General features: G+C 68.2%; 46 protein-coding genes and 2 tRNA genes (1 of these 48 cut by a window edge). 30 read left to right on the top strand and 18 right to left on the bottom strand.

Going from position 1 to position 57,377, the window contains the following annotated elements; all coding sequences use genetic code 11:
* A protein-coding gene (gene hrpB / locus A6A40_RS00750; protein ID WP_063633692.1) for an ATP-dependent helicase HrpB crosses the window boundary here: on the top strand, positions 1-1,467 show its 3' portion. It extends 1,107 nt beyond the left edge of the window; the window shows 1,467 of its 2,574 coding nt (coding positions 1,108-2,574); its start codon lies off the left edge, out of view; the stop codon is at positions 1,465-1,467.
* A gap of 21 nt (positions 1,468-1,488) precedes the next feature.
* Here the strand turns inward: hrpB and A6A40_RS00745 are convergent, their stop codons facing one another.
* Entirely contained in the window at positions 1,489-2,388 is a 900-nt protein-coding gene (locus tag A6A40_RS00745; protein WP_063633690.1) for a LysR family transcriptional regulator, read from the bottom strand.
* An 88-nt stretch (positions 2,389-2,476) separates the two neighbouring features.
* Here A6A40_RS00745 and A6A40_RS00740 point away from each other — a divergent pair, with 88 nt between their 5' ends.
* Positions 2,477-3,724 (top strand): MFS transporter, encoded by a 1,248-nt coding sequence (locus A6A40_RS00740; RefSeq protein WP_063633688.1) that lies wholly within the window; start codon positions 2,477-2,479, stop codon positions 3,722-3,724.
* The gene (locus A6A40_RS00735; RefSeq protein WP_063633685.1) at positions 3,725-4,306 is read left to right on the top strand and encodes a TauD/TfdA family dioxygenase; all 582 of its coding nucleotides are present in this window, start codon (positions 3,725-3,727) and stop codon (positions 4,304-4,306) included.
* Here the strand turns inward: A6A40_RS00735 and A6A40_RS00730 are convergent.
* Both A6A40_RS00730 and A6A40_RS00725 read right to left on the bottom strand, forming a co-directional pair.
* On the bottom strand, positions 4,299-5,600 hold the full coding sequence (locus A6A40_RS00730; protein ID WP_063633684.1) for an NAD(P)/FAD-dependent oxidoreductase: 1,302 nt from the start codon (positions 5,598-5,600) through the stop codon (positions 4,299-4,301). The genes A6A40_RS00735 and A6A40_RS00730 overlap by 8 nt on opposite strands.
* Complete coding sequence (locus A6A40_RS00725) at positions 5,597-6,175, bottom strand: TetR/AcrR family transcriptional regulator (RefSeq protein WP_158279266.1); 579 nt, start codon at positions 6,173-6,175, stop codon at positions 5,597-5,599. The genes A6A40_RS00730 and A6A40_RS00725 overlap by 4 nt, the downstream gene beginning before the upstream one ends.
* Positions 6,176-6,971: 796 nt before the next feature.
* Here A6A40_RS00725 and A6A40_RS00720 point away from each other — a divergent pair.
* Positions 6,972-7,451 (top strand): hypothetical protein, encoded by a 480-nt coding sequence (locus A6A40_RS00720; RefSeq protein WP_063633679.1) that lies wholly within the window; start codon positions 6,972-6,974, stop codon positions 7,449-7,451.
* Positions 7,452-7,522: 71 nt separating this feature from the next.
* Here the strand turns inward: A6A40_RS00720 and ppdK are convergent, their stop codons facing one another.
* The 3 genes from ppdK to A6A40_RS00705 form a co-directional block, all read right to left on the bottom strand.
* Entirely contained in the window at positions 7,523-10,216 is a 2,694-nt protein-coding gene (gene ppdK, locus A6A40_RS00715; RefSeq protein WP_063633676.1) for a pyruvate, phosphate dikinase, read from the bottom strand.
* 356 nt (positions 10,217-10,572) lie between these two features.
* A complete protein-coding gene (locus A6A40_RS00710; protein ID WP_063633674.1) occupies positions 10,573-12,834 on the bottom strand; it encodes a putative bifunctional diguanylate cyclase/phosphodiesterase in 2,262 nt (753 codons plus the stop codon).
* Positions 12,835-13,097: 263 nt separating this feature from the next.
* Positions 13,098-16,850: a vitamin B12-dependent ribonucleotide reductase gene (locus A6A40_RS00705; RefSeq protein ID WP_063633672.1), complete on the bottom strand. Its 3,753-nt coding sequence runs from the start codon at positions 16,848-16,850 to the stop codon at positions 13,098-13,100.
* Between the two features lie 754 nt (positions 16,851-17,604).
* Here A6A40_RS00705 and A6A40_RS00700 point away from each other — a divergent pair.
* Positions 17,605-18,072 carry a PRC-barrel domain-containing protein gene (locus A6A40_RS00700; protein WP_063633669.1) on the top strand — a complete coding sequence of 156 codons (468 nt, stop codon included), beginning with the start codon at positions 17,605-17,607 and terminating at the stop codon, positions 18,070-18,072.
* A gap of 389 nt (positions 18,073-18,461) precedes the next feature.
* On the opposite strand, the gene rpsA is transcribed toward A6A40_RS00700, so the two are convergent.
* The 3 genes from rpsA to aroA all read right to left on the bottom strand — a co-directional run bounded on the left by rpsA (position 18,462) and on the right by aroA (position 22,438).
* Positions 18,462-20,168 carry a 30S ribosomal protein S1 gene (gene rpsA, locus A6A40_RS00695; protein ID WP_014246655.1) on the bottom strand — a complete coding sequence of 569 codons (1,707 nt, stop codon included), beginning with the start codon at positions 20,166-20,168 and terminating at the stop codon, positions 18,462-18,464.
* A 190-nt stretch (positions 20,169-20,358) separates the two neighbouring features.
* Entirely contained in the window at positions 20,359-21,057 is a 699-nt protein-coding gene (gene cmk / locus A6A40_RS00690; RefSeq protein ID WP_063633666.1) for a (d)CMP kinase, read from the bottom strand.
* A gap of 4 nt (positions 21,058-21,061) precedes the next feature.
* Complete coding sequence (gene aroA / locus A6A40_RS00685) at positions 21,062-22,438, bottom strand: 3-phosphoshikimate 1-carboxyvinyltransferase (protein ID WP_063633664.1); 1,377 nt, start codon at positions 22,436-22,438, stop codon at positions 21,062-21,064.
* Between the two features lie 410 nt (positions 22,439-22,848).
* On the opposite strand from aroA, the gene A6A40_RS00680 reads away from it, so the two are divergent.
* Positions 22,849-23,241 carry a TIGR02300 family protein gene (locus tag A6A40_RS00680; RefSeq protein ID WP_063633662.1) on the top strand — a complete coding sequence of 131 codons (393 nt, stop codon included), beginning with the start codon at positions 22,849-22,851 and terminating at the stop codon, positions 23,239-23,241.
* 160 nt (positions 23,242-23,401) lie between these two features.
* Positions 23,402-23,477: transfer RNA gene (locus tag A6A40_RS00675), tRNA-Ala, on the top strand.
* 280 nt (positions 23,478-23,757) lie between these two features.
* Here the strand turns inward: A6A40_RS00675 and A6A40_RS00670 are convergent.
* Positions 23,758-23,832 (bottom strand) — tRNA-Val (locus tag A6A40_RS00670).
* Between the two features lie 181 nt (positions 23,833-24,013).
* Between A6A40_RS00670 and A6A40_RS00665 the strand changes: the two genes are divergently transcribed.
* The 7 genes from A6A40_RS00665 to A6A40_RS00635 all read left to right on the top strand — a co-directional run bounded on the left by A6A40_RS00665 (position 24,014) and on the right by A6A40_RS00635 (position 31,047).
* Positions 24,014-24,973 carry an N-formylglutamate amidohydrolase gene (locus A6A40_RS00665; protein ID WP_063633659.1) on the top strand — a complete coding sequence of 320 codons (960 nt, stop codon included), beginning with the start codon at positions 24,014-24,016 and terminating at the stop codon, positions 24,971-24,973.
* Positions 24,974-25,526: 553 nt separating this feature from the next.
* Positions 25,527-26,936, top strand: a complete 1,410-nt coding sequence (gene otsA / locus A6A40_RS00660; protein WP_063636053.1) for an alpha,alpha-trehalose-phosphate synthase (UDP-forming) — start codon at positions 25,527-25,529, stop codon at positions 26,934-26,936.
* A 30-nt stretch (positions 26,937-26,966) separates the two neighbouring features.
* A complete protein-coding gene (locus A6A40_RS00655; protein ID WP_063633657.1) occupies positions 26,967-27,971 on the top strand; it encodes a glucokinase in 1,005 nt (334 codons plus the stop codon).
* Between the two features lie 169 nt (positions 27,972-28,140).
* Positions 28,141-28,533 (top strand): winged helix-turn-helix domain-containing protein, encoded by a 393-nt coding sequence (locus A6A40_RS00650; RefSeq protein WP_063636052.1) that lies wholly within the window; start codon positions 28,141-28,143, stop codon positions 28,531-28,533.
* A 310-nt stretch (positions 28,534-28,843) separates the two neighbouring features.
* Positions 28,844-29,419: a YgjV family protein gene (locus A6A40_RS00645; protein ID WP_063633655.1), complete on the top strand. Its 576-nt coding sequence runs from the start codon at positions 28,844-28,846 to the stop codon at positions 29,417-29,419.
* Positions 29,420-29,589: 170 nt separating this feature from the next.
* Positions 29,590-30,168: a YqaA family protein gene (locus A6A40_RS00640; RefSeq protein WP_063633653.1), complete on the top strand. Its 579-nt coding sequence runs from the start codon at positions 29,590-29,592 to the stop codon at positions 30,166-30,168.
* 33 nt (positions 30,169-30,201) lie between these two features.
* Complete coding sequence (locus A6A40_RS00635; RefSeq protein WP_063633651.1) at positions 30,202-31,047, top strand: TrmH family RNA methyltransferase; 846 nt, start codon at positions 30,202-30,204, stop codon at positions 31,045-31,047.
* A 34-nt stretch (positions 31,048-31,081) separates the two neighbouring features.
* Here A6A40_RS00635 and A6A40_RS00630 read toward each other — a convergent pair whose 3' ends face one another.
* Positions 31,082-31,540, bottom strand: a complete 459-nt coding sequence (locus tag A6A40_RS00630) for a hypothetical protein (protein WP_063633649.1) — start codon at positions 31,538-31,540, stop codon at positions 31,082-31,084.
* Between the two features lie 182 nt (positions 31,541-31,722).
* Between A6A40_RS00630 and msrA the strand changes: the two genes are divergently transcribed.
* From msrA to A6A40_RS00605, 5 genes are all read left to right on the top strand, one after another.
* Positions 31,723-32,364, top strand: coding sequence for a peptide-methionine (S)-S-oxide reductase MsrA (gene msrA / locus A6A40_RS00625; protein ID WP_063636051.1), 642 nt, complete (start codon positions 31,723-31,725; stop codon positions 32,362-32,364).
* Between the two features lie 183 nt (positions 32,365-32,547).
* Positions 32,548-33,105: a PAS domain-containing protein gene (locus A6A40_RS00620; RefSeq protein ID WP_063633647.1), complete on the top strand. Its 558-nt coding sequence runs from the start codon at positions 32,548-32,550 to the stop codon at positions 33,103-33,105.
* Positions 33,102-35,033, top strand: coding sequence for a DNA translocase FtsK (locus A6A40_RS00615; RefSeq protein ID WP_063633645.1), 1,932 nt, complete (start codon positions 33,102-33,104; stop codon positions 35,031-35,033). The genes A6A40_RS00620 and A6A40_RS00615 overlap by 4 nt, the downstream gene beginning before the upstream one ends.
* An 8-nt stretch (positions 35,034-35,041) precedes the next feature.
* Positions 35,042-35,542: a DinB family protein gene (locus tag A6A40_RS00610; RefSeq protein WP_063633643.1), complete on the top strand. Its 501-nt coding sequence runs from the start codon at positions 35,042-35,044 to the stop codon at positions 35,540-35,542.
* Positions 35,539-36,153 carry a pyridoxamine 5'-phosphate oxidase family protein gene (locus A6A40_RS00605; RefSeq protein WP_063633640.1) on the top strand — a complete coding sequence of 205 codons (615 nt, stop codon included), beginning with the start codon at positions 35,539-35,541 and terminating at the stop codon, positions 36,151-36,153. The genes A6A40_RS00610 and A6A40_RS00605 overlap by 4 nt, the downstream gene beginning before the upstream one ends.
* Here A6A40_RS00605 and A6A40_RS00600 read toward each other — a convergent pair.
* From A6A40_RS00600 to A6A40_RS00590, 3 genes are all read right to left on the bottom strand, one after another.
* On the bottom strand, positions 36,147-38,222 hold the full coding sequence (locus A6A40_RS00600; protein WP_236783697.1) for a sensor histidine kinase: 2,076 nt from the start codon (positions 38,220-38,222) through the stop codon (positions 36,147-36,149). The two genes, A6A40_RS00605 and A6A40_RS00600, sit on opposite strands and share 7 nt — an antisense overlap.
* A 182-nt stretch (positions 38,223-38,404) precedes the next feature.
* Positions 38,405-40,420 carry a sensor histidine kinase gene (locus A6A40_RS00595; protein ID WP_236783798.1) on the bottom strand — a complete coding sequence of 672 codons (2,016 nt, stop codon included), beginning with the start codon at positions 40,418-40,420 and terminating at the stop codon, positions 38,405-38,407.
* A 207-nt stretch (positions 40,421-40,627) separates the two neighbouring features.
* Positions 40,628-41,359 carry an MgtC/SapB family protein gene (locus A6A40_RS00590; RefSeq protein ID WP_063633636.1) on the bottom strand — a complete coding sequence of 244 codons (732 nt, stop codon included), beginning with the start codon at positions 41,357-41,359 and terminating at the stop codon, positions 40,628-40,630.
* Between the two features lie 269 nt (positions 41,360-41,628).
* Between A6A40_RS00590 and A6A40_RS00585 the strand changes: the two genes are divergently transcribed.
* The 5 genes from A6A40_RS00585 (at position 41,629) to A6A40_RS00565 (ending at position 45,842) form a co-directional block, all read left to right on the top strand.
* Positions 41,629-41,823: a periplasmic nitrate reductase, NapE protein gene (locus tag A6A40_RS00585; protein ID WP_082860676.1), complete on the top strand. Its 195-nt coding sequence runs from the start codon at positions 41,629-41,631 to the stop codon at positions 41,821-41,823.
* A gap of 23 nt (positions 41,824-41,846) precedes the next feature.
* Positions 41,847-42,113, top strand: coding sequence for a chaperone NapD (locus tag A6A40_RS00580; protein WP_063633634.1), 267 nt, complete (start codon positions 41,847-41,849; stop codon positions 42,111-42,113).
* A gap of 74 nt (positions 42,114-42,187) precedes the next feature.
* Positions 42,188-44,689 (top strand): nitrate reductase catalytic subunit NapA, encoded by a 2,502-nt coding sequence (gene napA / locus A6A40_RS00575; protein ID WP_063633632.1) that lies wholly within the window; start codon positions 42,188-42,190, stop codon positions 44,687-44,689.
* A 14-nt stretch (positions 44,690-44,703) separates the two neighbouring features.
* Entirely contained in the window at positions 44,704-45,228 is a 525-nt protein-coding gene (locus A6A40_RS00570) for a nitrate reductase cytochrome c-type subunit (RefSeq protein ID WP_199275880.1), read from the top strand.
* Positions 45,225-45,842, top strand: a complete 618-nt coding sequence (locus A6A40_RS00565) for a cytochrome c3 family protein (protein WP_063633627.1) — start codon at positions 45,225-45,227, stop codon at positions 45,840-45,842. The genes A6A40_RS00570 and A6A40_RS00565 overlap by 4 nt, the downstream gene beginning before the upstream one ends.
* Positions 45,843-46,063: 221 nt before the next feature.
* On the opposite strand, the gene A6A40_RS00560 is transcribed toward A6A40_RS00565, so the two are convergent.
* Positions 46,064-46,447 (bottom strand): hypothetical protein, encoded by a 384-nt coding sequence (locus tag A6A40_RS00560; protein WP_063633625.1) that lies wholly within the window; start codon positions 46,445-46,447, stop codon positions 46,064-46,066.
* Between the two features lie 11 nt (positions 46,448-46,458).
* The gene (locus tag A6A40_RS00555; RefSeq protein ID WP_063633622.1) at positions 46,459-47,286 is read right to left on the bottom strand and encodes a PAS domain-containing protein; all 828 of its coding nucleotides are present in this window, start codon (positions 47,284-47,286) and stop codon (positions 46,459-46,461) included.
* A gap of 262 nt (positions 47,287-47,548) precedes the next feature.
* Between A6A40_RS00555 and carB the strand changes: the two genes are divergently transcribed.
* Entirely contained in the window at positions 47,549-50,797 is a 3,249-nt protein-coding gene (gene carB / locus A6A40_RS00550; protein ID WP_063633620.1) for a carbamoyl-phosphate synthase large subunit, read from the top strand.
* A gap of 96 nt (positions 50,798-50,893) precedes the next feature.
* On the top strand, positions 50,894-51,367 hold the full coding sequence (greA, locus tag A6A40_RS00545) for a transcription elongation factor GreA (RefSeq protein WP_063633617.1): 474 nt from the start codon (positions 50,894-50,896) through the stop codon (positions 51,365-51,367).
* Positions 51,368-51,547: 180 nt separating this feature from the next.
* On the opposite strand, the gene A6A40_RS00535 is transcribed toward greA, so the two are convergent.
* Positions 51,548-52,483 (bottom strand): dienelactone hydrolase family protein, encoded by a 936-nt coding sequence (locus A6A40_RS00535; protein WP_063633615.1) that lies wholly within the window; start codon positions 52,481-52,483, stop codon positions 51,548-51,550.
* Positions 52,484-52,668: 185 nt separating this feature from the next.
* On the opposite strand from A6A40_RS00535, the gene chrA reads away from it, so the two are divergent.
* Positions 52,669-54,012, top strand: a complete 1,344-nt coding sequence (chrA, locus tag A6A40_RS00530; RefSeq protein WP_063633612.1) for a chromate efflux transporter — start codon at positions 52,669-52,671, stop codon at positions 54,010-54,012.
* Positions 54,013-54,036: 24 nt separating this feature from the next.
* Here chrA and A6A40_RS00525 read toward each other — a convergent pair whose 3' ends face one another.
* Positions 54,037-54,603: an Lrp/AsnC family transcriptional regulator gene (locus A6A40_RS00525; protein ID WP_063633609.1), complete on the bottom strand. Its 567-nt coding sequence runs from the start codon at positions 54,601-54,603 to the stop codon at positions 54,037-54,039.
* Positions 54,604-54,756: 153 nt separating this feature from the next.
* Between A6A40_RS00525 and A6A40_RS00520 the strand changes: the two genes are divergently transcribed.
* From A6A40_RS00520 to A6A40_RS00510, 3 genes are all read left to right on the top strand, one after another.
* Positions 54,757-55,734 (top strand): mitochondrial fission ELM1 family protein, encoded by a 978-nt coding sequence (locus A6A40_RS00520; RefSeq protein WP_063633606.1) that lies wholly within the window; start codon positions 54,757-54,759, stop codon positions 55,732-55,734.
* 151 nt (positions 55,735-55,885) lie between these two features.
* Positions 55,886-56,542: a 2OG-Fe(II) oxygenase gene (locus A6A40_RS00515; protein WP_063633604.1), complete on the top strand. Its 657-nt coding sequence runs from the start codon at positions 55,886-55,888 to the stop codon at positions 56,540-56,542.
* 78 nt (positions 56,543-56,620) lie between these two features.
* Entirely contained in the window at positions 56,621-57,253 is a 633-nt protein-coding gene (locus tag A6A40_RS00510) for a 2OG-Fe(II) oxygenase (RefSeq protein WP_063633601.1), read from the top strand.
* Positions 57,254-57,377: the final 124 nt, after the last annotated feature.

Genomic DNA, 57,377 nt, shown 5'->3' with positions numbered 1-57,377 from the left:
GCCGACCTCGCCCCGCTGGCGCTGGAGCTTGCGGTGTGGGGAGTGTCCGACCCCGCCAGCCTGTCCTGGCTCGACCAGCCGCCGGCGGCGGCGATGGCCCAGGCGCGCGAGCTGCTGACCGGCCTCGGCGCCCTCGACCGGTCGGGTGCGATCACCCCGCATGGCCGCCGCATGGCCGGCTTCGGCGTGCATCCGCGTCTGGCCCACATGATGCTGGCCGGCAAGGCGATGGGCCAGGGCGCGCTCGCCTGTCTGGTCGCGGCGCTGCTGGGCGAGCGCGACATCGTCCGCAGCCAGCCCGGCTTCCGCGACGCCGACCTGCGCCTGCGCGTCGATCTGCTGCGCGGCGAGGAGCGCGGCGGCCAGGGTGCGGCGCGCGGCCTCAGCGTCGACCGCGGCGGGGCGCAGCAGGCGGTGAAGCAGGCCCGGCAGTGGCGCCGCCAGCTCGGCGTGCGCGACGACGACGCGATGGACTCCAACGCCGTCGGCATTCTGCTGGCGCTCGCCTATCCCGACCGCATCGGCCAGCGCCGCCCCGGCGGCCAACCCGGCGGGGTGGCGGCGCAGTATCGCCTGTCGGGCGGGCGCGGCGCCTATTTCCAGGAGACCGAGCCGCTGTCGGCCGAGGAGTGGCTCGCCATCGCCGACCTCGACGGCGCCGCCCGCGAGTCGCGCATCTTCCTGGCCGCTCCGGTCACGCTGGCCGATCTGGAGGAGAGCTTCGCCGACGACATCCGCACGGAGACCATCGTCGCCTGGGACGCGCGCGAGCAGACGGTGCTGGCGCGGCGGCGGCGCATGCTGTTCGCCCTGATCCTGAAGGACGAGAAGCTGGCCAAGCCGCCGGCCGACGCGATGACCGCCGCGATGATCGAGGGCATCCGCGCGCTGGGCCCCGCCTGCCTGCCCTGGACCGACGAGCTGCGCAAATGGCGCACCCGCGTGATGTTCCTGCGTGCCCGCGAGGGCGATGCTTACGACTGGCCCGACTTGTCCGACGCCGCCCTGATGGACGGTCTGGAGGAGTGGCTGGCCCCCTTCCTCGACGGCGTGTCGCGCCGCGCCCATCTGGAGCGCATCGACCTGTCGAGCGCCCTGCGCGCCCTGCTGCCCTGGGAGTTGCGGACCCGCCTGGACGCCGAGGCCCCGACCCATGTCGAGGTGCCGAGCGGCTCCCGCATCCCCATCGACTATGACGGCGAGGAGCCGGTGCTGGCGGTTCGCCTGCAGGAGATGTTCGGCCTTGCCGAGACCCCGCGCATCGCCGGCGGCCGGGTTCCGCTTCTGCTGCACCTGCTGTCCCCCGCCCGCCGCCCGGTCCAGGTCACCCGCGACCTCGCGAGCTTCTGGGCGAATGCCTACAAGGCGGTGAAGGCGGATTTGAAGGGCCAGTACCCGAAACATTACTGGCCCGACAACCCGCTGGAGGCCGAGCCGACCGCCAGGGCGAAGCCGAGGGGGCGGTGAGGGGGGCGATGACGCGCCCCTTCAGCCGGCCCCATCCGCCATCATCTCGGCGCGCAGCCTGACGGCGGTCGGCGAGGGCAACGGCGGCAACAGCAGGAACAGCTCCACCTCGGCATTCCGGTCGGTCAGCGGACGGAAGGCGACGTGGCCGGAACGGTGGCCTGTAACCGCCTCCGGCACGATGGCGATGCCGGCGCCGGCCCCGACCAGCCCCAGAAGCGACGCCATTTCCGCCGTCTCCAGCGCGATCCGCGGCCGCAGCCCTGCCGCGGCGAACAGCCGGTCGAGCAGATCGTTGAGCGCGGTGCCGAGCTGGCGCGCCATGATGACGAAACGCTCGTCGCCCAGTTCGGCCAGCGCCAGCCGGTCGCGGCCGGCCAGCGCATGGTCCGCCGGCAGAGCCACCAGCAGCCTCTCGCAGGACACCACGATCCGCCGGTCGGCCGGCCAGCCCTCCGCAGTCTCCGGCAGGGGGCCGCGCACGATGGCCAGATCGACCCGTCCGGCCTCGACCTCGCGGGTGCAGGTGCGGGTGGTGTTCTCGACCAGCCGGATCTCCACCGCCGGATAGCGGCGGCGATAGCGGGCGATGGTCGCCAGCACCTCGTCGGAATAGAGCGCCGAGGCGGAATAGCCGATGCGCAACTCGCCGATCTCGCCGCCGGCCACCCGGCGCGCGGCGTCCGCGCCGGCCGCCGCGGCGTTCAGCACCTGATGGGCATAGGGCAGGAAGGCCTCCCCCGCCGGGGTCAGCCGCACGCTGCGCCGGTTGCGCTCGAACAGCCGGACGCGCAGCCGGTCCTCCAGCCCCTTGATCTGCTGGCTCAGCGGCGGCTGCGACAGGTTCAGCCGGGCGGCGGCACGGCCGAAATGCAGCTCCTCGGCGACGGCGACGAAGCAGGAAATCTGACGGAAATCCATCGCAACCGCCCCACTGATCCAAGTCTCGTATCACAGCGATCGAAGGCAGTATTTCACACGGCCGCCGCCGCGTGTCTAGCTTGCCGGCATGACCGCCATTTCCGACGAGACAGACCGCCCCGGCGCCACCGCCGCGACGGCGGCAGCGCCCTGGCGCGACCATTGCGCGATGCTGGTCTGCGCCATGACCGGCTTCAGCAGCCTCTATCTCACCCAGTCGCTGGGCGGGGAGTTGCAGAGGCTGCACGGGCTGTCGGTGCAGCAATGCGCCGCGCTGCTGACGGCGACGACGCTGGGGCTTGCCCTGGCCTCGCCGCTGGCCGGGCTGCTGGTGCAGCAGTTGGGCCTGCGCCGCGCCCTGGTCGTCGGGCTGACGCTGCTCGGACTGCTGGACGCCGGGCTGGCGGTGGCCGGCGGTTTCGCGGAGCTGCTCGTCCTGCGCGCGATGCAGGGCGCCGCCATGCCGATGGTGCTGTCCGCCCTTCTCGCCGGCATCGAGCGGCAGCCGTCCACCCGCACGGCGCTCGGCATGTCGGCGACCTATGTGATGGGCACGGTGTGCGGCGGCATTGTCGGGCGCCTGCTGCCGGCGTCGCTGATCCCGTCCTTCGGCTGGTCGGCGGCCTTTCTGGCGATGGCGCTGCTGCATGGAATCGCCCTGCTGCTGGCGCTGGCCCTGGCCTTCAAGGGGAGCGGACCGGCCCGGCAGCCCGCCGGCGATGAGCGGAGCCGCCGCCGCGGCTATGGCGCCTGGAGCCTGCCGGCGGTCTATGCCGGCGGCTTCGCCCTGCTCTTCTCGCAGATCGCGGTCTTCACCTTCATCGCCTTCCGGCTGGCGGAGCCGCCCTTCGGCTGGAGCACCGCCATGCTCGGCAGCCTGTATCTGGTCTTTCTGCCCTCGCTGGTCTTCCTGCACGGAACGCGGCGGGTCGTCTCCCGGATCGGCCATGGCCGGACCGTCGCGGCGGCGGCCCTGCTGTCCTGGATCGGCCTGCTGATGACGCTGGCCGGGTCGGCGCTGCCGGTCGTCGCCGGCCTTGTCGTCTTCAGCACCGCGGTCTTCTTCGTCCAGGCGGTGCTGGCCCATGCGCTGAGCCTGTGCGGCGGCGCCTCCGGCGCGCGGGCCAGCGGCGGCTACCTGTTCTTCTACTATCTGGGCGGGAGCCTCGGGTCGCTGGTCCCGGCTCTCCTCTGGCAGCGCTTCGGCTGGGCCGGCTGCCTCGCCCTGATCGCCCTGTTGCAGCTGGCCGCCGCCGGTCTGATCCGCCTTGCAAATGCGCGCGCCCGGCCGGCACCAGCATCATCGGCCACTCACAACACCCTGGGAGAGAATTGAATGCGAGAACTCGCAAACGCGGGCGTCGTCGTCGTGCCATCCCATCTCACGCCGCGATGGGATGCCGAAGCGGCCGTTATCCTGGAAACGCTCGACTCCTACCACCGCCATGCCGCCGCCTATCAGCAGATCACCGGCTTCGACGACGAGCACATCGCCGCCACCCTGCGGGACGATCTGCGCAGCAACGCCCCCAGCTTGGCCGACTTCGCGGATCATCTGCTCGCCAGCCTGAACACCGGCGGTTGCGCTGCCTATGTGCCGGAACTCGGACTCGGCGGCTTCGACCCCGACCGGCGGGCCCTGCTGCTCTATGCACTGTCGGTCGTCATCGGCAAGCCTTCGCCAACCGACGCCCACCCACCGGACAGCCTGCTGGTCGCCGACAACCACCGGGCCCTGCATGCCCGCACCGGCTTCGCCGACCGGCGGCGCCATTTGCTGCGCGTCCGCATGCGGGGCGACGAGCCGCGCAATGCCGCGGCCTTTCCCATGCTGACGCGGCTGCAGGCCACGGTGCCGGCTGGATCGTTTCACCCCCGGCGCGAGGACGCGCACATTCTGCCGAATTCGGCTAGGTGATGCGGATGGATGGCTGTGTCAGGGCATTGAGGCGCTCGGCCATCCACAGCAGCGCCGCCTGCGACGGACCATGCAAAGCCAGCTGATGGCGCCGGTACAAGGCGGCGTGACTCAATTGGGCGAAGCGTCCCTCGACGAAGCCGCCGGGGAAGAAGCCGAAGCGTCCCAACGTGCCGAAGGCGTTGTATTCGCCGAGGGACACCAGGGCGCCCAAATCCCGGAAGACGAAAGGAGGAACCGGTCGGCCCTCGCGCACCCATGACGGCAGATGCTTGGCGAGATGCAGGGCCTGTTGATTGGCGACCTGCGCCGTCGATGGCAAGGGACGCTCGGCACCGTCGGGAATGAGGCTGCTGCAGTCTCCCACGGCGAAAATGGCGGCGTCCCCCTTGGCCTGGAGGTTGGGCGCCACCACGATCTGACGCGCACGGTTGCGCTCCAGGCCGCTGTCTCCGACCGCCTCGGACGCACGGATGCCGGCGGCCCAGACCTTTAGTTCCGCTTCGATCCGTTCACCGCTTTCCAGCCGATAGCCATTGGCATCGGCACCGACGATCTTGACGCCGAGACGCACATCCACGCCAAGTCCGCGCAGCTGCTCGGTGGCCGAAGCGGCGACCCGCTCGGGAAAAGCGGCGAGGATGCGCGGCCCGCTTTCCAGCAGCGTGATGCGCAGACGGCTGCGGATGTCCGCCTCGCCATATCCGCCGGCAAGCTCGACCATCCTGGTCAGCTCCGCCGCGAGTTCGACCCCGGTTGCCCCGCCGCCGCCGATCGCGATGCGGATTTCATCGCCATGCAGGAAACTGCGGCCGACATGGGCGCGCAGCCTGTCATTGAAGGCGTCGGCCTCCCTCTGGCTATCGATGAAATGGCAATGCTCGGCAACTCCGGGAATCGCGAAATCATTGGCGCGGCTGCCAGTCGCAAGGATCAGGACATCGTAATCCAGCTCGCGCGCCTCTGCGATCGTCTTGCCATTCGCCTGCAGCGGCGCCAGACGGATTCGGCGCCCATCGCGATCGAGCCCTTCCATTTCTCCGGGAATATACTTGAAGTGATGCGATCCGGCATGGACGAGAAACTGGACCTGCTGCTGATAGATATTCCAGGTGCCGGCCGCGAAGGTGTGCAGCATCGGCTTCCAGACATGGGTCGGGCTGCGGTCGATCAGGCTGATCCGCGCGCTTCCCGGACCGCCCATCAGATGACCGAGGCGCGTCGCCAGGATCAGTCCGGCGACACCGCCCCCGACGATGCGGATGTGAGGAATGGCAGAAGACGACGGCTTCATACGGTGGGTCTCCACACTATGGCAAGGATCGCCTTGATGGATCGCACGATCCGTTGCCGATCAATCTCTGGGACATGGACCGAACGCAGGGTCAGACCCGACAGCAGGAGAGCGAGGATTTCGAGACGCGCGCGGCTGTCCGGGTCGTCGACGGCGGCGATTGCCGTTTCCCCCCGCGCCCCGGCCAGGGCGGCGAACCGTTGGCTCAGCCTGCGGTCGCTCTCCTGCAATATCGAGGCGATCCGCGGATTTCTTGCGGCCTCCGCCGCGATTTCAAGCATCAGCGCAACGCGCTGGGGTTTCAGGATGCGATCGAGCAGTTCATCCATCTGCCGGAACATCGCATCCAGGAAGTCAACCTCCGTATCCTCCGCAAGCAGCTGCAGAAGTTCGGCGAAGTCCCCCTCCTCCTGCTTCACCAACGCTTCGACGATCGTCTCTTTGCTGTCGAAGTAGTGATAGATGTGGCCAGGACTCATGCCCGCGATCTGGGAGATGCGGGCGATGCTGGTGCCATGGAACCCTTCCCGACGAAAGCACTCGGCCGCAGCATCGACAACCTGACGGCGCCGCATATCGGCTTTCGGTTCCGTTCTCCGCTCCCGCATCGCACCAGCACCCCAATGTCCTACCGAACAGATTGGAATTAGAGTGGGCATTCTAGAATGAACATTCAATCTTGTTTCATGCGGGAAAATGGGGTACGAGCCCAGGCGTCTCCGGCGCATGCGGGATAACCCGTCCGGGCAAGCTGCGATCCCGATCTTGTCAGGAACGCCCGTTTGGTGGGTGACCAACCGACCCGGACAGAGTCCAGCGTCGCGTGCAGACGACAAGCCACCATGTTTTCCCACGCACCCCTTACCACCGGTCGCCATTCATGATAGGACTATATACCTCAATTGCCCGAGGAGCGTCCTGCATGCATCGCCCTTGGCGCCACGCCCCCTTGCGCCCCATCCCCGCCCGCCCCCGCCCCGCCGGATGGAACAGTGGACAGCCCCCGGAAAACCGTTCCAACCTGTTCCAAGCGTTCCATCCGACCGCCGCCGGCCGGGTCGGGCGCCCCGGATGGAACAGTGAACACTCCGCCGAAATCCGTTCCACGCTGTTCCACCCGCCCACCTCCGCCCCCGAAACGAACCATCCCCCTTCCCTCACGGGAAACATCGACCACCGGTGTGCCGCGGCAAGTCTTGCCCCTTGACCGTTTTCCAGGGGAAGGGACTGTCCGTTCTCGGGCGGCAGAATCTGCCCGTGCTCTCGTCGCGCTCAGGATCGTCGCCAGGAATACGGGCTCACGTCGCACTCCCGGCTCGGCACGGCAGTTGCAAAACCCCCACTCGTGGAAATCCGCAGGTGGAGGGGAAGATGGCTGGCATCGGACAGATTGGCGGGATGCTTCCCTTGTTGTCGAACATGATTCCGGTCAGCCCTGCCCGCGCCGCTCCCGATCCCGATGTGATCAGGAAAGCCCGCGCGGCGATGGAGCGGATGAAGGCGGAGCCCGACGCCGCGCAGACGGCGCGGTTCTTTGCGACCAAGGCGCACAGCGTGTTGCGCAGGAATGGTGAGATCGCCGCCATCCAGTGGTGCGATGGCACCACGGAGGTCAGGAAACCCACAGGCCAGGCCTGGGATAAGGAGAGGCTCATTCAGCAGGGCATGTCCGCCGGGTTGTCGCAAGGACAGATGAACGACCTCTATGTCCGTGACTTGGCCAAGACCCTGGGGGCCGGCGTCTCGATCGATCGTTACGACGGGCGCGCAGATGCGCCGAACCGGCGTGACCTGATGGATTCGCCTGTGTCGGGACCGGCGCGGGGACGCCGCCTCTCCCTGGTGGCGTAATCCCCCGAAACGAAACGGCCCCCTTCCCTTGCGGGAAGAGGGCCGTCGTCGTTTCAGCTATCCGAACCGGCTCAGTCGCGCTTGACCGTGTCGCTGTTCAGCGCGGCCTGGGCGGCGGCGAGGCGGGCGATCGGCACGCGGTAGGGCGAGCAGGAGACATAGGTCAGCCCAACCTTCTCGCAGAAGGAGATCGAGGCCGGGTCGCCGCCATGCTCGCCGCAGATGCCCAGCTTGATGTCCGGACGGACCTTGCGGCCGCGCTCGGTGGCGATCTCCACCAGTTCGCCGACGCCGGTGACGTCCAGCGACTGGAACGGGTCCTGCTCCAGGATGCCCTGGCGCTGGTACTCCGGCAGGAAGCTGCCGGCGTCGTCGCGCGACAGGCCCAGGGTGGTCTGGGTCAGGTCGTTGGTGCCGTAGCTGAAGAACTCGGCCGACTCGGCGATCTCGCCGGCCTTCAGGGCCGCGCGCGGGATCTCGATCATCGTGCCGGTCAGATACTCCACCGTCACGCCGGTCTCGGCCTTCACCTGCTCGGCGGCGCGGTCGATCACCGCCTTGAGGATGTCGAACTCCTTCTTGGTGATGATCAGCGGGATCATCACTTCGGGAATGACGGCCTCGCCGGTGGTCTTGGCGACCTCGGCGGCGGCGGCGAAGATGGCGCGGGCCTGCATCTCGTAGATCTCGGGGTACGAGATGCCCAGACGGCAGCCGCGATGGCCCAGCATCGGGTTCGCTTCATGCAACTGGATGGTGCGGTGGCGAACCCGCAGCGGATCGGTGCCGGTGGCCGCCGCGACCTCCGCCATGTCCTCTTCGGTGTTGGGCAGGAACTCGTGCAGCGGCGGGTCGAGCAGGCGGATCGTCACCGGCAGGCCGGCCATGATCGTGAACAGCTCGACGAAGTCCTTCTTCTGGAAGGGCTCCAGCTTGGCGAGCGCCTTGCGGCGGCCGGCCTCGTCCTCCGCCAGGATCATCTCGCGGACGGCCAGGATGCGTTCCGGGTCGAAGAACATGTGCTCGGTGCGCGACAGGCCGATGCCCTCGGCGCCGAACTTCCGCGCGGTGCGGGCGTCCAGCGGGGTCTCGGCATTGGCGCGGACCTTCATCCGGCGGATGCCGTCGGCCCAGCCCATCAGGGTGGCGAAGTCGCCCGACAGCTCCGGCTGGATCGTCGGCACCTCGCCCAGCATCACCTCGCCGGTGGAGCCGTCGATGGTCAGGATGTCGCCTTCCTTCACGGCGACGCCGCGCACCGACATCTGCTTGGTCTTGTAGTCGATGCGCAGGTCGCCGGCGCCCGACACGCAGGCGCGGCCCATGCCGCGGGCAACCACCGCCGCGTGGCTGGTCATGCCGCCGCGGCTGGTCAGGATGCCGCGGGCGGCGTGCATGCCGTGGATGTCCTCCGGCGAGGTCTCGATGCGGCAGAGGATCACCGACTCGCCCTTGCCGGCCATCTGCTCGGCCTCGTCGGCGGTGAAGACCACCTTGCCCGACGCCGCACCGGGGGAGGCCGGCAGGCCCTTGGCGATGATCTTGCGGTCGGCCTTGGGGTCAAGCGTCGGGTGCAGCAGCTGGTCGAGCGAGGCCGGATCGATGCGGCGGACCGCCTCGTTGCGGTCGATGACGCCTTCGTTCGCCAGATCCACCGCGATCTTCAGCGCCGCCGGGGCGGTGCGCTTGCCGTTGCGGGTCTGCAGCATGAACAGCTTGTTCTGCTGGACCGTGAACTCGATGTCCTGCATGTCGCGGTAATGCTTCTCCAGCTTGAGGCGGACCTCGTTCAGCTGGTTGAACACCTCCGGCATCACCTCCTCCATGGCGGGGAGGTCGGACTTGTTGGCGATCTTGCCGGCGACGGTCAGGTGCTGCGGCGTGCGGATGCCGGCGACGACGTCCTCACCCTGGGCGTTGACCAGATACTCGCCGTAGAAGGCATTCTCGCCGGTCGACGGGTTGCGGGTGAAGGCCACGCCGGTGGCGCAGTCGTTGCCCATGTTGCCGAAGACCATGCACTGCACGTTGACCGCGGTGCCCCAGTCGGCCGGGATATCATGCAGCTTGCGGTAGGTGATGGCGCGGGCGTTCATCCACGAGCCGAAGACGGCGCCGATGGCGCCCCACAGCTGCTCCTGCACATCCTGCGGGAAGGGCTTGCCCAGCTCGCGCTCGACCGCCTTCTTGTAGTCCTCGATCACCGCCTGCCAATCCTCGGCCGACAGGTCGGTGTCGAGGGTGTAGGACTTGTCGCGCTTGTGGTTGTCGAGGATGTCCTCGAAATGGTGATGCTCAACGTCGAGCACGACGTTGGAATACATCTGGATGAAGCGGCGATAGCTGTCATAGGCGAATCGGCCGTCGCCCGACCGCTTGGCGAGACCGGCCGCGGTCGCGTCGTTCAGGCCCAGGTTCAGGACGGTGTCCATCATGCCCGGCATCGAGGCGCGGGCGCCGGAGCGGACCGACACCAGCAGCGGGTTGACCGGGTCGCCGAACTTGGCGTCCATCGCCTGTTCCAGCCGCGCGATGGCGGCGTTCACCTGCGCCGTCAGCTCCGGCGGATAGGAACGGCCGTTGGCGTAGAAATAGGTGCACAGCTCGGTGGTGATCGTGAAGCCCGGCGGAACGGGCAGGCCAAGATTGGCCATCTCGGCCAGATTGGCGCCCTTGCCGCCCAGCAGGTTCTTCATATCGGCCCGTCCTTCGGTGGCACCGGCCCCGAAGCTGTAGACCCACTTGGATTCACCCTGGCTCGCCATCGCGGAATTCCTCTCGCCCCATGGTCGTCCGGCATGCGGGTGCTCCCCTTGTGCTCCACGGGGCGATCCGCCGGGCGGGTCTGATCCGCTCAGCGGGACACCGTGGTCAGTTTGCTTGACCGCACATGCCGCTGAGTGGACCTTCTATCGCCCCGAACGTTGGGACACAAGACAGTCGCGTGGTCTAGAACGGGATGACCTGCGCTTCGCCGGCAAAGGAGCGTTGCGACTATATCGTATTGGCCGGATCCCCATTACTCCGGCGGATCCGCCTAACACCGATTCGAATTCGTGAATTACGCCCGAAGTACCCCGTAAATCCAAAGAAAAACGGGACCATTTCCCCTGCAAATGTTTCAGATGCTGATGCAATCCTCATCCGGACACTCGGTCCAGTGCTTGCCCTCCCCCGCCAGCCAGTCCGCCAGCGCCGCCGCCGGCATCGGCCGGGCGAAGCGGTATCCCTGGCCGATGGCGCAGCCTTCCGCCTCCAGCATGAGATGCTGGGCCTCGCGCTCCACCCCTTCCGCGACGACGGTCAGGCCCAGGGCTTCGCCGATCTGGATGATGGCCCGCACCAGCGGACGGTTGGCCGCGTCGATGTCCAGTTCCTTGACGAAGCTGCGGTCGATCTTCAGTTCGCCGACGGGAAAGCGCTTCAGATAGCTCAAGGAGGAATAGCCGGTGCCGAAATCGTCGATGGACAGGGTGACGCCCAGCGCGTGCAGGGCATCCAGCGCGTCATGGGCGCCGGCCTCCTCCGACATCATCAGCCGTTCGGTGATCTCCAGCGTCAGGTCGTTGGCCGGGATGCCGTTGGCGGCGAGCACCGAGCGGACCTGGTCGGGCAGGTCGCCGCGGGCGAAGCGGACGGCCGAGACGTTGACCGCCAGCCCCGGCACCGGCACCCCGGCAGCGCGCCAGCGGCCCAACTGCGCGACCGCGGTCTCCAGAACCCAGCTGTCCAGCCGGTCGATCAGCCCGCATTCCTCGGCCAGCGGCACGAATTCCGCCGGCGACACCGCCCCCCAGCGCGGGTGGGTCCAGCGGATCAGCGCCTCCACCCGGTAGAGGCAGTTCGGCTTCAGACGGACCTGCGGCTGGTAATGCAGCTCGAACGGCGCTTCGCCCGCTCCATCGTCGCCGGCACCGCTCTCCTGACGGTCCAGCGCCTCGCGCAGCGCCGCCTCCATCTCCAGGCGGCGCACGGCCTGCTCGTTCATGTCGCGGCGGAAGAAATGGCAGCGGTTGCGGCCGGCCTGCTTGGCCCGGTACATCGCCGCATCGGCCTGACGGAGCAGCGTGTCGAAATCCATGCCGTCGTCGGGATGCACGGCGATGCCGATGCTGGCGGTCGGGGTCAGCGTCAGGTCGGCCACCGTCAGCGGAACCGACAGGCTGGCGAGCACCCGCTCGGCCAGCAGCGAGGCATGCGCCGCGTCGCAGCCCGGCAGCAATGTCACGAACTCGTCCCCGCCCAGCCGGGCCAGCGTGTCGCCTTCGATGAACAGGCGGCGCAGCCGGTTCGCCACCTCCACCAGCAGCTGGTCGCCGACCGCATGGCCGAGAGAATCGTTGATGGTCTTGAAGCGGTCGACGTCCAGGAACATCAACGTCACGGGTTGGCGCGTGCGTCCGGCCAGCGCCAGCGCCGCGGTGGCGCGGTCGGCCAGAAGCTGGCGGTTGGGCAGCCCGGTCAGCGTGTCGAAATAGGCGAGCCGGTTGATCTCCGCCCGCGCCCGGTCATGCTCGATGGCCAGCGCGCACAGATGCACGCAGGCGTCCACCAGCCGCCGGTGGAAGGGCGCGGCGGGGCCCGGCTTGCGGTAATAGAGCGCGAAGCTGCCCAGCATCCGGGCACCCCGCCCCTTGATCGGATTGGACCAGCAGGCGGCCAGCCCGTGGGCCAGCGGCACCTCGCGGTAGGGCGCCCAGCGCGGATCTTCGGCGATGTCGGCGGACATCACCGCTTCGCCCAGGCTCATCGCGCTGCCGCAGCAGCCGACGTCCGGCCCGATGGGCAACCCGTCGATGGCGGCGGCATAGGCGCCGGGCAGAGACGGGGCGGCGGCGACCCGCATGCGGTTCTCGTCGTCGCGCAGCATCACCGAACAGGTGACCTCCGGCGCGCAAGCCTCCACCTGCCGACACAGAAAGTCCAGAACCTGCTTCAGTGACCGGCCCGCGGCCACCAGTTCCAGCACGTCCTGCTGCAGGCGGGCCACCGCCTCCGCCCGCTCGCGCTCGTCGAAACCGCGCATCTCGCACAGAAGCAGGGTGTCCGTGCCATCGACCAGATGCTGCCAGTGCAGATCGACCGGAACCGGGTCACGGCGCGGAACGCAGAGCGCGCCGCTGCCTGGCGGGGAATGGTCGCCCAGCGCCTCGTCCCACACCGTCCGCCAGTCGCGTCCGCCGATATCGAGCAGGGCGGGCAGCCGCCAGCCGATCATGCTGTCGAGCGGACAGCCGGCAAGGCGGGCGAATGCCGGATTGGCGCCGACGATGGTTCCGTCGGCCGTGGTCCAGACCAGTGCCGCGCTCCATTGCGCAGCGGTCACCCGCAAAAGGCGATCGGACGGCAGACGGTCGTCCAGCGCGGCCCCGGCCGAATCCATGCCCCCTGATCCCCCCGGACATCCATCGGGGAACGCCGCCCCGACGTTCCCCAGGAGTGTCAGCTAACATGAACACACGCGGCGCGGTCAAGCGCTCGTCGCTTTCGGACCCTGCTGGTACAAACACACGAGAATGGTTCCAAACAGTGAACCGCGAATTCGTTTGCGCACAAGCAAAAGGGAGGAAGCGGTTTCCCGCTCCCTCCCCTTTCCATCGTCCATCGCCCTATGGCGCCCCGACGGAGCGCTGCCTGGAAGAAGGCTCAGCTGCAGCCGGTGGTCGACCCGCAGCTGTCGCACTTCAGGCAGGTGCCGTTGCGGACCAGGGTCATGTTGCCGCACTCGCCGCAGGGATCGCCCTCATAGCCACGGGCGCGGGCCTCGCGGATGCGGTCGAAGCGCTGATCGCTGGTGCTGCCGCCATAGGCCGTGCCGGTCGCCGCGGTGGCGGCGACATGGCCATGGGCGGTGGCTGCGGCGACCGCCGGGCTGACCGCCATGGCCGCCTGGGCGGACGCCTGGGTGCCGGCCGACGCGGTGGCGCTGACGGCGGCGGTGTCGGTGCCGGTGGCGGCGAAGGCCGCAGCGGCGCTGGCGCGCTGGACCTGACCGCCCGTCTGGCCGCCATGCAGGACGCGCAGGTTGTTGCGGACATAGCCGGTCGACGCGATGCGGCGGACGATGTCGGACGGCTGCACCGGGTTCTCCGGCAGGTCGCCCTGCTTGTCGCCGCTGCCGACCGTCGACGGCACCAGATCCTCCGGCGTGGCGTGCGCCAGATCGGTGCGGTTCAGGTAGGAGATGGCGATCTCGCGGAAGATGTAGTCGATGATCGAGGTGGCCATCTTGATGGTGTCGTTGCCGGTCACCATGCCCGACGGCTCGAAGCGCGTGAAGGTGAAGGCCTCCACGAACTCCTCCAGCGGCACGCCATACTGCAGGCCGATCGACACCGCGATGGCGAAGTTGTTCATCAGCGACCGGAAGGCGGCGCCTTCCTTGTGCATGTCGATGAAGATCTCGCCCAGGCGGCCGTCCTCATACTCGCCGGTGCGCAGATACACCTTGTGGCCGCCGACATTGGCCTTCTGGGTGTAGCCCTTGCGGCGGTGCGGCAGACGCTCGCGCGAGCTGCTCTTCCGCTCGACCACCCGCTCGATCACCTTCTCGACGATGCGCTCGGTGACCATCTGGGCGCGGGCGGCTGCCGGCGCCTCGATCACCGCCTCGACCGCCTCGCCATCCTCCTCGTCGTCGAGCAGGGCGGCCTGCAGCGGCTGGCTCAGCTTGGAGCCGTCGCGGTACAGCGCGTTCGCCTTCAGGCCCAGGCGCCAGGACATCAGGTAGGCGTCCTTGCACTCGTCGACCGTCGCCGTGTTCGGCATGTTGATGGTCTTGGAGATGGCGCCGGAGATGAAGGGCTGCGCCGCCGCCATCATCGTGATGTGCGATTCCCAGGACAGGAAGCGCTTGCCGATGCGGCCGCAGGGGTTGGCGCAGTCGAACACCGCCAGATGCTCGTCCTTGAGGAAGGGCGCGCCCTCCAGCGTCATGGCGCCGCAGCAGAAGGTGTTGGCCGCCTCGATCTGCGCCTTGGTGAAGCCGATGTGGCTCAGCAGGTCGAAGCCGGGAGCGTCCAGCGTCTCGGCCGGGATGCCGAGCGTCTGGGTGCAGAAGTCGGCGCCGATGGTCCAGCGGTTGAAGACGAACTTGATGTCGAAGGCGGTGGCGAGATTGCCCTCCAGCCGCTCCAGCAGCTCGTCGGTGAAGCCCTTGGCCTTCAGCGACTCGTGGTTCACGCCCGGTGCGGTCTTCAGCGTGCCGTGACCGACGGCGTAGAGCGCGATCTCCTCGATCTGGTCCGGGGTGTAGCCGAGCGTCTTCAGCGCCTCCGGCACCAGCCGGTTGACGATCTTGAAGTAGCCGCCGCCGGCCAGCTTCTTGAACTTCACCAGGGCGAAGTCGGGCTCGATGCCGGTGGTGTCGCAGTCCATCACCAGACCGATGGTGCCGGTCGGGGCGACCACGGTGGCCTGGGCGTTGCGGTAGCCGTGGGCCTCGCCCAGTTCCAGCGCCTCGTCCCACACGCGGACGGCGGCCAGAGCCAGCTCCTGGTCCGGGCAGAGGTCGGCGACGAAGGGCACCGGCTCGACCGTCAGGCCCTCATAGCCGTTCATTTCGCCGTTGGCGGCGCGGCGATGGTTGCGGATGACCCGCAGCATATGGTCGCGGTTGGCCTCGTAGCCCGGGAAGGTGCCCAGCTCCTGCGCCATCTCGGCCGAGGTCGCATAGGCGACGCCGGTCATCACGGCGGAGATGCCGGCGCAGTAGGCACGGCCCTCGTCCGAGTCGTAGGACAGGCCGGACGCCATCAGCAGGCCGCCGAGGTTGGCGAAGCCCAGGCCCAGCGTGCGGAACTCGTAGGAGAGCTGGGCGATTTCCTTGGACGGGAACTGCGCCATCAGCACGGAGATTTCCAGCACGATGGTCCACAGCCGGCAGGCATGCTCGAACGCCTCGACGTCGAAGGAACCGTCCTTCAGACGGAACGACATCAGGTTCAGCGAGGCCAGATTGCAGGCGGTGTCGTCGAGGAACATGTATTCCGAGCACGGGTTCGAGGCGTTGATGCGCCCCGAGGCCGGGCAGGTGTGCCACTCGTTGATGGTGCTGTCGAACTGCACGCCCGGATCGGCGCAGGCCCAGGCGGCGTAGCCGACCTTGTCCCACAGGTCGCGGGCACGGACGGTCTTCATCACCTTGCCGTTGGTGCGGCCGATCAGGTTCCAGTCGGCATCGTCCAGCACCGCCTGCACGAACTCGTTGGAGATGCGCACGGAGTTGTTGGAGTTCTGGCCGGAGACCGTCAGGTAGGCTTCCGAATCCCAGTCGGTGTTGTAGGTCTTGAACTCGATGGAGGTGAAGCCCTGGCCGGCGAACTGGATCACGCGCTGGATGTAGTTCTCCGACACCTGATCCTTGCGGGCGGCGAGGATCGCCTTCTTCAGCTCCTTGTTCTCCTTCGGGTCCAGGCCCGACTGGGCGGCGGCCATCACCGCCGTCAGGTGCTTCTGGCAGATCTTGGAGCCGGTCACGAGCGCCGCGACCTTCTGCTCCTCGTTCACCTTCCAGTCGATGTAGCCTTCGATGTCCGGGTGGTCCATGTCCACCGTGACCATCTTGGCCGCGCGCCGCGTGGTGCCGCCCGACTTGATGGCGCCGGCCGCGCGGTCGCCGATCTTCAGGAAGCTCATCAGGCCCGACGACTTGCCGCCGCCGGCCAGCTTCTCGCCCTCGCCGCGCAGGCGGGAGAAGTTGGAGCCGGTGCCCGAGCCATACTTGAACAGGCGGGCCTCACGCACCCACAGGTCCATGATGCCGCCTTCGTTCACCAGATCGTCGGCGACGGACTGGATGAAGCAGGCGTGCGGCTGCGGATGCTCGTAGGCCGAGGCGGAGGAGGTCAGCAGGCCGGTCTTGAAATCGACGTAGAAGTGGCCCTGGCTCGGGCCGTCGATGCCGTAGGCCCAGTGCAGGCCGGTGTTGAACCACTGCGGGCTGTTCGGGGCCGCCATCTGGGCGGCCAGCATGAAGCGCATCTCGTCGAAGAAGGCGCGGGCGTCTGCCTCGCCATCGAAATAGCCGCCCTTCCAGCCCCAATAGGTCCAGGTGCCGGCCAGACGGTCGAAGACCTGGCGGGCGGAGCTTTCACCGACGAAGCGCTTCTCCTTCGGCAGGGCGGCCAGCTTTTCCTGGTCCGCTTCCTTGCGCCACAGCCAGGACGGGACGGTGTTCTCTTCGACGGCGCGCAGCGCGGCCGGGACACCGGCCTTGCGGAAATACTTCTGGGCCAGGATGTCGCTGGCGACCTGCGAGAAGTTGTCCGGCACCTCGATGCCGGTCTGCTGGAAGACGATCGTTCCATCCGGATTGCGGATCTCGCTGGTCGCCTGGCGGAAGCCGAGGCTGGCGTAGGCGTCCTGACCTTCGTGCGTGAAACGACGCTCGATCCGCATGATGACACTGTCCCCTGCTTGGAGCCCGCCGCGGCGGACTCGAATGGAAATATGGTGCGACCCGTCCTGACGAGCGGCCGACGGTCCTATCCGCCGTCCGGCCCGGCAACGCAGATGGCGCCGTACGAACAGGAGGCCAGATGCCCGACTGTCCGCCGTCGCCGCTGTGCTGCCGACCGGGGCCGCCGCTCGCAGCCGGCCGGGTCACGTGGGCGGCATCCTAGCCAGCACGGCCGGGGCAAGCAAGCCCCACTCTGCTAGATATTGTGGTTGACATCACCGAACCCCTCAAAACCTTGATCTTGTGGTGTTCAACCCGTGACCGGGGATCCTGTTCCCACCAGCCAAGCAAATTTTTAAGGCGGCGGTGGCGGTCTGCAACACGACGGCGAGGCACAAACTGTAGGCACTCGAATCGCCGCCCCTGCTGGATCGGACGGCGCCACGCCCCGATTAGAGCGCAAAACGCGGCCAACCGCCAGAGCTTCGTTGCCGTGAAAATCAACATCTTGTTGCCTACGCCCCGTTGCACCCACCACCGATTCGTTGCGCTGCGACTCGAGGCAAGCCGGCGGAATCCATGGGGCGACTCGAAAAGCCGGCCATTTCCGGCCCCGAGTCGCCACCGGCCGCCGGGGATCGGGACACGGAAGAGGGGCAAAGCCAACCATCCTGCAACCATTCCCCGACTGCCCGGTTGAAGACCCTGGAGCCAAGGTGACTCCATCGTGGGTCTGGGGGAGGAGAGGCACCCATGCTGAAGATCACGCACAAGATGTGGGTGGGGCGGACCGTGCTGACACTATCTGCGCTGACACAGTTGGCAGCGATGGCGACTCCGCCGCCGGCTGCCGCGCAGACCATGATCATCGAAGGCTCGACTCCGGTCGTCGGAGCCGCGGTGGAGCGCAAGACCGGCCCCAGCATCGACCAGTTGATGAACCGCAACGTCGTGGGGGCGGACGGGTCGAAGATCGGCACCGTCACCGACGTGATCCTCGACGACAAGGGCGAGGCCCGATACATCGTCATCCACTCCGGCGGCATCCTGGGCTTCGGCGGCAAGGACATCGCGGCCGACCTGACCCTTGCCGACATCCGCGCCGGGATCGAGGCGATCCAGCTCCGCGACGTGACCGCCGCCAGCGTCCGCGACATGCCCCCATTCCACTATGACGACAGCATCACGTCCCTGACCCGCAGCCCGGAACCGCGGCGGTAGGCGGCGGGTGCTCGGCGGCTTGGGAGATCGAGAGCGTGGGCACAAGGCTTGACACGGATGTCACGGATTTAAACACGGATTACACGGATGTGGCGTCGCGAAGCAGTTGCGGGATGAAAAGCCGTTATGTCCATCAACAGAAACAGGCTTGCATTACATTCTCCAGTCGACGAGAAGTCCGTTCACCAAGACAAAGAATCCGTGAAATCCGTGCATAAATCCGTGAAATCCGTGTCGATCTTGCCCGACACCGCAGCACCTAACCGTCCATCGGCCGCCCACAACGAAAAAGGCCGCGCCCCAACCGGGACGCGGCCTTTCTCTTACCCTTCCGGGAGATCGCGAGCGCCCTCCCCCACAGTGTTGTGAGGGAGAACGGCCTCAGGCGATCACTCGTCGTTCTGCTGCTTGCGCTTCAGAGCGGCGCCCAGGATGTCGCCCAGCGAGGCGCCCGAGTCGGACGAACCGAACTCGGCCATCGCCTGCTTCTCTTCCTCCATCTCGCGGGCCTTGATGGACAGCGAGATGCGGCGGGAAGCGCGGTCGATCTGGGTGACCTTGGCGTCGACCTTCTCGCCGACGGCGAAACGGTCCGGGCGCTGTTCGGAACGCTCGCGGGACAGGTCCGACTTGCGGATGAAGCCGGTGTAGCCCTCGCCGACGGCCACTTCGATGCCGCCGTCCGTCACCTGCGTCACGGTGCAGGTCACGACCTCGTTCTTCTTCAGACCGGCGGTGGCAGCCTCGAACGGGTCGTTCGCCAGCTGCTTGATGCCCAGGCTGATGCGCTCCTTCTCGACGTCGACGTCGAGAACCTTGACCTTGACGCGGTCGCCCTTCTTGTACTCGGCGATCGCCTCTTCACCCGACTTGTTCCAGTCGAGATCGGACATGTGGACCATGCCGTCGATGTCGCCCGGCAGGCCGACGAACAGACCGAATTCGGTGATGTTCTTGACTTCGCCTTCCAGCTCGGTGCCCGGACCGAACTTGTCGGTGAAGGTCTCCCACGGGTTGTCCAGGCACTGCTTCAGGCCGAGGCTGATGCGGCGCTTCTGCGGATCGACGTCCAGGACCATGACCTCGACTTCCTGCGAAGTCGACACGATCTTGCCCGGATGGACGTTCTTCTTGGTCCAGGACATTTCCGAGACGTGGACCAGGCCCTCGATCCCCGGCTCCAGCTCCACGAAGGCGCCGTAGTCGGTGATGTTGGTGACGCGGCCCTTGAACTTGGCGCTGACCGGGTACTTGGCTTCGACGCCTTCCCACGGATCGGCTTCCAGCTGCTTCATGCCGAGGCTGATGCGCTGGGTCTCCGGGTTGAAGCGGATGACCTGGACCGTGACGGTCTGGCCGATCTGCAGGGCTTCCGACGGATGGTTGATGCGGCGCCACGCGATGTCGGTGACGTGCAGCAGGCCATCGACGCCGCCCAGGTCGACGAACGCACCGTAGTCGGTGATGTTCTTGACGACGCCCTGGAGGATCTGGCCTTCCTTGAGGTTGGCCACCAGCTCCGAACGGGCCTCCGCACGGCTCTCTTCGAGCACGGCGCGGCGAGACACGACGATGTTGCCGCGCGAGCGGTCCATCTTCAGGATCTGGAAGGGCTGCGGGGTGCCCAGCAGCGGGGAGATGTCGCGGACCGGACGGATGTCGACTTGGCTGCCCGGCAGGAAGGCGACGGCGCCCGACAGGTCGACCGTGAAGCCGCCCTTGACGCGGCCGAAGATGACGCCGGTGACGCGGGTCTGGTCGTTGAACGACTTCTCCAGCAGGGCCCAGGCCTCTTCGCGCTTCGCCTTCTCACGGCTCAGCATCGCTTCGCCGTTCTTGTCTTCCATCCGCTCGAGATAGACCTCGACGGTGTCGCCCGCCTTCAGCTCGGGCGGCTGGCCGGCAACGGCGAATTCCTTCAGCGCGACGCGGCCTTCCGACTTCAGACCGACGTCGATGGTGACCATGTCGTTCTCGACGGCGACGACGCGTCCCTTGACGACCGTACCTTCGAGCGACTCGGCCGCGCCCAGCGACTCTTCAAGCAGAGACGCGAAGCTTTCCTTTTCGACCGTGCGGGCCAGTGACTGTGCCATTGAAACTCCTAAAGGTGGCGCAAAAGCGGCCCAGTTCCGGTCCCTCCCGCGGCAAAACGGATGGGACCTCGACCGAACCGCCGCGCCGGGCACCACGCCCGGCGACTTGGTTGATGGTTTTCCGTGGAGGGAGTCGGACCCGTTCGCGCCGCCACCGGCGGCCCGTCAACGGAGGCCGGAAGCGGCGGCGTTACGCCGTGGGCTTCAGACCGGTTTTCGAACCGATGTGGGCGACCGCCATCGAGAACACCTGATCGGCATCGAGAGCGGACGTATCAAGCACAAAAGCGTCGGCAGCCGGACGGAGCGGGGCCACCGCTCTCTGGCTGTCGCGCGCATCACGAGACTTCATGTCCTCCAGGACATCGGAGGATATAGCCGGAATCCCCCGTCTCTGCAACTCCCTGAGTCGCCGTTCGGCCCGGACCTCCACCGAAGCGGTAACGAACAGTTTGGCCTGGGCATCGGGGCAGACCACCGTTCCGATGTCGCGCCCGTCCAGGACCGCCCCCGGCGCGCCGCCCGGCGGATGCGCCGCGAAGCGCCGCTGGAAGTCGAGCAGCGCGGCCCGCACCTCCGGCACCGCCGCCACCTTGCTGGCCGCCTGCGCCGCCTCGTCGGTGCGCAGCGCCACCTCCTGCAGGATGGGGTGTTCGGGATGCAGCTCATAGGCCGCCCGCGCCGCCGCGGCATTGTCGGCCGGATCGCCGCCGGCCCTGAGGACCGACACGCCGACCGCGCGGTACAGCACGCCGGTGTCGAGATGGGCGAAGCCGAAGGCGCCGGCGATGCGCTGCGACAGGGTGCCCTTGCCGCTGGCGGCCGGACCGTCGATGGCGACGACGACCGCCTTGGCAGGCGCCGACTGGTTGGAAAGCGGCTGCGTCATCGTCTCACGCCTCACCGATCTTCGCACCCAGCCCGTTCATCAGCCCGACGAAGCCGGGGAAGCTGGTGTCGATGAAGGCACCGTCGTCGACCGACACCGGTTCCTCCGTCGCCATGCCCAGCACCAGGAAGCTCATGGCGATGCGGTGGTCCATGGCGGTGAGGACGGTGGCGCCGCCCTTCGGCCCCTTGCCCGTTCCACCGGTGCCGTGAACGGTCAGGCTGTCGTCGGCGCCGACCTCCACCGACACGCCGCAGCGGGTCAGCCCTTCGGCCACCATGGCGAGGCGGTCGCTCTCCTTCACCCGCAGTTCCTTCAGGCCCAGCATCACCGTGGTGCCCTCGGCACAGGCGGCGGCGGCAGCCAGAACCGGATACTCGTCGATCATGCTCGGCGCGCGGTCGGCCGGCACCACGATGCCCTTGAGCGCGCTGTGCTTCACCCGCAGGTCGGCCACCGGCTCACCCGCCTGATCGCGGCGGTTCTCGAAGGCGATATCGGCGCCCATCTCGACCAGCGTGTCGTAGAGGCCGGTGCGGCGCGGGTTCATGCCGACGTCGTTCAGCAGCAGCTCAGAACCCGGCCGCAGCAGGGCGGCGACCGCCGGGAAGGCGGCGCTGCTGGGATCGGCCGGCACATGGATGGTCCGGCCGGTCAGTTCCGGCTGGCCGGTGACGGTGACGGCCAGCGCGCCGTCCGCCAGCCGCTCGGTCGTCACGGTGGCGCCGAAATGGCGCAGCATCAGTTCGGTGTGGTCGCGCGTCGGCTCCGCCTCGATCACCGTGGTGGCGCCGGCGGTGTTGAGCCCGGCCAGCAGGATCGCCGACTTCACCTGGGCCGAGGCCACCGGCAGGCGGTAGGCGATCGGGACCAGATCGCCGCTGCCGACGACGGTCAGCGGCAGCCGCCCGCCGGAGCGGCCGACGAAGCGGGCGCCCATCTCCTCCAGCGGCTTGGTGACGCGGGCCATCGGCCGCTTGTTCAGCGAGGCGTCGCCGGTGAAGACGCAGGTGATCGGATGGCCGGCGACCAGCCCCATCAGCAGGCGGGCGGCGGTGCCGCTGTTGCCCATGTCCAGCACCTGCGCCGGCTCCTGCAGCGCCCCCAGCCCGACGCCGCGCACGCGCCAGACGCCGGCGGCATCGCGCTCCGCCTGGGCACCCAGCAGGCGCATGGCGGCGGCGGTGTGCAGGACGTCCTCCCCTTCGAGCAGGCCATGGATCACCGTCTCGCCCACGGCGATGGCGCCCAGCATCAGCGACCGGTGCGAGATCGACTTGTCGCCGGGCACGCGGATGCTGCCCTTGATCGCGCCGGTGGCGGCGGAGCGCAGCGGCTTCACCTGCGTGATGGGGGCCTGCGTGGCGGGGGCCTGCGTCATGGGACGGGTCCTTCGGATCGGAACGGGAAGCGGTTGTGGCCGCCGTTCCTATCACAGCCCCCGTCCCGATGCGAGAGGGCGGGACCGCGTTCCCTGCCGCTCCCCTTCCCCTGCCCCCGGATACCGGCCGGGCACAAAAGAAAAGAGGCCGCGCGACGGCGGCCCCGAGGTCAAGGAGGAACCCAAATGGAGGAGTTGCACGATGTGCAGGTCCGTTCTGACCAGTTATGGTCAGCGTCCTCTGAAGGCAACCCCTGCCCGGTCGGGATACTCCTTTTCCGCGGCGCCTGCGCCCCGGCGGCATCCGGCCGCGCCGCCGATCCGGCATCTTTTTTTTGACAAGCGCCTCTGGCCGTGGCAAAGGGCGCCTCTTGAGAACCCCCCTGATTTATGTGACGGAGGACACTGGCGTGGCCAAACCCGAATGGGGCGTCAAGCGCATCTGCCCGAGCTGTGGCGCTCGCTACTACGACATGCGCAAGGACCCGCCGGTCTGCCCGAGCTGCGGTGCGCAATTCGATCCCGAGGCCCTGCTGAAGTCGCGCAAGGCCCGCCCGGCCCCGGCCGACGACACCAAGAAGGTGGCGGCGGTTGTGGACGAGGATACCGAGAGCGAGGCCGAGGAGAGCGAGACTCCGGAGCTGGAGGATGTCGAGGACGACATGTCCGTCGAGGACATCGAGGAGACCGACGACACTGCCGACGATGAGGACGACGTCCTGATCGAGGACACGTCCGAACTGGGCGAGGACGACATGGACGAGGTCGTCGACGTCGAGGGCGAGGACGAGGAGGAGCGCTGACCGGCGCCCTTTCCGGTTGGATGGGAGCGTGGTCGGGAGTGGCGGGGATGCCGGTGAGAAAAAGCGCGGAACGGTCGATTTTCCGCTTGCATCACTCCGCCGCCTGACTATTATCCCGCTCCACCAAGGCCGGACGGAAACGACCGGCCCCCAGAGTTAAGGGGCCATAGCTCAGCTGGGAGAGCGCTACAATGGCATTGTAGAGGTCAGGAGTTCGATCCTCCTTGGCTCCACCAATTAGAAAAGCCGGCTGCCTGAAAGGGCTGCCGGCTTTTTTCTTGCCGGGTCCTCTCGCCGTCCACTGACCCCAGCAGTCAGAAAGCGTCACACGAAAGCGGGTGCGCTGCCGCCCCCCGGCTGAAGTCGGCCACCCAGACACTTCCCAGCCAGACAATCAAAAACCGCCAAACAAGCCGAAGCCAGCTGAAGCCTGAGGGCGATCCGAACATGCCGGTTCTAACGGACACCCCAAAACGGCGAAGGCCGCGAACCCGTTCCGGTTCGCGGCCTTCAGAATGGTGGGCGGTACTGGGATTGAACCAGTGACCCCTACGATGTCAACGTAGTGCTCTCCCGCTGAGCTAACCGCCCACTGTAGCGACCGGCGGAGAAGCACATGGCGTCGTTCCGTCCGGCGTGGGCGGGTGTATACCGACCTCGGCGCGGGCGCGCAAGCCCTTTCATGAGCGCTTGCGCTTTTTTTGTCGGACGGCGGCAGGGCGGCGGGGGTTCCCGTGACAAGAGGCCCCGCTGTCCATTACATCATTGAACCATGGACGCCTCCTTCGACGCGCAGCGCGACGCCGGTGCCGCCACCGGTCCGGCCCCCGACAAAGCCGCCATTCCGGCCCCGCCCCCGGCCGCCCCGGCTTTCGAAATTCTGGCCCCGCAGAGCCAGAGGCTGCCGCTCGTCCTGGCGTCGCCGCACAGTGGCAGCGCCTATTCGCCCGAATTCCTCGCTGCCTCCCGCCTGGATGCCCGCGCGCTGCGCAAGTCCGAGGACTGTTTCGTCGACGAGATCTTCGCCTTCGCCCCAGGCTTCGGCGTGCCGCTGATCCGCGCCCTGTTCCCGCGCGCCTATCTGGACGTCAACCGCGAAGCCTACGAGCTGGACCCGGAGATGTTCGCCGATCCGCTGCCGGCCTACGTCAACACCCGCTCGCCGCGGGTGGCGGCGGGGCTGGGCACCATCGCCCGCGTGGTCGCCAACGGCGAGGACATCTACCGCGGCAAGCTGCGCTTTGCCGAGGCGCTGGACCGCGTCAGCCGCTGCTACACCCCCTACCACGAGGCCTTGCGCCGGCTGGTGGACGGCACCCGCGACGCCTTCGGCCATGCCCTGCTGATCGATTGCCATTCGATGCCGTCGGCCGCCAGCGCCGCCACCGCCGGGAAGGGCGGCGGGCGGGGCGGCAACCACCCCGAAATCGTGCTGGGCGACTGTTACGGCAACGCCTGCGCGCCTGCGGTGATCGACGCGGCGGAGGAGTTCCTGCGCGGCCTCGGCTATGCCGTCAGCCGCAACAATCCCTATGCCGGCGGCTACACCACCCGCCATTACGGCCGGCCGCGCCAGGGCATCCACGCCCTGCAGATCGAGATCGCCCGCGACCTCTACATGGACGAGGCGGCCCTGACCCGACTGCCCTATCTGGACGTGCTGGCCCGCCACATGACCGAACTGGTCGACACGCTGGGCCTGCTGCCGGCGCATGGGCTGGGACCGCGCTGACACCGCAAGGTGCCTCATCCGCGATTTTTGGGGCCATTGCCCCGTCCCTGCCACAGTTTCCCGCTATCCCCTCGCGGTCGAGCTTCCGCTTGGCATCGCCCCGCACCCCTGCCTTCGCGCAAAAAAAGGCCGCGGGCGGACCCGCGGCCTTCAGTCTAGGGAGGAAACGCCCAAGAAGTGCGTTACGCCAACACCCGCGCCGAAGCACGACCGTTGCCGCACTGCACAATATGGGCGCCTGCCCGCCCGGCTTCAAGGGCAAAAAGAATTTCCTATTCATTACATCGCGTTAACCTGCGTCCGGGGTATCGCAAAGCGGATAGGGCCGAAAGACGTTCGCTGCATTGCAGCATGATCCTTCGTGCAAGGGCATGACCGAAGGGACAGGAGGGGGCCGCACCTTCGGACCGCTGTCTTGAGCTTGACGGCCGATGCCCGGAACCAAGCCCGCCGACGGTCGTTTCAGAGTGGTCCAATGCCGGGAATCCGCCATGACGGTCCGGTTTGCGGGCTGCGGAACGCCCTGTCGGCGGCCAATAAGGAGAAGAAGATCGTGAGCAGGCTCGTCGTCGTATCCAACCGGGTGGCCCTTATGGAAGAGGGCAAGCAGGCGGCCGGCGGTCTCGCCGTCGCCATCCTGGCGGCTCTGAAGAAGACCGGAGGCATCTGGTTCGGCTGGAGCGGCAAAGTCGTCGATGGGGAGTCCCAGGCGGAGCCGACACGGACCGATGCCGGGAAGCTGACCTACGCCACGCTCGATCTCGGCCGCCGCGACCATGAGGAATATTACAACGGCTTCGCCAACCAGACCTTATGGCCGCTGTTCCATTACCGGCTGGGCCTGATCTCGGTGAACCGGCGCACGCGCGAGGGGTATGAGCGGGTCAACGCCTATTTCGCCGACAAGCTGGAGCCGCTGCTCCGCACCGACGACATGATCTGGGTCCATGACTATCACCTGATCCCCTTCGGCGACGAACTGCGCCGCCGCGGCTGTTCGCAGCGCATGGGCTTCTTCCTGCACACGCCCTTTCCCCCGCCGGAACTGCTGACCGCCCTGCCCAACCACCGCGACCTGATCCGCGAGCTGTGCGCCTACGATCTGGTCGGCTTCCACACCGCCACCGACCTGCGCGGCTTCTGCGACTACATCCGCACCGAGACCGACGGCACGGTGGAGCAGCGCGGCGCCTATGGCAGCGCCATGATCCGCGCCTTCGGCCGCACCCTGATGGCGAAGGTCTTCCCCATCAGCATCGACACCGAGGCGCTGGAAAGCCTCGCCCGCACCGCCGGCCGCTCGCGCCAGGCCGAACGGCTGCGCGAGAGCCTGGTCGGCCGCCGGCTGATCATCGGCGTCGACCGGCTCGACTATTCCAAGGGCCTGCCGCAGCGTTTCGCCGCCTTCGAGCAGCTTCTGGAAAGCTATCCGGAGCATTGCAACCGCGTCTCCTTCCTGCAGGTCGCCCCGCCGAGCCGCGAGGACGTGCCGGAATACATCGCCATCCGCCGCGAGCTGTCGGAGATGGCCGGCCGCATCAACGGCCGCTTCGCCGAGTTCGACTGGCAGCCGATCCGCTACCTGAACCGCAGCTTCGGCCAGCGCGTGCTGGCGGGCTTCTACCGCCTGGCGAATGTGGGTCTGGTGACGCCGCTGCGCGACGGCATGAATCTGGTCGCCAAGGAGTATGTCGCCTGCCAGGACGGCGACAATCCGGGCGTGCTGGTGCTGTCGCAGTTCGCCGGCGCCGCGCACGAGATGGGCGAGGCGCTGATCGTCAACCCCTTCGACATCGAGGGCGTCGGCGACGCGCTGCAGCGGGCGCTGACCATGCCGCTGGGCGAGCGCAAGGAACGCCACGCCGCCCTGATGCGGACGCTGCGGCGCCAGGACATCGGCTGGTGGCGTGAAAGCTATGTGGACGCGCTGACCCGCGCACCGTATGACTTTCCGGTCACCTGAGCATCCGTCCTCCATCACAGATCCGGATCCATGGCCGCCGACCTCCCCCCCGCCGCTCCCGGCACCGCCGCCTCTCCCATCCTGGTCGCCGACATCGGCGGCACCAACGCGCGCTTCGGCCTGATCGGCGGCCGGACGGTGCGCGACACGCGGGTGCTGCGCTGCGCCGACCATCCCTCGATCGAGGATGCGGCCGCCGCCTACCTCTCCGCGGTCGGGCTGGCGGCACCGGGCACGCCGGGCCGGCCGCGGCGCGGTGCCTTCGCGGTGGCCGGGCCGGTCACCGGCGACCGCATCGCCATGACCAATCTGGTCTGGCAATTCTCCGTCGGCCGGGTCCGCGACGCCCTGGGGCTGGACGGGCTGGCCGTCATCAACGACTTCACCGCCGTCGCCCTGTCGGTGCCGCGTCTGGCCGAGGAGGACCGGCGGCAGATCGGCGAAGGGACGCCGCAGCCGGGCGCCGTCGTCGCCGTGCTGGGGCCGGGCAGCGGGCTGGGCGTGTCGGGTCTGGTGCCTGGGGCGAACGGCCGCTGGACCGCGCTGTCGGGCGAGGGCGGCCATGTCACCATGGCGCCGGTCAGCGACCGCGAGAGCGCCGTGCTGGGCCAGCTGCGCAAGGGGTTCGACCATGTCTCGGCCGAACGGGTGCTGTCGGGGCCGGGGCTCGTCAACCTCTACACCGCCCTGTCGATCCTGGACGGGCGCGAACCGGCGGCCCTCACCCCCGCCCAGATCACCGACACTGCGCTGGCCGGGACCGATCCCCATTGCGTGGAGGCGGTGGAGATGTTCTGCGCCATGCTGGGCACCGTCGCCGGCAACCTCGCTTTGACCCTTGGCGCGCGGGGCGGCGTCTACATCGCCGGCGGCATCGTGCCGAGGCTGGGGGCGTTGTTCGCCCATTCCCGCTTCCGCAAGCGCTTCGCCGAGAAGGGCCGCATGCGCGAGTTCCTGGCCCCGATTCCCACCTATGTCGTCACCCACGAACTGCCTGCCTTCCTGGGCCTCGCCGAGGCCGCCGGGGCGGAGTGAACGCCGCGCCGGGGGAGCGGCCGGGGTGCGCCGGATCGCGCCTCCATCGGTGGCCGCCCCTATTGCGCCACTTGCCGCTTGAACCGGTGGGATCGTCCCCACATGCTTGTTCCGATCCCTGTTCGGATCCGATCGGAACGCCATCCCACCGGAAAGCCCCGACAACACCATGCCCACCGACCTTCGAGTCCGCTTCATGCACCCGTCGGGCGCCATCGGCCCCGGCAAGATCGCACTGCTGGAGGCCATCGACCGTACCGGCTCCATCTCCGCGGCGGCGCGGTCGCTGAACATGACCTTCCGGCGCGCCTGGTTCCTGGTCGAGACGATGAACACCGCCTTCCGCGAGCCGGTGATCCGCACCAACGTCGGCGGCCGTGAGGGCGGCGGCGCCGGCCTGACCCCGCTGGGGCAGGAGGTGGTCGCCCGCTACCGCCACATGCAGGAGGATGCCCGCAGGGTCGCCGAACCGCACCTGCGCTGGCTGGACGAGGTGCTGAAGGCAGAACAGCCCGGGGACGGGCAATCCAAAGACGAGGGTGGGACGCCGCCGGCCGGTTGACCTCTTGCTTTGCCAGCCAAGTCACCGCCCTGGCGGTTTCAAGTCATCGGCGAAGACCACCCAAGCACTGCGGTCCGTTTTTTCTTCCATGCGCACGGCGCAGCCCAGGGGCAACGGGAAGCCCGGTGGTGCCGCCGGGTGGCGCGCCGTACATATGGTTCCGTTGCAGCTCGGTCCCAGCGTGACCGTTCGGCAACAGCCGCATTCTCCCAGCACGCCATCCACTTCCACCACCCGGACGGACCGCCTCGGCGGCGCCGCACGGTCTCCTTGCGCCCTTCAGCCCCCGCCCTCCCGAGTCCCCGCCGCCATGCTGTCCCTTCCCCTGCCCGTCACCGCCGCCGATGCCTTCGGTGCTGCCGCCTTCGCCGGTTCGTGCCTGTGGCCGCTGATGAAGAAGCGCCGCGCCCTGCTGGCCGGGCAGGCGGCGACCAACCTGATGTTCATCATCCACTATGTGCTGCTGGGCGCCCACACCGCGGCGGCGCTGTGCCTGCTGGTGGTGACGCAGGCGCTGGTGGCCATGCCGGAGGGGCGCAACCGCTGGCAGACCGCGGCCTTCGCCGCCACGGTGCCGGCCATCGCCGCCATCGCCGTCTTCACCTGGTCGGGCCTGCCCTCGGCGCTGTCCAGCCTGGGCATCACCTTCTCCACGCTGGCGCGCTGGCAGTCGGATGCGGTGCGCATGCGCCTCTTGCTGCTGGTGGCCGGCGCCTTCTGGATCAGCCACAACGCGGTGGTGATGTCGCCTTTCGCCATGGCGTCCGACCTCTTCAGCGCCGCCGCCAACCTGCTGCGCCTGCGCGGCGAGCGCCGCAAGACCGCTCCGGCAGCCGCGGCCACGGCCAACGCCAATGCGGCGCCGAAGGGTCTTGCCGCCGCCTGAACCGACCGGTCCGACGCCGTCCCGCATGACCGGGCTAATGCCTCCGGATGGGTTCCGCCTGTCCGGGGGCGATCGAATTGGGCACTGGCGCACCGGCGCGCTCCCGCCTAAAAGGAGCCAAATGCGCCTTGCGGCGCACCGCAACGGCAGCGACAAAGGGCAGCCCATTCATGCTGAAGCGTCTTTACGACTGGACCATGGCCAAGGCCGCGTCGAAGGATTCGACCAAGTGGCTGGCCGGGGTATCCTTCGCCGAAAGCTCCTTCTTCCCGCTGCCGCCGGACCTGCTGCTGGTGCCGATGGTCATCGCCAACCGCAAGGCGGCCTGGAAGCTGGCGACGATCTGCACGCTGGCCTCGGTGGTCGGCGGCGTCGCCGGCTACATGATCGGCTATTTCCTGTACGAGACCATCGGCCGCTGGGTGATCGAGTTCTATCACCTGACCGACAAGTTCGAGCAGCTGCGCCAGACCTTCGTCGAGTACGGGGCGGAGATCCTGATCATCAAGGGCATGACGCCCATCCCCTACAAGCTGCTGACCATCACCGCCGGCGTGGCGCATCTGCCGCTGTGGGTGTTCATCGGCGCCTCGATAATCTCGCGGTCGATGCGATTCTATCTGGTCGCGGCGCTGCTGTACTTCTTCGGCCCGCCGATCCGCGCCTTCATCGAGAAGCGGCTGACGCTCGTCACCAGCGTGTTCGCGGTGGCGCTGATCGGCGGCTTCCTGGTGGTGAAGCTGCTCTAACCCGACACCTTGTTTCAGACAGACAGGACCTCCATGCCTCCGCGCGGGCGCCCGCCCCATCCCAGCCGCCCCCGCTCCCACCCCCGGCTCCCACCCCGGCCCGTCGCCCCCTCCGCCCCGGAGCCAACCGAGCAGCGCAAGCTGTTCCGCGTCGCCGGGCTGGCTGCCGTCTCCGCCCTCTTCGCCCATGAGCCGGAGCGGGTGGAGCGTCTGTTCTTCGACGAGCGGCTGAAGCCGGCGGTCGGGGCCTACTGCAAGGCGATGGCGGCGGCGCGCAAGCCCTACCGCATGGTGGAGGGCGAGGAGCTGGCGAAGGTCGCCGGCACCGTCCTGCATGGCGGGGTGGTGGCGCTGATGGCGCCGCGCAGCGTGCCGCTGTTCGATCCGGAGGTCGCGCGCCGCGCGGGCGAGCCGCTGCTGATCCTCGACGGCGTCGGCAACCCGCACAATCTGGGCGCCATCCTGCGCACCGCCGCCTTCTTCGGCCTGCCCCGCGTGCTGGTCTCCGACCATCCAGGCCAGGCCCTGCCGTCGGAGGCCGCCTATCGCGTGGCGGAGGGCGGCTTCGAGTGGGTGGCGCTGGAACGCGCTCCCGCCCTGCCCGCCCTGCTGAAGCGGCTGCGCGCCAGCCACCGCGTGTTCGGGACGGCGCTGGACCAGAGCCGGCCGACCGTCGATGCCGGCGCGCTGGCCGGCTGGCGTGGCACGGCGAACACCAAGCCGCCGGCGGTCGTGCTCGGCAACGAGGAGGACGGCATCCCGCCGGCCACGCTGGCGGCCTGCGAGGCGGTGCTGACCATCCCCGGCAGCGGACGCGTCCAGTCGCTGAACGTCGCCGCCACCGCCGCCATCCTCATCCACGCCCTGGCGACGGGCTGAGAAGGCGGGCTGAGAAGGCGGGCTGACCGCGCCCTTACCCAAGCATCAGGATCAGAAGCAGCGCGACCACGGCGACGGACGCCAGAGGCAGCAGCTCCACGCCATTGCGCGTCCAGGTCGGCGCCGCATGGCGATGGCCCGCATGGCCGTTCGCGATGTCGTCGGCCCAGCCATGGCGCGACGGCACCGCCCCCGGCGCCGAGACTGCCGGTGCGGCCGGACTCGCCATGTCCACCACGCCGTCGCCGCGGCGGTAGTCGCCGGTCTGCCGGGTCGGCGCCCGGTTGGCACGGCCGCGCATCAGGCGGGAATCGTCCAGTTCGACCTCCACTCCGGCCGCCTCGACCCGCTCGATCACCGCGGCGGTTTCCTCCGGCGTCATCGTGTCCACGGGCAGGATGCCGCCCAGCGCCTCGGCGCTCAGGCGGTTGCCGTTGCGCCGGCCATGCTCGATCAGCGATTCGACAAGGCGATCGTCGGTGGTGCTCGCCATGATGGCTCTCCTTGTTCAAGTTCCTCCTGGGTCACAGGGTCAAACGCAGAGAAACGCCCGAAGGTCCCAAAAAGCAGACGGACAGTCACCGCCAGCCACCCCTGCGCCATCTTGCCGCGGCCCGGCCGCGACCCGACATAAGGGGTTCCTCCAACGGATCGTTACTGATGGGAGACCCGACCATGCTGGGGCATTTCCTGCGCAAGCCGCCGACGCTGCCGACGCCGGAGGAGGCGCTGCCCGGCCGCAGCCACCCCGTTCCGGTGCCCGACGCGCATCATGTCAACGGCCACCGCCTCGCCCCGCCCTACCCGCCCGGACTGGAGGTCATCGACCTCGGGCTCGGCTGCTTCTGGGGTGCGGAGCGCAAGTTCTGGCAGGTTCCCGGCGTCTGGGTGACCGCCGTCGGCTATCAGGGCGGCCACACCCCGAACCCGACCTATGAGGAGGTCTGCTCCGGCCGCACCGGCCACACCGAGGCGGTGCGCGTCGTCTATGACCCGGCCATGGTGACGGTCGAGGATCTGCTGCGCATCTTCTGGGAATCGCACGACCCGACCCAGGGCATGCGCCAGGGCAACGATGTCGGCACTCAATACCGCTCCGCCGTCTACACCCACACCCCAGCCCAGAAGGCGGCGGCGGAGGCGACCCTGGCGGCCTATCAGGACCGGCTGGCCCAGGCCGGCTACGGCCCGATCACCACCGAGATCCGCGAGGCCCCGCCCTTCTACTTCGCGGAAGGCTACCACCAGCAGTATCTCGCCAGGAATCCGAACGGCTATTGCGGCCTGGGCGGCACCGGCGTCACCTGCGCCGCGTGATCGAGAGCAGGTAAAAGCCGGCCGATGAAAGGCGGCCCATGAAAGGCGGATTGCGGCGCCCCTGCCGGGCCTGGCCCTCGCGGTTGCGCCACACCGGCCCTTGCGGGTATGGTTCGGGCGGCTCTTGAAAGCTCCGGCGGCGTTACCCCCCGCGGGAGCGCCGCCCGTCCAGCTGCGATTGTCATGACCAAGGAAAGAACCGAGCTGGCGACGCCGTCCCTCAGCGGCCTGCTCGAATTCTGGCTCACCAAATCCGTCGCCGGCCGGCCGCCGGTCCCCAGCAGCATCTCCCCGGCCGACCTGCGGCCGTGGAAGGACAACATCGTCGTGTTCGAGGTGATCGGGGAGGAATCCGGCACCTTCGTCTATTCCTATTACGGCAAGGCGCTGGTCGCCGCCTTCGGCCAGTCGCGTCTGGGAGCCACGCTGGACGATCTGCCGCCGGAACAGCGCGCCGTGCTGCAGCCGGAATACGAGACGGTGCGCCGCGAACGGTTGCCCGTCGCCCGTGTCCACACCGCAATTTTCGGCGGCCGCAGCCGCAGCTTCGAACGGCTGGTCCTGCCGATGTCCAGCGACGGGGTCAGCATCGACAAGCTGCTGGTCGCCGCCTACGAGATGACGCCGCGCGAGCTGGCGGCGCGCGCCCCGCTATCCTCCTCCGGGCATGCCCCGGGGCCGGGCGGCTCCTCCACCGGTCCAGTCCCCCTCACCGTTCAGAAGCCGGGAGCCTCGGCATGACCTCGCGTATGCCGCATCTCGCCGCCCCGCCGACCCAGGCGGGCGTGGTGACCGCCGACGAGTTCAATCTGTGGTGCGCGCTGAACGGCCGCCCCTTCAACCTCGTCCCCAACCCGCGCCCCGACGGCCGCGTGATGTGGGATGTGGAGGTTCTGCCCGGCACCCCGCGCGCCGGCACCGTCTATTCCACCAACCTGTCGGACGAGGCGCTGGCGGTTGTCGCCGGCTTCGCCTTCCTGTCGGGCGTCGAATGGGCCTATGAGGCGCGCGACCCGGCGGAGGCCGCACCCCCCGCCGCCCCGTGCGAAGCCGCCCCGGCGGCGGACGCGGCAACCACCATCCCCGGCCCTGCCGCAACCCCGGTGCTGCCCTGCGCGCCCGCCGCTCCGGCCGCGCCGGCGGAGTATCCCGCCGTCTATTCGCTGCCCACCGTCTCTCTGCTTCAGACCCCGCCGCCGCGCCCGGTGCAGCAGCATGACGAATCGGTTCTGGCCCGCAACGCGCGGATGCTGGAAACCGTCCTGAAGAACTTCCGCGTCCGCGGCGAGATCATGGATGTGCGTCCCGGCCCGGTCGTCACCCTCTATGAGTTCGAACCGGCGCCCGGCACCAAGTCGGCCACCGTGATCAACCTGACCGACGACATCGCCCGCTCGATGAGCGTGGTCACCGCCCGCATCGCCATCGTCCCCGGCCGCAGCGTCATCGGCGTCGAGCTGCCGAATCCGGTGCGCGAGATGGTCTATCTGCGCGAGAGCTTCGACCACGACGCCTTCCGCAACACCACGGCCCAGCTCGCCATCGCGCTCGGCAAGGACATCAGCGGCGAGCCGGTGGTGGCCGACCTCGCCCGCATGCCGCACCTGCTGGTGGCCGGCACCACCGGCTCGGGCAAGTCGGTGGCGATCAACACGATGATCCTGTCGCTGCTCTACCGGCTGCCGCCGGAGCGCTGCCGCTTCATCATGGTCGATCCCAAGATGCTGGAGCTGTCGGTCTATGACGGCATCCCGCATCTGCTGACCCCCGTCGTCACCGATCCCAAGAAGGCGGTGGTGGCATTGCGCTGGGCCGTGCGCGAGATGGAGAGCCGCTACGAGGCGATGTCCAAGCTCGGCGTGCGCAACATCGAGGGCTACAACGCCCGCATGGCCGAGATGATCGCCAATGGCGAGAAGATGCCGCGCCGCGCCCCGGCACCGGGCGAGCCGGAGACTGTCTTCGACCTGACGCCGTCGGAGCCGACGCCGCTGCCCTACATCGTCGTGATCGTCGACGAGATGGCCGACCTCATGCTGGTCGCCGGCAAGGAGATCGAGGCGGCGATCCAGCGCCTCGCCCAGATGGCCCGCGCCGCCGGCATCCACCTGATCATGGCGACGCAGCGCCCGTCGGTCGACGTCATCACCGGCACCATCAAGGCCAACTTCCCGACCCGCATCAGCTTCCAGGTCACCAGCAAGATCGACAGCCGCACCATCCTGGGCGAAGCCGGGGCGGAGCAGCTTCTGGGCCAGGGCGACATGCTGTACATGCAGGGTGGCGGCCGCATCACCCGCGTCCACGGCCCCTTCGTCTCCGATTCGGAGGTCGAGGAGATCGTCCAGTACGTCAAGGCCCAGGGCGCCCCCAACTACGTCACCGCCATCACCGAGGAGGAGGAGGAGGCCGCCGCGGTGGAGGACGAGGAGGGCGGTTCGGCCGCGACCGGCGACGACCTCTACATGCAGGCCGTCAATCTGGTGGTGCGCGAGGGCAAGGTGTCGGTCAGCTTCATCCAGCGCCAGCTGCAGATCGGCTACAACCGCGCTGCCCGTCTGGTCGAGCGGATGGAGACCGAGCGCGTCGTCGGCCCCGCCAACCACCAGGGCAAGCGCGAGGTCCTGCTGTCCCACGCCGGCCTGTCGGCCAAGCGCGCAGGCGTGTGACAAGAGCCATGGACCCCAAGCCGCATTTCGAGACCCTCGGCCGTTACAACCGCTGGGCCAACCGCCGCCTTTACGAAGTCGCGTCGCAGCTGTCCGACGCACAGTTCCGCGAGGACCGCGGCGCCTTCTTCCGCTCGGTCCGCGGCACGCTGAACCACATCCTGGTCGCCGACCGGGTGTGGCTGGAGCGGATCGAGGGGGCCGGGCCGAAGCCGTCGGCGCTCGACGAGATCCTCCACGACGATTTCGCGGAGTTGCGCGCCGCCCGCGAGGCGGAGGACGAGCGCATCCTGCGCGTGCTAGCCGCCACGCCAGCGGAGCGGTTCGGGGCAGTCCTCTCCTACCGCAGCATGGCCGGCACGGCTCACGAGCTGCCCTTCGCCCAGGTGCTGACCCACATCTTCAACCACCAGACCCATCATCGCGGACAGGCGCACGGCCTGTTGAGCCAGTTCGGGCTGGAGGCTCCCTCCATCGATTTCGTCTATTTCCTGCTGGAAGCGAAATGAGCCGCCCCATTACCGACCTCGCCGCGCTGGAATCCCTCTATGGCGAGCCGGTCGCCGCCTCCATCGCCAAGGAGGTGCCGGCGCTGACTCCCGGCTACCGTGCCCTGATCGAGGCGTCGCCCTTCTTCGTTCTCGCCACCAGCGGGCCGGACGGGCTGGACGCCTCGCCGCGCGGCGACGAACCGGGCTTCGTCCGGGTGGCCGACGACCGCACCCTGCTGATCCCCGACCGCCGCGGCAACAACCGCATCGACAGCCTGCGCAACATCCTGGCCGATCCGCGCGTCGGGCTGCTGTTCCTGGTGCCGGGGCTGAACGAGACGCTGCGCGTCAACGGCCGGGCCGTGATCGACACCGACCCTGCGCTGTGCGACAGCTTCGCGGTCGACGGCAAGGCGCCGAAGTCGGTGCTGGTCGTCACCATCGAGACGGTGTTCTTCCAGTGCGCCCGCGCCCTGCTGCGCTCCCGCCTGTGGGATCCGGCGGCGCAGGTGCCGCGCGCCAGCCTGCCCTCGGTGGGGTCGCTGCTGGCGGAGGCCAGCGCCGGGCGCGAGGGCGGCGACGCCTACGACCGTTCGCTGGCGGAGCGGATCCCGAAGTCGCTTTACTGAACCGGCAGCCGGCCGGCCGGCGGGGTGGCGAGCCTTTCCCCCGCACCGGTGGTTTCCTGCTCTCCGACGCCCGGCAACCGGATGGTGAAGACGGAACCGACGCCCAGCGTGCTTTCCACCGCCAGGCTGCCGCCATGGGCGGCGGCGATCCGCTGCGTCATGTAAAGCCCCAGCCCCGACCCCTTCGTGCCTTTCGAGGAGGAGGCGCGGAAATAGATGGAGCCGATCCGCTCCACCTCCTCCGGCGTCATGCCGCGGCCCTGGTCGGCGACCCGGATGACCAGATCGCGCCCGTCCATGCCCGCCGCCACCCGCACCGCCGTGCCGGGGTGGGAATAGCGCAGCGCATTGCGCACCAGATTGGCCACCGCCACCCCCAGGAACGGCACGTCGACCCGCAACAGCCGCTCCGGCGTCTCGACCGTCACGGTCAGCCGCGATTCGCCGTCGGCCCCGGTCAGCCCATCCAGCGCCTCGTCCATCAGCATGTCGAGCGGCACGGTTTCCGGCTTCAGCGCCAGCGCCCCCTGGTCCAGCGCATCGGCCGACAGGAACAGCTCCACCAGATCGGACATGCGCCGGGTGGTGTCCACGATGCGGCGGACGCGCGACTGCATCGACGGCGTCCGCACGTCTCCCGACAGTTCGATCATCTGCGCCGCCCCCTGGATGGCGGCGAGCGGCGTGCGGAATTCGTGCGACAGCATGGCGACGAAGGTGCGCTGCTCCTCCGCGCGCTTGGTGGCGAAGGCCGATTCCTCCTGTGCCCGCACCCGCTCGACCTGCAGGGTGCGGATGCGCAGCGCCAGACCGGATCCCAGGCACAGCATCGTGGCAAGGACGGCGATCTGGTAGGGGTCGGCGAACAGCAGGTCGGTGGGCAGGCTGCCGCGCACGACGAACTGGGTCAGCGTGTTGCCGGAAATCGCCGTCAGGCCGCTGGCGGCATAGTAGCGCGCGCTGGTGTCGGCAGGATTCCTGACCGCCTGCCGGATCGAAAGGACGACGCCGGTCAGCGTCGACAGGGTGGCGAGCAGCAGGATCAGCGGATTGGTGATCGAATAGGTCCATGAAACGGCGGTCGGCAGCGACAGCAGCGCCAGCCAGCGGATGCCCACATAGATGCGATGCAGGCGCGGATAATGGACCCGCAGGTCGAGGATGCGGTCCCACATCGACGCGGCAGCGGCGACACCGAGGAAGGCGCTGCAGCCGACCACCAGATTCTGCAGCCAGCCCGGCATGTCGGGAAGCAGCACCGCCGCCACCCCGGTGGAAAAGAAATAGAAGGTGAAGACGCTCATGACATAGGCGGTGAAGGCCAGCAGCGCCCCGTCGCGCAGAAGCAGGCCAAGCGCGACGTAGCCCAGCGTCAGGATCGCCAGCACGCCGAAGAACAGCCCCTGGAACAGCAGGTTGGTCATCTGGAAGCCGGCATAGGCCGGCACGGCGTAGACCGACGCCCGCAAGGTGATGGAACTGACCGACTCGACGCGAAGATAGAGGGAGACCGGCTTGCCCTCCGGCAGGGTCAGTTGCGTGGCGTGCAGCCTTGTCTTCATCGGGCGCTCGCTGAACGGCACGAAGTCGCCCATGCGGACGAGGCTGTAGCCCGCCGCGTCGCCGGACAGCGCCGGATCGGGAACATACAGGTCGAGCCGGTCGATGTAGGCCTCGCCCAGCTCCAGGATCCAGCCGGCCGGCGCGCCACGTTCGCGCAGCAGGTCGAACCGGTACCAATGGACATCGGGGGTCTGGCCGGCGCCGCGGAAGATCGTCTGCGGTTCGAAGCGCCCCTCGGCATCGGCCCGCAGCGCATCGCCGAACCCCAGACTGTGGTCACGGTCGATCAGCCGGGCAAAATGCCCGGCAAGCGTGGCCTTCTCGGTCGAGGCCGTCAGCCGCAGCGGATCGGCGGCCAGCACGGCGGACGGCTGCTGTGCCTGCGCCCATGCCGTCGCCGGCGCGAATGCGGCCAGCAGGCACAGGACCGGCGCGGCCAGCCACAAGAACCGGAATGCCGCGGCACACCGGCCCTCCACCCGCACCATCCATCGGTTGCCAGTCACGATGCTGCTCGGCCTTTCCGTCGTCTGCGCCCAAGCTTACGGTATGAAGCATCCGGTCGAAAGAGCGCAGCGGGCAGCAGGCCGGCCCCGTCCCGACTTGGATCGGATCGGATCGCGTAAAACCGGAATCGATTTGAAGCGTGACTCCGATCGTCAGACGAAAATCTGTAGCGCCATGCGTTTCATATCAAACGCACGGCGCTACAGGACACCGATGGCGGCAAACTGATGGTGAAGACGGATCCGTCCTCACGCGTGCTGTCCACGGTCAGGCTGCCGCCATGGGCGGCGACGATCTTCTTCGCCATATAGAGCCCCAGCCCGGTGCCCTTGGTCCCGCGCGAGGAGGAGGCGCGGAAATAGATCGAGCCGATCCGCTCCACCTCCTCGGGCGCCATGCCGCGCCCGCGGTCGGCGACGCGGATGACGATCTGCCCATCATCATGACCGGCCGTCACCCGCACCGGCGCCTCCGGGGGCGAGTAGCGCAGCGCGTTCTGCACGAGATTGCCGATCGCCACCCCCAGGAAGGGCGCATCGACCAGCAGCGGGTGGTCCGGCGCTTCCACCGCCACCGCCAGCCGGTCATCCGCCTCCGTTCCCCTCAGGCCGCCCAGCGCCTCCTCCATCAGCTGACCCAACGCCACCGGCTCCGGCTTCAGTGCCAGCGCCCCCTGGTCCAGCGCGTCGGAGGACAGGAACAGCTCCACGAGCTCGACCATCTTGCGGGTGGTGTTGCGGATGCGCTCCAGCCGGGTCAGCGCCGCCGGCGCCGTGACCGCCCCCGACAGCTCGATCATCTGCGCCGCGCTGTCGATGGAGGCGAGCGGGGTGCGGAACTCGTGCGACAGCATGGCGACGAAGGTGCGCTGCTCCTCCGCCCGCTTGGTGGCGAAGGCCGATTCCTCGCGGGCGCGCAGCCGCTCGGACTGGAGGCGGCCGATGCGCAGGGCCAGACCGACGCCCAGCACCAGCACCGCCAGCACGAATGAGATCTGATAGGGATCGGCGATGGCGAAGTCGGCCGGCAGCACGCCGCGCAGCGACATCTGGGTCAGCAGGAAACCGGTGAGAGAAACCAGCGTGCTGGCCAGATAGAAGCGCGAGCTGAGATCGCCGGGATTCTGCAGGGTCATCCGTGCGGTCAGCACCAGCGCGATCACCACCACGACCAGCGCCGACAGCGTCACCGCCGGACCGGTGATGGCATAGAACGACGACGCCGTTGTCGGCAGAAGCAGCACCGTCACCAGGGCCAGCCCCTGGTAGCAGCGCATCAGCAGCGGCACCCGGTTCCGCAGGTCGAGGATGTAGACCCACATGGTCAGCGCAGCGGCGAATCCCAGGAAGCCGCTGCTGCCCACCATCAGGTTGATGAACCAACCGGACATGTCCGGCAGCAGGGCGGCGGCGATGCCGTTGGCGAACAGGTAGTAGAAGAAGACGGTGGCGACATAGCCGGTGTAGGTCAGCAGTGCCCCGTCGCGCAGAAGCAGCCCCAGCGCGACATAGCCAAGCATCAGGATGCCGAGAATGCCGAGGAACAGGCCCTGGAACAGCAGATCCGTCGTCTGATGGCCGGCATAGGCGGCCGGCGTCCACATCCGGGCGGACAGGCGGATGGCGCTGACCGAATCGACACGCAGATAAAGCGAAACCGGCCGTCCTTCCGGCAGGGTCAAGGGCAGGGCGTGCAGCCGCGTCTTCATCGGCCGCTGGCTGAAGGGCACGAAATCGCCCAGCCGGACCAGCCGAAAGGCGTCCGGACTTTGCGGTCGGCCGTCCGCCGCCGTCGACTCCGGGCTCATCCGCCTGGAGTCGATCGACTTGGGGATGAACAGATCGAGATGGTCGATGTAGGCCTCGCCCATCTCCAGGATCCAATCGGCCGGCGCACCGGAGGCGCGCAGCAGGTCGAACCGGTACCAGTGGATGTCGCGGGTCTGGCCGGCGCCGCGGAAATCGCTGCGCTGCTCCATGCCTCCGGCGGCGTCGGCCTTCAGGACGTCGGCGAAGTCCAGCTTGCGCGCGGGATCGACCAGCCGGGCGAAATGGCCGGCCAGCGTGGCGCCGGCGGTGGACGATTCCAGCCGCAGCGGCTCGATCGCCCCGGTAGCCGGAGCCTGGACATCCCGCGTCTCGGCGGCGAGCGTTCCACCCATCCCGGCAAGCCACAGGAGAGCGGACAGGACCGGCACCGCCAAGGCGGAAAGATGCCATGTGCAACCGCGCAGATGGCCGGGCGGCCGGCCGCCACGGCAGGGAAAGGACGGCCATCCATTCCGATCCCGGCCCCTTTCTCCGCCGCCGATCACGCCCGTCATCATCCTACGGCGCGATGAAGCGGAAGATTGAGGACGTGGGCAAGACCATATGCTGTCCATGCAACCGATCGTCCTGCCCAATCAGATGCGGGAGGGTGACAACCTGAACTCCACCACGGCATCTTCCGCGACAAGGGCGGAAACCAGTTCCATGGGATCGGGTTCCCCCTTGCCCAGCAGCACAAGCTGGCACTCGAAATTGCCGCTGCCGCTCGAGAGGTGAAAGGACCAGTCCATCACCTCGAAGCCATGTTTGACGGCCTGAACCCGCAGTTCCTCCGGCGGCGGCGCTTTGTCGCGCGCGAAGGCCAGCATCAAATGGATTACGGACCGGTGGGGCAACAGCCGCTCGATCGGACGAAGGGTGCTCATGACCAGGATGGTCAGGATCGCCGCTGCGATCGCAACCGCGTAGAATCCAAGACCGATGGTGATGCCGATGGCCGATGTGGCCCAGATCGACGCGGCGGTGGACAGGCCGCGGATCGACAACCCCTCGCGCATGATCACCCCGGCGCCGAGGAAACCGATGCCGGTCACGATGCCCTGGATCACCCGCGTCGGATCTCCGGTGGGGGCGCTGCCGTGCCCCCAGCTGCCGCCATACCACATGGAGGGATAGGCATTGATCACCGTCAGCGCCGCGGATGCGAGACAGACCAGCCCGTAGGTCCGCATCCCCGCCGCGCGGCCGTTGTAGCTGCGCTCGTAGCCCAACAGCATCCCGACCGCCAACGCCCCGAGCAGATGCAGAAAAATCAAACCGTTGGTCACCAACTCGGCCGGCGACCAGTAGGAGCGCAGCAGATCCATGTCCCGTCCCATCCTCGACAGGACCTTCCATCAAGGCCCCGCCTCAGTTTAGCGCCCGGCTGTCCGAATTGCCTGCGCAAAGCACAGCGCCCGTGCAAAACGGCTGGGTCCGCCGCGCCATTCGGTCACAGGCGTGAATGACCCCGCTTGACCTGGGTCAATTCCATTCAGACCGAAAGTATCGATACTAAGGGCCGAAAACCGATACCTAAGGACCAGACCTTGGTACCGGCCGATCATCCGTTCCCGCACCGACCGAGAGTGCAGCCATGAGGCCCACCAGTTCCCCCGTCCTGTCCCATCCGTCCGATCGGATCGCGACCGAGTCCGATCCGGCTCCGACCCGCCGGGCCGAGGGACTGATGTTCCTGTGGCTGGCCTTCCTGGTCTGGCCGCTGATCGCCGTCGGCACCGTGTCGGCCTACGGCTTCTCGATCTGGATGTACCAGCTCCTCACCCACTGAGTCTTCCGCCCCCGAGGACCGCCATGCCCCGCGCCCCCGAAGTCCACATCTCCAGCCTGGTCATCCAGCACAGCCCCGACCGCACCGAGGCGGTGCGCGAGGCGGCGAACGCCGTCGCCGGGCTTGAGTGGTGCGCGGCGGAGAACGGCAAGGCCGTGGTGACGCTGGTCACCGCCAGCGCCGCCGAGGTGGTGGACCGCATCGCCCAGCTGAACGCCGTGCCCGGCGTGCACACCACGACCATGGTCTACCACCATTACGAACCCGCGGACGCGATCGACGCAGCCTGACGCCTCCACCGTCCAGGCGCGCCGCATCCGCCCATTCACGAACGAAATTCCTCCGAAACTGGAGTGTCCCTGCCATGTTCCTGTCCCGCCGCGATTACCTGAAGGCGCAAGCCGCCGCTGCCGCCGCCGCGGCGGCCGGACTCTCGTTGCCCGCATCGGCCGCCAACATCCTCACCGGCGAAGGCGCCAAGCTGACCTGGTCCAAGGCGCCCTGCCGCTTCTGCGGAACCGGCTGCGGCGTGATGGTCGGCGTCAAGGACGGCCGCGTGGTCGCCACCCACGGCGACGTGAAGGCCGAGGTGAACCGCGGCCTGAACTGCGTGAAGGGCTATTTCCTGTCCAAGATCATGTATGGCGAGGACCGGCTGAACCAGCCGCTGCTGCGCATGAAGGACGGCAAATACGACAAGGACGGCGAGTTCCAGCCGATCGGCTGGGACGCCGCCTTCGACATCATGGCGCAGAAGTGGAAGGAGACCCTGAAGAAGAAGGGTCCGACCGCCGTCGGCATGTTCGGCTCCGGCCAGTGGACCATCTATGAGGGCTATGCCGCCTCCAAGCTGATGAAGGCAGGCCTGCGCTCCAACAACCTGGATCCGAACGCCCGCCACTGCATGGCGTCGGCGGTGGCCGGCTTCATGCGCACCTTCGGCATGGACGAGCCGATGGGCTGCTACGACGACATGGAGCAGGCCGACGCCTTCGTGCTGTGGGGCTCCAACATGGCGGAGATGCACCCCATCCTGTGGACGCGCGTCACCGACCGCCGCCTCAGCCATCCCGGCTGCAAGGTTGCCGTCCTCTCCACCTTCGAGCACCGCAGCTTCGACCTCGCCGACATCGGCCTGGTCTTCACCCCCGGTTCCGACCTGGCGATCCTCAACTACATCGCCAACCACATCATCAAGACCGGCCGGGTGAACAAGGAGTTCGTCGAGAAGCACTGCAACTTCAAGCGCGGCCGCGACGACATCGGCTATGGCCTGCGTCCCGAGCATGCGCTGGAGCAGAAGGCGAAGAACGCCGCCAAGGCCAACGATTCGGACCCGATCAGCTTCGACGAGTTCGCCAAATTCGTCGAGCCCTACACGCTGGACAAGGCGCATGAGCTGTCGGGCGTGCCGAAGAACCGGCTGGAGGCGCTGGCCGAGCTGTATGCCGACCCGAAGGTGAAGGTCGTGTCCTTCTGGACCATGGGCTTCAACCAGCATGTGCGCGGCGTCTGGGCCAACAACCTCGTCTACAACATCCACCTGCTGACCGGCAAAATCTCCCAGCCCGGCAACGGTCCCTTCTCGCTGACCGGCCAGCCGTCCGCCTGCGGCACCGCGCGCGAGGTCGGCACCTTCGCCCACCGGCTGCCGGCCGACATGGTGGTGACCAACCCCGAGCACCGCAAACACGCCGAGGAGATCTGGAAGCTGCCGGAGGGGACCATCCCCGACAAGATCGGCTACCACGCCGTTCTGCAGGACCGCATGCTCAAGGACGGCAAGCTCAATGCCTACTGGGTCATGTGCAACAACAACATGCAGACGGCCCCGAACACGGCGAAGGAGACCTTCCCCGGCTACCGCAACCCGGAAAACTTCGTCGTCGTCTCCGATCCCTATCCCACCGTGACGGCGCTGGCCGCCGACCTGATCCTGCCCACCGCCATGTGGGTGGAGAAGGAGGGCGGCTACGGCAACGCCGAACGCCGCACCCAGCTGTGGCGCCAGCTGGTCGACGCGCCGGACGGTGCCAAGTCCGACCTGTGGCAGATCATGGAGTTCTCCAAGCGCTTCCGCATCGAGGAGGTGTGGCCGGAAGAACTCCTGAACAAGAAGCCGGAATACCGCGGCAAGAGCCTCTACGACGTGCTGTTCCGCAACGGTCAGGTCGACCGCTTCCCGCTGTCCGACCTCGACCCGAACTACGGGAACCACGAGGCCAAGGATGCAGGCTTCTATGTCCAGAAGGGCTTGTTCGAGGAATATGCCGCCTTCGGCCGCGGCCATGGCCACGATCTGGCGCCCTTCGACCTCTACCACCAGGAGCGCGGCCTGCGCTGGCCGGTGGTGGACGGCAAGGAAACCAAGTGGCGCTACCGCGAGGGCTCCGATCCTTACGTGAAGGCCGGCGAGGGCATGCGCTTCTACGGCAACAAGGACGGCAAGGCCAATGTCTTCGCCCTGCCCTACGAGCCGCCGGCCGAGGCGCCCGACGCCGACTATCCGTTCTGGCTGTCGACCGGCCGCGTGATCGAGCACTGGCACAGCGGATCGATGACGCTCCGCGTGCCGGAGCTGCGCAAGGCCTTCCCGAATGCCGTGGTGTTCATGCACCCCGACGACGCCAAGGACCTGAACGTCCGGCGCGGCCAGGAGGTGCGCATCACCTCGCGGCGCGGCGAGGTTCGGGTGCGGGTCGAGACGCGCGGACGCAACAAGCCGCCGCGCGGCCTGGTCTTCGTCCCCTTCTTCGACCACACGGTCCTCATCAACAAGGTGACGCTCGACGCCACCGACCCCATCAGCAAGCAGACCGACTTCAAGAAATGCGCGGTCAAGATCACGCCCGTCGTGAACGCCTGAGGAGTGCCGGCATCATGAAGACCCGTTTCCTGATCGCCGCGCTGGCCCTGCTGGCCGGCGTCCCGGCCCTGACCATCGGCGTCACCTCCGGGGTCGTCGCCGCCGACAAGCCGGTTGCCGCTACCGGCGCCACCGGCACCGTGGGGGGGATCGTCGTCCCCTCCGCCAACCATCCGATCACCCTGGATGTCCCGGCCGAGGCGACCCACCGCGAGATCACCGACGACCAGAAGCGCGTACGCAACTACGCCGACCAGCCGCCGCTGATCCCGCATGCCATCCGCGACTACCAGATCGACCTGAACATCAACAAGTGCCTGACCTGCCACGACCGCCGCAACACGGCCGGCTCGCAGGCGCCGATGCTGTCGGTCACCCATTTCCAGGACCGTGACGGCCAGACGCTGGGCACGGTGGCGGCGCGCCGCTACTTCTGCACCCAGTGCCACGTCCAGCAGACCGACGCGCAGCCCATCGTTCCCAACAGCTTCCGCGACTTCGACTCGGTCCTGGGCCATGCCCAAGGCGGCCAGAAATGACGATCCGATCCGCCGTGACGTGCCTGTGGCGGCTGTTCGCCCGCCCCAGCGTCCATTTCAGCCTGGGCTTCCTGACGCTGGGCGGCTTCATCGCCGGCGTCCTCTTCTGGGGCGGCTTCAACACCGCGCTGGAGGCGACCAACAAGGAGGCCTTCTGCATCAGCTGCCACGAGATGCGCGACAATCCCTATGAGGAGCTGAAGCAGACCATCCACTTCACCAACCGGTCGGGCGTGCGCGCCAGCTGCCCCGACTGCCACGTCCCGCATGAATGGACCGACAAGATCGCCCGCAAGATGCAGGCATCGAAGGAGGTCTGGGGCAAGATCTTCGGCACCATCGACACCCGCGAGAAGTTCCTGGACAAGCGCCGCGAGCTGGCCGAGCACGAATGGGCCCGCCTGAAGTCCAACAACTCGCTGGAATGCCGCAACTGCCACAGCGCCGATTCGATGGACATCACCAAGCAGAACCCGCGCGCGGCGAACATGCACCAGACCTACCTGTTCACCGGCCAGAACACCTGCATCGACTGCCACAAGGGCATCGCCCACCACCTGCCCGACATGCAGGGGATCGAGCCGGGCTGGAGCATGAAGACCAGCCAGAAGTGAGTGCCTGGTTGCTGCAACAGCCCCGTCTCCGCAAGGAGCGGGGCTGTTTGCGTTTCACGGGAAACGGTGTCGGCTGGCGAGCGCCCCCTCCCCAACCCTCCCCCGCTGGGCGGGGGAGGGAGCAAGCGCTTTTACAGAAGAACACTCACTCAATTAGAGCGGCGGCAGTCCCTCCCCCGCCCAGCGGGGGAGGATAGGTGGGGGCATTCGAAGCCGACACCTCACCCCAACATCGCCACAGCCCACAGCGCCAGCAGCGTCACCAGCACCGCCTCGCCCAGCCCGATCAGCCCGCGCAAACCCAGCGCCACCCACCAGCTCGCCCAATCGCGGCGGTGGCGGACCTCCTTCAGCAACCGTTCCTGGATGCCGGCGACGGTGCGCCGGGCCGACAGGCTGGCGATGCCGCCGACCAGCGCCACCAGACCGGTGCCCAGCACGAAATACAGCGCGCCCTTCCAGCCGGCGAAATGGTCGGGGTCGTTCAGGTAATGCCCGGCGCCGACGACGATCCACACCGCCGCCGGCCAGACGCCGACGATCTCCGGCCCCGGCCCTTCCTTGGGTCCTTCCCTCTTCGGCTCCTCTTTGCGAACGTCGCTCATCGCAGCCCCCCTCAGCCGCCCGGCACATGGCGGTAGGCCAGCACCCGCGTCGCCGGACCGCCCTCGACATCGGCGAGCGGCAGCAGCAGCTCGACGAACTTCGCCCCCGGCAGCATCGGGTCGTCGCGCACCAAGAGGCAGCGCGGCTCGCCGCTCTCCAGGCAAAGGCGCAGGTCGGACAGCCAGCGCCGCGCCGCCTGTTCCGGATGGCACTCCGTCACCCGCCGCGTCGTCGGCCGCCCGTCCAGCCGGCGCTGCAGGGCGCGGCCGCAGGATCTATAGACGAAATCGCTGCCGTCGGCGGTCGGCTCCATCAGGGCGATGCGCGGCACGCTCTCGCGCACCTGGGCGGTGTCGATCTCGACCGCCAGCGGCATGCGGCGCTTGCGCTTCAGCCGGAGCCAATGGGTGTAGAGCACGCGGACCTGCGGCGACTGCTCCACGTCGATGGGGTCGGCCCGGCAGGGCGGCGGCGGCAGGTCGAGCACCGGCGTGGCGACCGGCGCGTCGGCGAAGGCGGCGGCGGCCGGCACCGGCTGGGACACCGGCGGCATCGGCCGCGACGCCGCGGCGGTGACCGGTGCATGCGCCTGGCCCGCCGCCGTGTGCCCGATCCGCCCGCCATGCTTCTTCAGCATCGGCAGAGGCGCCCAGGCCGTGCAGGTGTGATAGCCCTTGGTGATGCGGCGGTAGTCCTGGCTGCTGGCGGTGCGGCATTCGCCCTCCACCCCATGGCGGGCCACAAACACCAGCGTGTTGTCCTCCGACAGCGCGCGCTCCCCGCCCCACGAGACGCAGGCGGCGCAGGCGCGGCTGTCCTTGGCGAAGGCGTGGCTCATCGGGGCGTATCTCCAAAGGGTATGCGAAACGGGAGAATGGGAATTGATGCGTTCCTTTCCCGCCCGGTTCAAGACCCGCATGGGGCGGCGGTGCGGTGCCCGAGATTCAGTCATGCGAGGGTGACATCCATGCCACCCCTTCCCCCCCGGCCCCGAACCCCCTATAAGGGGGCCTTGCACGACATGCCCATCCCCGCTCTCCGTCTCCGGTCCTCCGGCGCCGGGGGGTTTTCGGCTGACCACACTTCAGAGAAGCGGACCCATGCCCAAACGCACCGACATCAAATCCATCTGCATCATCGGCGCGGGTCCGATCGTCATCGGACAGGCATGCGAGTTCGATTATTCCGGCGTCCAGGCGTGCAAGGCGCTGCGCGAGGAAGGCTACCGGGTCATCCTCGTCAACTCCAACCCGGCCACCATCATGACCGACCCCGGTCTGGCCGACGCCACCTACATCGAGCCGATCACCCCGGCCGTCGTCGCCAAGATCCTGGAGAAGGAGCGTCCCGACGCCCTGCTGCCGACGATGGGCGGCCAGACCGCGCTGAACACGGCGATGGCGCTGTCCGACGACGGCACGCTGGAGCGGCTCGGCGTGGAGATGATCGGCGCCAAGCGCGATGTCATCGCCAAGGCCGAGGACCGCATCCTCTTCCGCGACGCCATGGACAAGCTGGGCCTGGAGTCGCCGAAGTCGCGCATGGTCCGCACGCTGGACGAGGCGATGGAGGCTCTCGAGCTGGTCGGCCTGCCCGCCATCATCCGTCCCAGCTTCACGCTGGCCGGCACCGGCGGCGGCATCGCCTACAACCGGGCGGAGTTCGAGGACATCGTGCGCGGCGGCCTGCGCGCCAGCCCGGTCGGCGAGGTGCTGATCGAGGAATCGGTGCTGGGCTGGAAGGAATACGAGATGGAGGTCGTGCGCGACGGCGCCGACAACTGCATCATCGTCTGCGCCATCGAGAACATCGACCCGATGGGCGTCCACACCGGCGACTCGATCACGGTGGCGCCGTCGCTGACGCTGACCGACAAAGAATACCAGATCATGCGCGACGCCTCGATCGCCGTGCTGCGCGAGATCGGCGTCGACACCGGCGGCTCGAACGTCCAGTTCGCGGTCAACCCGGCCAACGGCCGCCTGATCGTGATCGAGATGAACCCGCGCGTGTCGCGTTCCTCGGCGCTGGCGTCGAAGGCCACCGGCTTCCCCATCGCCAAGATCGCCGCCAAGCTGGCCGTCGGCTACCGCCTGGACGAGCTGACCAACGACATCACCGGCACCACGCCCGCGAGCTTCGAGCCGACGATCGATTACGTCGTCACCAAGATGCCGCGCTTCACCTTCGAGAAGTTCAAGGGCTCCGAGCCGCTGCTGACCACCTCGATGAAGTCGGTGGGCGAGGCTATGTCCATCGGCCGCACCTTCCAGGAGTCGGTCCAGAAGGCCCTGCGCTCGATGGAGACCGGCCTGACCGGCTTCAACGAGGTGAAGATCGGCGGGGAAGAGAATCCGGACCGCACCGCCATCCGCGGCGCGCTCGCCACCCCGACGCCGGACCGCCTGCTGGTGATCGCCCAGGCCTTCCGCCACGGCTTCACCGTGGAGGAGGTGCAGGCCGTCTCCAAGTATGACCCGTGGTTCCTGGAGCAGATCAAGGCGATCACCGACCGCGAGGCGGCGATCCGCGCCGATGGCCTGCCGACCGACAAGGCCGGCTGGCTGAAGCTGAAGCAGATGGGCTTCTCCGACGCCCGTCTGGCCGAGCTGGCCAAGACGACCGAAGCGGCCGTCGCCGCCGCGCGCCGCATGGCCGGCGTCACCCCGGTCTACAAGCGCATCGACACCTGCGCCGCCGAATTCGCGTCGGCCACCCCCTACATGTACTCGACCTACGAGACCGACGGGACCGGCGAGGCCGAGTGCGAATCCGAGCCGACCGACAAGCGCAAGGTCGTCATCCTCGGCGGCGGTCCGAACCGCATCGGCCAGGGCATCGAGTTCGACTATTGCTGCGTCCATGCCGTCTACGCCCTCCAGGAAGCCGGCATCGAGACCATCATGGTCAACTGCAACCCGGAGACCGTCTCCACCGACTACGACACCGCCGACCGCCTGTATTTCGAGCCGCTGACGGCCGAGGACGTGGTGGAGCTGGTGCGGGTCGAGCAGCGCAACGGCACCGTGCTGGGCTGCATCGTGCAGTTCGGCGGCCAGACCCCGCTGAAGCTCGCCGCCGCGCTGGAGGCCGCCGGCATCCCGATCCTGGGCACCTCGCCCGACGCCATCGACCTGGCCGAGGACCGCGAGCGCTTCCAGAAGCTGCTGCATGAGCTGAACCTGAAGCAGCCGGCCAACGGCCTCGCCCGCTCGCTGGAAGAGGCCGAGGCGGTCGCCAGCCGCATCGGCTTCCCGGTCGTCATCCGTCCGTCCTACGTTCTGGGCGGCCGGGCGATGGAGATCGTCCACGACATGGCCGGGCTCCAGCGCTACATGGGCACCGCCGTGCAGGTGTCGGGCAAGAACCCGGTTCTGATCGACAGCTATCTTCAGGACGCCATCGAGGTCGACGTGGACGTCGTCTGCGACGGCGAGACGGTCTATGTCGCCGGCGTGATGGAGCACATCGAAGAGGCCGGCATCCATTCCGGCGACAGCGCCTGCGCCCTGCCGCCCTACACGCTGCCGGCCGACACCATCGCCGAGATCAACCGCCAGTCGGACGCGCTCGCCCGCGCCCTGAAGGTGGTCGGTCTGATGAACGTGCAGTTCGCGGTCAAGGCCGGCACCGTCTACATCCTGGAGGTCAACCCGCGCGCCAGCCGCACGGTGCCCTTCGTCGCCAAGGCCACCGGCACCGCCATCGCCAAGATCGCGGCCCGCGTCATGGCGGGGGAGAAGCTGTCCGCCTTCACCCTGAACGGCCCGACCCCGCCGCACACCGCGGTCAAGGAAGCGGTCTTCCCCTTCGCCCGCTTCCCCGGCGTCGACATCGTGCTGGGTCCGGAGATGAAGTCGACGGGCGAGGTCATGGGCCTCGACCACAACTTCGCGCTCGCCTTCGCCAAGGCGCAGCTCGGCGCCGGCGTCACCCTGCCGGTCAAGGGCAGCGTCTTCGTCTCGGTCAAGGACCACGACAAGCCGGCGCTGGCGGTGATCTCCAAGAAGCTGCACGAGATGGGCTTCCGCATCCTCGCCACCTCCGGCACCGCCAAGGTGCTGAGCGAGGCCGGCGTGCCGGCGGAGACCATCAACAAGGTGGTCGAAGGCCAGCCGCACATCGTCGACGCCATGATCAACGGCAACGTGCATCTGGTCATCAACACCACGGAAGGCGCCCAGGCCCTGTCCGACAGCTTCAGCCTGCGTCGCACCGCGCTGACCTACAACATTCCGTACTACACCACGGTGGCAGGAGCTCGCGCAGCGGTGGAAGCGATTGCCGCACTCCGGAACGGCAGCCTTGAAGTCGCCCCGTTGCAGTCGTACCTTAGCGGATCGTATTAAGGACGGACGACGGCGCGGCGGACCTCCTCCGCGCCGTCTTCGTCCTTGATGTCGCTTTGGACAGGTCGAACGACTGCAAGCGGTGATGGACCGAACATGGAAAAAGTTCCGATGACAGCGGCGGGCTTCAACCGCCTCCAGGAGGAATTGAAGCACCTTAAGATCACCGAACGCCCGGCGGTCATCAAAGCCATCGCGGAGGCCCGCGAACATGGCGACCTTTCGGAAAACGCCGAGTATCACGCGGCACGCGAACGTCAGAGCTTCATCGAAGGCCGCGTGCTGGAGCTTGAGGACAAGATCAGCCGTGCCGAGGTCATCGACCCGGCCAAGCTGACCGGCAACACCGTGAAGTTCGGTGCGACCGTGACCCTGGCCGACCAGGACACGGACGAGGAGACGACCTATCAGATCGTCGGCCAGGACGAGAGCGACATCAAGAACCGCCTCCTGTCGATCCAGGCGCCGCTGGCCCGCGCCCTGATCAACAAGTCGGTCGGCGACAGCGTGGAAGTCTCCACCCCCGGCGGCTCCAAGCTGTACGAGATCGTTTCGGTCGAGTTCCGCTGATTTTTTACTCTCCCTCTCCCGCCCCGGGAGAGGGAAGGGGCCCATGCGGAGCATGGGAAGGGTGAGGGGTAGTCCAAGGAACCATGCGCTTTTGGTTTCTTGGATCACCCCTCACCCTCCCCACCGCTCCGCGGCGGGTCCCCTCCCTCTCCCGGGACGGGAGAGGGCAATCAAAGCCCCCTACCCCCGCAGCTTATCCCTGAGGAATTCCGTCACCCGCCGGATCGCATCCGAGCGGGCATCGTCATTTGTGCCCACATGGGCCGTTCCATCGGGTGCGGTGGCAAGGTCCTTGCGCTTGCGCACCGGGGCGTCGGGCGCGTCGAAGCCGTGATAGGCGTCGGGATAGACCACCAGTTCCATCCTGTCCTTCACGCCCTCGCGCCCGGACAGTTCGATGCAGTTCTGCGGCGGCGTCCAGTCGTCCTTGCCGCCGATCAGCAGCAGCAGCGGACCGTCGGGCTGCCAGTCCTCATCGCTCAGCGGCGCCCGGCAACCGGGATAGAAGGCCACGGCGGCACGGAAACCGCCGGCTTCCGATCCCGCCGGCCCGTCCTCCCCGGCGCCATAGGCGGCCAGCACCGTGCCAGCCCCCTGCGACCAGCCGATCAGCCCGATGCGGCCATGGTCCACCTCCGGCCGCTTGCGCAGGAAGGCCAGCGCCCCCCAGGCGTCGCGCTTGCGCTCCACCGTGGCGCGGACCGTGCGGTCCTTCAGCGCGGTGGTGCAGACTTCCTCCACGTCGCGCGGGCCGAAGCTGTCGACCATCAGCACCTCATAGCCCTGCCGCTGCAGATGGGTCGCCCACCAGACATGGCGCGGCAAAACCCGGCCGTTGCGGGCATAGAGGCCGCCGCAGCCATGCAGCATGACCACCGCCGGGTGCGGTCCGGCGCCAGCCGGGCGCAGCAGCCGCCCGCTCAGCATCGTCGGAGCCGCGCCGGTCAGGTCGCCGTCGGCGGACGGAAAGCGGACGATCTCCTCGGCATGGACGCCGACCGCGGCCTGGGCCGGTCCCGCCACGGTCAAGGTCAAGGCCCCTGCCGCGACCATCCCGATACCGGCACACAGCGCCGCACCCAACACAGCCGCGCGACCGCGGGCGGAAGCCTTCATTCTCCTGCGTCCCCGACACCCGGCGCCAGCCACGGCGGCGGCGCTCGCGGTTGCAATATTAGACCCCGGCGCCGCGGAAGGCCATGGCCGCCCCTCAATTGTTTCCGCCGTCCCCGCAGCTGCCCCTGCCCCTGCCCGATGGTGGGCGCTGCCTTGCGGTCCTGTTTGCGCTAGGCTGCGGTCCCATGACCGACGCCGACGCTCCCGCCCCGCCCCCGCCCGCTTTCCCCCCCTCCGCCACGGTCCCCGCCTTCGGCGCCTTCTGCCTCTATTGGCTGCGGCTGGGGCTGACCAGCTTCGGCGGACCGGCCGGGCAGATCGCCATGATGCAGAGCGAGCTGGTCGACCGCCGCCGCTGGATCGACCAGACGCGCTTCCTGCACGCGCTGAATTTCTGCATGCTTCTGCCGGGGCCGGAGGCGCAGCAGCTCGCCACCTACATCGGCTGGCGGCTGCACGGGGTACGCGGCGGGCTGGTGGCGGGCGGGCTGTTCGTGCTGCCTGGGGCGCTGGTGCTGCTGGCCCTGTCCTGGATCGCCGCCGCCCATGGCGACACCGGTCTGGTCGGCGCCCTGTTCGACGGCATCAAGCCGGCGGTGGTGGCGATCATCGTCGCCGCGGTCTGGCGGATGGGCCGCCGCACGCTGAAGGGACCGGCGGCGGTGGCGATGGCCGGCGCCGCCTTCCTCGCCCTGTTCGCGCTGCACCTGCCCTTCCCGCTGGTCATCGGCGCCGCGGCGGCGGTCGGCGGGGTGGCGGCATGGATGGGCCGCCACTGGTTCGCCCACCCGCATCCGGTGGCCGACGGCGACTCCGCAGCCGACGACCCGGACGGGCCGGCGCCGAAACCCGCCCGGTTGCTGGTCCTGGCGGCGCTGTTCATCCTCCTGTGGGCGATTCCGGTGGGCGCGGTGATTCTGGCCTTCGGAACCGATCCCTGGCGCGGCATCGCGGCGCTGTTCACCAAGGCGGCCTTCGTCACCTTCGGCGGCGCCTATGCCGTGCTGCCCTACATCGCCGGGCAGGCGGTGGAGTCCTATGGCTGGCTCAGCCCGCGCGAGATGGTCGACGGGCTGGCGCTGGCCGAGACGACGCCGGGACCGCTGATCCTGGTGACGCAATATGTCGGCTTCTTCGCCGGCTGGAACCGGCCGGGCGCGCTGTCGCCGGGCTTGGCGGGAACGCTGGGGGCGGCGCTGACGACCTACGTCACCTTCCTGCCCTGCTTCCTGTTCATCTTCGCCGGAGCCCCCTATGTCGAGCGGCTGATCCACAACCGTCTGGCCGCGGGGGCGCTGGCCGCCATCGCCGCGGCGGTGGTGGGGGTGATCCTGAACTTAGGAGTCTATCTGGGAATGGCGGTGCTGCTGCCGGACGGGCAGCACGGCACGGGGAGCCTGATCTGGGCCTGGACGATCATGCTGGCCGCGCTCTACGCCCTGACCAGGCGCGGCGTGGCGATCCACTGGGTGGTGCTGGGGGGAGCCGCGGCGGGCCTGCTCCAGGCGCTCGCCGCATCTTCCCTGTAAAGGCGCCGTGGCGCCCTGCCCCGTTCAGCGCCGGGTGGCGCGGGCGGGCGTCTCGGCCTCGTCCTCGACGTAATCCTCGTCCTCGTCGTCCTCCGTCCCTTCCGGGATGTCGGGCGAATCGACGTCGATGGGAACGCCGGGGGTGTGTTTGCTGGTGCGGATCGACAGGGCCGACTTCACATGGGCCACGTTGGGCGCCGACGTCAGCTTGGTCGTCAGGAAGCGCTGGTAGTCGTCCCAGTCCTCCGCCACGATCTTCAGGACGAAATCATATTCGCCGGCCAGCATGTTGCACTCACGCACGAGCGGCCAGCTGTTGACGAGCTCCTCGAATTTCTTTAGGTCCGCTTCGGCCTGGCTGCTGAGGCCGACCTGGGCGAACACCGTGACGCCGAACCCCAGTGCGTCGGGGTTGACGTCGGCATGGTAGCCACGGATGAATCCCGCCTCCTCCAGCGCGCGGACGCGGCGCAGGCAGGGCGGAGCGGAGATGCCGGCACGTCGGGCAAGCTCCACGTTGGTCATCCGGCCGTCGTTCTGCAGATCGCGCAGAATCCGACGGTCAATTCGGTCGAGTTTGACCCGCCGCATGGTTTTACTCGGTCGCTCCGGGGATGATTTGGAGAAAGGATATTACACGGGCATGGTGTCTACGCCAAGACCGAAACCCCCGCAAGGGCGAGCAACCCGGATGGCGGTCATTTCGCCGCAATCCCCTCCGCAGCCCCAACGATCCGAGTTCACATGCAACCTTTGACCTGCTGGGTGGTGTCGGACGGCAAGGCCGGCATGGAAAACCAGTGCATCGGGCTGGCCGAGGCGCTGGGCCTGACGCCGGTGATCAAGCGCGTCCATCTGCGCAGCCCCTGGCGCCAGCTGACCCCCTACTGGCGCATCGGCAACCGCTTCGCCGCCGGCCCCAAGGGCGATCCGGTGGAGCCGCCCTGGCCCGACATCCTGATCGGCACCGGCCGGCAGTCCATCGCCGTCTCGCTGGCGGTGCGCCAGCAGTCGCGCGGGCGGACCTTCACCGTCCAGATCCAGGATCCGGTGATGAGCCCGCGCCATTTCGACCTGATCGTCGTGCCGCGCCACGACAAGCTGCGGGCCGACAACGTGCTGGTCACGCATGGCGCACTGCACCGGGTGACGCCCGCCATCCTGGCCGACGCCGCCGAACGCTTCGCCCCGCGGCTGGCCCATCTGCCCCATCCGCGCATCGCCGTGCTGATCGGCGGCGACAACGGCGTCTACCGGCTGACGCCCACCATCATGGGCGAGGTGGCCGAACGGCTGGCCAACCTGACGCGCAGCCATGGCGCCGGGCTGATGGTCACCCCGTCGCGCCGCACCGGCGCCGACAACGAGGCGATCCTGCGCGCCCGCCTGTCCGGCCTGCCGGCGGAGGTGTGGGACGGCACCGGCGAGAACCCCTACTTCGCCTATCTCGGCCTCGCCGACGCCGTGGTGGTGACCTGCGACAGCGTGTCGATGACGTCGGAGGCCTGCTCCACCGGCAAGCCGGTCTATGTGATCGAACTGGACGGCGGGTCGCCCAAGTTCCGCGCCTTCCATGACGGCCTCTACCGGGACGGCATCACCCGGCCCTTCGACGGCTCGCTCGACCACTGGAGCTATCAGCCGATGGACGAGACGCGGATCGTCGCCGACGAGGCGATGCGCCGCCTGTCGGCGCACCGGAAGCGGCACGGTCTGGCGTAACGATGGGGTGGCGGGGTGCGGGCGCGGCCAATGCGCGCACCCCACCGATACGGCCGGTTTGGGGGCGGCGTTCGTCCACGGGCCATGGCATAAGCGCCGGCAAACCGACCGTCCCGAACCGGACGCCCCTGGACCCGGACCCTTCGCCATCATGACCACCGCCGACGCCGTTTCCGCCTCCTTCCTGCGCTGCCTGGAGCGCAGCCGGCTGTCCGAGACGCCCTACACTCACTGGCTCCTGTCCGAAGCCCTGCCGGAGGAGGACGCCGACGCCATCGCCGCCCTGCCCTGGGGGCCGCCGCGGGTGTCCGACACCTACGGCAAGCGCGAGACCAACAACGCGTCGCGCACCTATTTCGGCGAGGAGAACCGGGCGAAATACGCGGTGTGCGAGACCCTCGCCCAGGCCTTCCAGGGCCGCCCGGTGGTGGAGGCGATCCAGCGCACCTGCAACGTCGACCTGACCGGCACCAGCCTGCGCATCGAATATTGCCAGGACACCGACGGCTTCTGGCTGGAGCCGCACACCGACATCGGCGTCAAGAAATTCACGATGCTGATCTATCTCTCGAAGGGGCCGAACTGCTCGCACTGGGGCACCGATGTGCTGGACGAGACGCGGACGGTGGTCGCCCGCGCGCCCTACGCCTTCAACGAAGGGCTGATCTTCATCCCCGCCGGCAACACCTGGCATGGCTTCGAGAAACGTCCGATCGACGGCGTGCGCAAATCGATCATCGTCAACTATGTCGGCCCCGAATGGCGGGCACGGCAGGAGCTCTGCTTCCCTGACAAACCTATTGCATAAAACTTCCGCCATGGTTAAGTGACGCCGGTTTTGGGGGGCAAAGCCACCGTCGGCACGCTCTTTGGGAGTTTCGTATCTATGTCCATGCTCGATCTGGACAAGTTCCGCGCCACCCCTCTGCAGCACGACCCCTACGACTTCCTGTGCGTTCCGGGCTTCGTGAAGCGCGAGTTTCTCGAGGATCTGCACCGCGACTATCCCAAGGTCGACAGGCCCGGCTCGATCCCGCTGGGCGTCTTCCCCCAAGGGCCGAGCTTCGACCGGCTGATCGCCGAACTGAAGGGGCCGGAGGTCTGCACGGCCTTCTCCGACAAGTTCGGGCTCGACCTGTCGGGCTACCCGACCATGTTCACGGCGCGCGGCATGTGCCGGCCGACCGACGGCAAGATCCATCAGGATTCGGCCAGCAAGGTCATCACGGTGCTGATCTACATGAATCCGCCCTGGGAGGCCACCGGCGGCCGTCTGCGCATCCTGCGTTCCCAGAACCTGGAGGATTACGCCGCCGAGGTTCCGCCGGAGGAAGGCACCCTGATGTGCTTCCGCCGCAGCGACACCTCCTGGCACGGCCACCACCCCTTCGAAGGCCAGCGCCGCGCGATCCAGATGAACTGGGTCAAGGGCAGCGTCTACATCTGGCACGAACAATGGCGCCACCGCGTCGGCGCCTGGGCCAAGGGCGTGTTCGGGGGACAGGCGAAGGGGTATTGAGGGGTTGCCGCTTGCGCTGAAATGCTTGTTCGGTGCCCCCTCCCCCACCCTCGGCCGGCCGAAGGCCGGTCCGATCGTGGGAGAGGGAACTCCGCCGCTCTCGCGCTCAGCCCCCTCTCCCGCG

It is taken from the genome of Azospirillum humicireducens (assembly GCF_001639105.2).
GTDB classification, from domain to species: Bacteria; Pseudomonadota; Alphaproteobacteria; order Azospirillales; family Azospirillaceae; genus Azospirillum; species Azospirillum humicireducens.
Note: the sequence above shows the minus strand (reverse complement) of the source record. Positions and strands in the feature narration are given on the sequence as shown.

What these genes read in the sequence shown, in the direction of transcription:
- A6A40_RS00605 (WP_063633640.1), top strand. Translation starts at nt 35,539, where the DNA reads ATGAGCCGCCCCATTACCGACCTCGCCGCGCTGGAATCCCTCTATGGC.
- A6A40_RS00700 (WP_063633669.1), top strand. Translation starts at nt 17,605, where the DNA reads ATGCTGAAGATCACGCACAAGATGTGGGTGGGGCGGACCGTGCTGACA.
- A6A40_RS00580 (WP_063633634.1), top strand. Translation starts at nt 41,847, where the DNA reads ATGCCCCGCGCCCCCGAAGTCCACATCTCCAGCCTGGTCATCCAGCAC.
- A6A40_RS00560 (WP_063633625.1), bottom strand. Translation starts at nt 46,447, where the DNA reads ATGAGCGACGTTCGCAAAGAGGAGCCGAAGAGGGAAGGACCCAAGGAA.
- A6A40_RS00735 (WP_063633685.1), top strand. Translation starts at nt 3,725, where the DNA reads ATGCGAGAACTCGCAAACGCGGGCGTCGTCGTCGTGCCATCCCATCTC.
- ppdK (WP_063633676.1), bottom strand. Translation starts at nt 10,216, where the DNA reads ATGGCGAGCCAGGGTGAATCCAAGTGGGTCTACAGCTTCGGGGCCGGT.
- A6A40_RS00555 (WP_063633622.1), bottom strand. Translation starts at nt 47,286, where the DNA reads ATGAGCCACGCCTTCGCCAAGGACAGCCGCGCCTGCGCCGCCTGCGTC.
- A6A40_RS00565 (WP_063633627.1), top strand. Translation starts at nt 45,225, where the DNA reads ATGACGATCCGATCCGCCGTGACGTGCCTGTGGCGGCTGTTCGCCCGC.
- A6A40_RS00590 (WP_063633636.1), bottom strand. Translation starts at nt 41,359, where the DNA reads ATGGATCTGCTGCGCTCCTACTGGTCGCCGGCCGAGTTGGTGACCAAC.
- A6A40_RS00525 (WP_063633609.1), bottom strand. Translation starts at nt 54,603, where the DNA reads ATGCGGCGGGTCAAACTCGACCGAATTGACCGTCGGATTCTGCGCGAT.
- rpsA (WP_014246655.1), bottom strand. Translation starts at nt 20,168, where the DNA reads ATGGCACAGTCACTGGCCCGCACGGTCGAAAAGGAAAGCTTCGCGTCT.
- A6A40_RS00615 (WP_063633645.1), top strand. Translation starts at nt 33,102, where the DNA reads ATGACCTCGCGTATGCCGCATCTCGCCGCCCCGCCGACCCAGGCGGGC.
- A6A40_RS00720 (WP_063633679.1), top strand. Translation starts at nt 6,972, where the DNA reads ATGGCTGGCATCGGACAGATTGGCGGGATGCTTCCCTTGTTGTCGAAC.
- A6A40_RS00665 (WP_063633659.1), top strand. Translation starts at nt 24,014, where the DNA reads ATGGACGCCTCCTTCGACGCGCAGCGCGACGCCGGTGCCGCCACCGGT.
- cmk (WP_063633666.1), bottom strand. Translation starts at nt 21,057, where the DNA reads ATGACGCAGCCGCTTTCCAACCAGTCGGCGCCTGCCAAGGCGGTCGTC.
- A6A40_RS00745 (WP_063633690.1), bottom strand. Translation starts at nt 2,388, where the DNA reads ATGGATTTCCGTCAGATTTCCTGCTTCGTCGCCGTCGCCGAGGAGCTG.
- A6A40_RS00640 (WP_063633653.1), top strand. Translation starts at nt 29,590, where the DNA reads ATGCTGAAGCGTCTTTACGACTGGACCATGGCCAAGGCCGCGTCGAAG.
- A6A40_RS00725 (WP_158279266.1), bottom strand. Translation starts at nt 6,175, where the DNA reads ATGCGGCGCCGTCAGGTTGTCGATGCTGCGGCCGAGTGCTTTCGTCGG.
- A6A40_RS00620 (WP_063633647.1), top strand. Translation starts at nt 32,548, where the DNA reads ATGACCAAGGAAAGAACCGAGCTGGCGACGCCGTCCCTCAGCGGCCTG.
- A6A40_RS00645 (WP_063633655.1), top strand. Translation starts at nt 28,844, where the DNA reads ATGCTGTCCCTTCCCCTGCCCGTCACCGCCGCCGATGCCTTCGGTGCT.
- A6A40_RS00535 (WP_063633615.1), bottom strand. Translation starts at nt 52,483, where the DNA reads ATGAAGGCTTCCGCCCGCGGTCGCGCGGCTGTGTTGGGTGCGGCGCTG.
- A6A40_RS00650 (WP_063636052.1), top strand. Translation starts at nt 28,141, where the DNA reads ATGCCCACCGACCTTCGAGTCCGCTTCATGCACCCGTCGGGCGCCATC.
- A6A40_RS00610 (WP_063633643.1), top strand. Translation starts at nt 35,042, where the DNA reads ATGGACCCCAAGCCGCATTTCGAGACCCTCGGCCGTTACAACCGCTGG.
- A6A40_RS00705 (WP_063633672.1), bottom strand. Translation starts at nt 16,850, where the DNA reads ATGCGGATCGAGCGTCGTTTCACGCACGAAGGTCAGGACGCCTACGCC.
- aroA (WP_063633664.1), bottom strand. Translation starts at nt 22,438, where the DNA reads ATGACGCAGGCCCCCGCCACGCAGGCCCCCATCACGCAGGTGAAGCCG.
- msrA (WP_063636051.1), top strand. Translation starts at nt 31,723, where the DNA reads ATGCTGGGGCATTTCCTGCGCAAGCCGCCGACGCTGCCGACGCCGGAG.
- chrA (WP_063633612.1), top strand. Translation starts at nt 52,669, where the DNA reads ATGACCGACGCCGACGCTCCCGCCCCGCCCCCGCCCGCTTTCCCCCCC.
- A6A40_RS00630 (WP_063633649.1), bottom strand. Translation starts at nt 31,540, where the DNA reads ATGGCGAGCACCACCGACGATCGCCTTGTCGAATCGCTGATCGAGCAT.
- A6A40_RS00730 (WP_063633684.1), bottom strand. Translation starts at nt 5,600, where the DNA reads ATGAAGCCGTCGTCTTCTGCCATTCCTCACATCCGCATCGTCGGGGGC.
- A6A40_RS00740 (WP_063633688.1), top strand. Translation starts at nt 2,477, where the DNA reads ATGACCGCCATTTCCGACGAGACAGACCGCCCCGGCGCCACCGCCGCG.
- A6A40_RS00585 (WP_082860676.1), top strand. Translation starts at nt 41,629, where the DNA reads ATGAGGCCCACCAGTTCCCCCGTCCTGTCCCATCCGTCCGATCGGATC.
- A6A40_RS00710 (WP_063633674.1), bottom strand. Translation starts at nt 12,834, where the DNA reads ATGGATTCGGCCGGGGCCGCGCTGGACGACCGTCTGCCGTCCGATCGC.
- A6A40_RS00570 (WP_199275880.1), top strand. Translation starts at nt 44,704, where the DNA reads ATGAAGACCCGTTTCCTGATCGCCGCGCTGGCCCTGCTGGCCGGCGTC.
- greA (WP_063633617.1), top strand. Translation starts at nt 50,894, where the DNA reads ATGGAAAAAGTTCCGATGACAGCGGCGGGCTTCAACCGCCTCCAGGAG.
- napA (WP_063633632.1), top strand. Translation starts at nt 42,188, where the DNA reads ATGTTCCTGTCCCGCCGCGATTACCTGAAGGCGCAAGCCGCCGCTGCC.
- carB (WP_063633620.1), top strand. Translation starts at nt 47,549, where the DNA reads ATGCCCAAACGCACCGACATCAAATCCATCTGCATCATCGGCGCGGGT.
- A6A40_RS00510 (WP_063633601.1), top strand. Translation starts at nt 56,621, where the DNA reads ATGTCCATGCTCGATCTGGACAAGTTCCGCGCCACCCCTCTGCAGCAC.
- A6A40_RS00655 (WP_063633657.1), top strand. Translation starts at nt 26,967, where the DNA reads ATGGCCGCCGACCTCCCCCCCGCCGCTCCCGGCACCGCCGCCTCTCCC.
- A6A40_RS00515 (WP_063633604.1), top strand. Translation starts at nt 55,886, where the DNA reads ATGACCACCGCCGACGCCGTTTCCGCCTCCTTCCTGCGCTGCCTGGAG.
- A6A40_RS00635 (WP_063633651.1), top strand. Translation starts at nt 30,202, where the DNA reads ATGCCTCCGCGCGGGCGCCCGCCCCATCCCAGCCGCCCCCGCTCCCAC.
- A6A40_RS00520 (WP_063633606.1), top strand. Translation starts at nt 54,757, where the DNA reads ATGCAACCTTTGACCTGCTGGGTGGTGTCGGACGGCAAGGCCGGCATG.